This is a genomic window from Streptomyces zaehneri, assembly GCF_032248645.1.
In the GTDB taxonomy this organism is placed as follows: Bacteria; Actinomycetota; Actinomycetes; order Streptomycetales; family Streptomycetaceae; genus Streptomyces; species Streptomyces coriariae.
In genome coordinates, this window is record NZ_JASTTJ010000013.1 from 56487 (window position 1) to 114157 (window position 57671).

A 57671-nucleotide genomic window follows, 5' to 3' on the forward strand; every position below is an offset into this window, starting at 1 on the left:
CGCCTGGCGGACGGAGTCGAGGGCGCCCGCCTTCCGGGCCGCCCAGGACGTCGAGCGCGACCGTGTCTACTTCGGCCCGGCGGTCCACCGGGGCCGGGTCGACGGCCTGGGCGCGCTGGGCCAGTTCATCTACTACGACGCCCTGGTCTTCCACGGCCCCGGCGCGGGCCCTACCAGCTTCGACGGCATCCGAACGAGCGCGATGCGGCAGGCCCGCACCCCGGCGCAGGGCGGCACGGAGACCGACTACCTCGACGCCTTCCTGGACGCCCGCCGCCGGGCCATGCTGACCCGGCACCCCGGCATCGACACCTCGCGCGTCGACACCGCCCAGCGCCGCTTCCTGAGCGAGGGCAACCTCGGCCTGCGCCCGCCGCTGCGCTGGCAGGTGTACGGGGAGACGTACCAGGTGCCGTAGCGCGATCCGTACGCCGACAGACGGGCGGACGGGCAGACGGGCAGACGGGCGGGCATGCTGGCTGGCTGGCAGGCTGGCTGGCAGGCTGGCTGGCAGGCAGGAGACGAAGGCGGACATGCGGCGGCGCCTGCCCGGTCGTCCGGTCGGGGACTGTGGGGCAGGCGCCGTCTGTGTTCCGTACGCCTTTGTACGGGACGTATGAGTGGCCCTGGGGGCCGGGCCGTCAGACCAGCAGCGAGCGGTCCGTCGGGCGGATCGGGGCCGGCAGCTCGCTCGCGCCGGTCAGGAACCGGTCGACGCCGCGGGCGGCCGAGCGGCCCTCCGCGATCGCCCACACGATGAGCGACTGGCCGCGGCCGGCGTCGCCGGCGACGTACACGCCCGGGACGTTGGTCCCGAAGTCGGCGTCGCGGGCGATGTTGCCGCGCTCGTCGAGCTCCAGACCGAACTGCTCCACCACGCCGTTCTCACGGTCGGTGCCGGTGAAGCCCATGGCGAGGGTGACCAGCTGGGCGGGGATCTTGCGCTCCGTGCCCGGCTTCGGGGTCAGCCTGCCGTCGATGAACTCGACCTCGCTGAGGTGCAGCCACTGGACGTTGCCGTCCTCGTCGCCCTCGAAGTGGGTGGTGGAGACGGAGTAGACCCGCTCACCGCCCTCCTCGTGCGCGCTCGTGACCTTGTACAGCATCGGGAAGGTCGGCCACGGCTGGGAGACCGCGTCCCGCTCCTCGCCCGGCCGGGGCATGATCTCCAGCTGGGTGACCGAGGCCGCGCCCTGGCGGTGGGCGGTGCCCACGCAGTCGGCGCCGGTGTCGCCACCGCCGATGACCACGACGTGCTTGCCCTCGGCCGAGATCGGGGGCGCCACGAAGTCGCCCTCCTGGACCTTGTTGGCCAGCGGCAGGTACTCCATCGCCTGGTAGACGCCCTTGAGCTCACGGCCGGGGACCGGAAGGTCACGGGCGGTCGTGGCGCCGGCGGCGATGACGATGGCGTCGTAGCGCTTCTTCAGGTCGGTCGCCTTGAGGTCGCGGCCGATCTCGATCCCGGTACGGAAGCGGGTGCCCTCCGCGCGCATCTGCTCGATACGGCGGTTGATGTGCCGCTTCTCCATCTTGAACTCGGGGATGCCGTACCGCAGGAGGCCTCCGATGCGGTCCGCGCGCTCGTAGACGGCGACGGTGTGGCCGGCCCGGGTGAGCTGCTGGGCGGCGGCCAGGCCCGCCGGGCCCGAGCCGATGACCGCGACGGTCTTGCCGGACAGGCGCTCGGGCGCCTGCGGGGCGACGTCACCGGTCTCCCACGCCTTGTCGATGATCGAGACCTCGACGTTCTTGATGGTGACGGCCGGTTGGTTGATGCCCAGCACACACGCCGACTCGCACGGAGCGGGGCACAGGCGGCCCGTGAACTCCGGGAAGTTGTTCGTGGCGTGCAGCCGCTCGGAGGCCGCCGTCCAGTCCTCGCGGTAGGCGAAGTCGTTCCACTCGGGGATCAGGTTCCCCAGCGGACAGCCGTTGTGGCAGAACGGGATGCCGCAGTCCATGCACCGGCCGGCCTGCTTGCCGATGATCGGCAGCAGCGAACCGGGGACGTAGACCTCGTTCCAGTCCTTCAGACGCACGTCGACGGGACGGGACTTGGCGACCTCACGGCCGTGGTTCAGGAAGCCCTTCGGGTCAGCCATTGGTCGCCGCCTCCATCATCTTCTCGGTGATCTCGGACTCGGAGAGTCCCGCCTGCTCGGCGGCGTCCTTGGCGGCGAGCACTGCCTTGTACGTGCTGGGGATGATCTTGCTGAAGCGCTCCGCGGCGGCGTCCCAGTCGACGAGCAGCTTGGCCGCGACCGTCGAACCGGTCTCCTCGGCGTGACGGCGCACGACGTCGTGCAGCCACTGCTTGTCGGTCTCGTCCAGTGCCTCGACGGCGCCGAGGTTGCCGGCGTTGACGTTGTCGCGGTTCAGGTCGATCACGTAGGCGATGCCGCCCGACATACCGGCCGCGAAGTTGCGGCCCGTCTCGCCGAGGACCACCGCGTGACCGCCGGTCATGTACTCGCAGCCGTGGTCGCCCACGCCCTCGGAGACGACCGTCGCGCCGGAGTTGCGGACACAGAACCGCTCACCGGTCCGGCCGCGCAGGAACAGCTCGCCGCCGGTCGCGCCGTAGGCGATGGTGTTGCCCGCGATCGTCGAGTACTCGGCGAGGTGGTCGGCGCCCCGGTCCGGGCGGACGACGACGCGGCCGCCGGAGAGACCCTTGCCGACGTAGTCGTTGGCGTCGCCCTCCAGGCGCAGCGTGACACCGCGCGGGAGGAAGGCGCCGAAGGACTGGCCGGCGGAGCCGGTGAAGGTGATGTCGATGGTGTCCTCGGGCAGGCCCGCGCCACCGAACTTCTTCGTCACCTCGTGGCCGAGCATGGTGCCGACCGTGCGGTTGATGTTGCGGATGGAGACCTGGGCGCGCACCGGCTGGGCGTCGGTCGCGGAGTCCGCGGCCAGGGCGTCGGCGGCGAGCTTGATCAGCTCGTTGTCGAGCGCCTTCTCCAGGCCGTGGTCCTGCGTGATGACCTGGTGCAGCGCCGCGCCCTCGGGCAGGGCGGGCACGTGGAACAGCGGGGCCAGGTTCAGGCCCTGTGCCTTCCAGTGGTCGACGGCGCGCTCGACGTCGAGGACCTCGGCGTGGCCGACGGCCTCCTCGATGGTGCGGAAGCCCAGCTCGGCGAGGATCTCGCGGACCTCCTCGGCGATGAACTTGAAGAAGTTCACCACGTACTCCGCCTTGCCGGCGAAGCGGTCGCGGAGCACCGGGTTCTGGGTGGCGATGCCGACCGGGCAGGTGTCCAGGTGGCAGACGCGCATCATGACGCAGCCGGAGACGACGAGCGGCGCGGTCGCGAAACCGAACTCCTCGGCGCCGAGCAGCGCGGCGATGATGACGTCGCGGCCGGTCTTCAGCTGGCCGTCGGTCTGCACGACGATCCGGTCGCGCAGGCCGTTGAGCAGCAGCGTCTGCTGGGTCTCGGCGAGGCCGAGCTCCCAGGGGCCGCCCGCGTGCTTGAGCGAGGTGAGCGGCGAGGCGCCGGTGCCGCCGTCGTGGCCGGAGATGAGCACGACGTCCGCGTGCGCCTTGGACACACCGGCCGCGACCGTGCCGACGCCGACCTCGGAGACCAGCTTCACGTGAATCCGCGCCTGCGGGTTCGCGTTCTTCAGGTCGTGGATCAGCTGGGCCAGGTCCTCGATCGAGTAGATGTCGTGGTGCGGCGGCGGGGAGATCAGACCGACACCGGGGGTGCTGTGCCGGGTCTTGGCGACCCACGGGTAGACCTTGTGGCCGGGCAGCTGGCCGCCCTCGCCGGGCTTGGCGCCCTGGGCCATCTTGATCTGGATGTCGTCGGCGTTGACCAGGTACTCGGAGGTGACGCCGAAGCGGCCGGAGGCGACCTGCTTGATCGCCGAGCGGCGCGCCGGGTCGTACAGCCGGTCCGCGTCCTCGCCGCCCTCACCGGTGTTGGACTTGCCGCCCAGCTGGTTCATGGCGATGGCGAGGGTTTCGTGCGCCTCCTTGGAGATGGAGCCGTACGACATGGCGCCGGTGGAGAAGCGCTTGACGATCTCGTCGACCGACTCGACCTCGTCGATGGAGATCGGCTGACGGCCGTCGGCACCGGTCTTGAAGCCGAAGAGGCCGCGCAGCGTCATGAGGCGCTCGGACTGCTCGTTCACGCGGTCCGTGTACTTCTTGAAGATGTCGTAGCGGGCCGTGCGCGTCGAGTGCTGGAGGCGGAAGACCGTCTCCGGGTCGAACAGGTGCGGCTCGCCCTCGCGGCGCCACTGGTACTCGCCGCCTATCTCCAGCGCGCGGTGGGCCGGCGCGATGCCGCTGGCCGGGTACGCCTTGGCGTGGCGGGCGGCGACCTCCTTGGCGATGACGTCGATGCCGACGCCGCCGATCTTGGTGGCGGTGCCGCTGAAGTACTTGGTGACGAAGGCGTCGTCGAGACCGACGGCCTCGAAGACCTGGGCGCCGCGGTAGGAGGCGACGGTCGAGATGCCCATCTTGGACATGACCTTCAGGACGCCCTTGCCCAGCGCGTAGATCAGGTTGCGGATCGCCTGCTCGGGCTCCATGCCGTTCAGGAAGGTGCCCGCGCGCAGCAGGTCCTCGACGGACTCCATCGCCAGGTACGGGTTGACGGCGGCGGCGCCGAAGCCGATCAGCAGCGCGACGTGGTGGACCTCGCGGACGTCACCGGCCTCGACCAGCAGGCCCACCTCGGTGCGCTGCTTGGTGCGGATGAGGTGGTGGTGGACGGCCGCGGTGAGCAGCAGCGACGGGATCGGGGCGTGCTCGGCGTCCGAGTGGCGGTCCGACAGGACGATGAGACGGGCGCCGTTGTCGATGGCCGCGTCGGCCTCGGCGCAGATCTCCTCGATGCGGGCGGCCAGCGCGTCACCGCCGCCGTGCACCCGGTACAGACCGGAGAGCGTCGCGGCCTTGAAGCCGGGCATGTCGCCGTCGGCGTTGATGTGGATGAGCTTGGCCAGCTCGTCGTTGTCGATGACCGGGAACGGCAGGGTGACCGTCCGGCACGACGCGGCGCTCGGCTCGAGCAGGTTGCCCTGCGGGCCGAGGGAGGAGCGCAGCGAGGTCACGAGCTCTTCGCGGATCGCGTCCAGCGGCGGGTTGGTGACCTGCGCGAACAGCTGGGTGAAGTAGTCGAAGAGCAGCCGCGGGCGCGCGGAGAGCGCGGCGATCGGCGAGTCGGTGCCCATGGAACCGAGCGGTTCGCCGGCGGTCTTGGCCATCGGCGCGAGGATGACGCGCAGCTCTTCCTCGGTGTAGCCGAAGGTCTGCTGGCGGCGGGTGACCGAGGCGTGGGTGTGCACGATGTGCTCGCGCTCGGGCAGGTCGACCAGCTCGATCTCGCCTGCCTCCAGCCACTCGGCGTAGGGCTTCTCGGCGGCGAGCTGGGCCTTGATCTCGTCGTCCTCGATGATGCGGTGCTCGGCGGTGTCGACGAGGAACATCCGGCCGGGCTGGAGGCGGCCCTTGCGGACGACCTTGGCGGGGTCGATGTCGAGGACGCCGACCTCGGAGCCGAGGACGACGAGGCCGTCGTCGGTGACCCAGTAGCGGCCGGGACGCAGACCGTTGCGGTCGAGCACGGCGCCGACCTGGGTGCCGTCGGTGAAGGTGACACAGGCCGGGCCGTCCCAGGGCTCCATCATCGTGGAGTGGAACTCGTAGAAGGCGCGCCGGGCGGGGTCCATGGAGTCGTGGTTCTCCCACGCCTCCGGGATCATCATCAGCACGGAGTGCGGCAGCGAGCGGCCACCGAGGTGGAGCAGCTCGAGCACCTCGTCGAAGGACGCCGAGTCGGAGGCGTCCGGCGTACACACCGGGAAGATCCGCTCGATGGACTTGCCGTCGGAGCCGAACAGGTCCGAGACCAGCTGCGACTCGCGGGCGGTCATCCAGTTGCGGTTGCCCTTGACGGTGTTGATCTCACCGTTGTGCGCGACGAAGCGGTACGGGTGCGCGAGGGGCCACGACGGGAAGGTGTTCGTCGAGAAGCGCGAGTGGACGAGCGAGACGGCCGAGGCGAAGCGGCGGTCGGACAGGTCCGGGAAGAAGGGCTCGAGCTGGCCGGTGGTCAGCATGCCCTTGTAGACGATGGTCCGCGCGGACAGCGACGGGAAGTAGACGCCCGCCTCGCGTTCGGCGCGCTTGCGCAGCACGAACGCCTTGCGGTCGAGGTCGACGCCCGTGCTCGCGTGGTCCGTGACGAAGATCTGGCGGAAGGCCGGCATCGTCGAGCGGGCGGTGGCGCCGAGCAGCCCGGGGGCGACCGGGACCTCGCGCCAGCCGAGGACGGTGAGGTCCTCGTCGGCGGCGATCGTCTCGATCTGTGAGACGACCTCGTCGATGCCGTCCTCGGGGAGGAAGGCGATGCCGACGGCGTAGCCGCCGGCCTCGGGGAGCTCAAGTCCGGCCACCTCGCGGAAGAAGGCGTCCGGGACCTGGGTCAGGATGCCCGCGCCGTCGCCGGAGTCCGGCTCGGAGCCGGTGGCGCCGCGGTGTTCGAGGTTGCGCAGAACGGTGAGCGCCTGCTCGACCAGCGTGTGGCTCGCCTCGCCGGTGAGGTTGGCCACGAAGCCGACGCCACAGGCGTCGTGCTCGTTGCGGGGGTCGTACATACCCTGCGCAGCAGGGCGAGCATCCATGAAGGACCAGTTCTGGCCATTCCCGGAATGCTGGGACGGCTGGCGCGGCGTACGCATCGGCTCTCCCGTCGTCGTCTCAAGTGGCATATCTGCTGGCGAAGGGACGACGTTGGCCCTCTGCGGAACGCAAAATTTCGTGCAGGTTACATGATGGAGCGGTTCTCGGGAACCGGATACTCCGTTCCAGCATGCGGACGCCACGGTGTCACGACAGGGGTGTTGCGCACGTGGCTGGAAGTATGTGGGGACCGAACGGGACGAGATCGATCAGATCGGTGTCCGCCGGTCCGGCAGGCGAGGAGAGCGGCGTCGTTCGCCTCGCGAGTACGCCGAAGGCGTCATTGCCCACAGCGCTTACGGCTCATGCCCGCTGGTTAAGTACTCGAAACCAGTCAGTAACGGCTACTTATGCGGCCCAACGCATAAGTAGCATCCGCACTATCCTACGGCCGTTCCGAACCAGCTGCCCAGGGCGTACGTCACACCGGCCGCCGCACCACCGAGGGCGAGCTGCCGCAGTCCGCTGTACCACCAGGTACGCGCGGTCACCCGGGCCACCACGGCCCCGCAGCCGAACAGCCCGAACAGCGCGAGCAGCACGGCCGGCCAGAGCGAAGCGGCGCCCAGGAGATAAGGGAGTACGGGCAGCAGCGCGCCCAGCGCGAACGCGCCGAAGCTCGACACCGCGGCGATCAGCGGCGAGGGCAGATCGGAGGGGTCGATGCCCAGCTCCTCGCGGGCGTGGATCTCCAGGGCCTGCTCGGGATCGCGCGACAGCTGCCGGGCGACCTGCCGGGCCAGCTCGGGCTCGACACCGCGGGCCTCGTACAGCGCGGCGAGTTCGGCCTCCTCGTCCTGGGGGTGCTTCGTCAGCTCCCGTCGCTCGACCTCGAGTTCGGCCTCGACGAGCTCGCGCTGCGAGGCGACGGAGGTGTACTCGCCGGCGGCCATGGAGAAGGCGCCCGCGGCGAGCCCGGCGAGTCCGGTGATGACGATGGTCTGGTGGCCCACCGAACCGCCGGCGACACCGGTCATCAGGGCGAGGTTGGAGACCAGGCCGTCCATCGCGCCGAAGACGGCGGGGCGCAGCCAGCCACCGTTGACATCCCGGTGGGTGTGGTTGTCGCGGTGCGCCTCGTGCAGTGCAGCTTCGGTTTCGATGATGGCCACGAGATCCCCCAGGGTGTTCGGAGCGCCTCAGGCAAGCTGAGGCAAAGCTAAGTCTGGACTGATTCCACTCTTCGACAACGCTAAAGATAGGCCGGGAGATTCCCGCCCGCCAGGAAGGAAAGGCTGGGCTAACCTGCGGTTTTACCCTCGAATGCTCATCCGATCGGCAACCCGCACAGATGTCGACCGGGTGACATGAGGGCCTCCGAGGCTGAGGTCAACCGCCGACGGTGGGACACATCCGCAAAAGGGCTCCGCGCCCCGTGCGGAACCCCTGAGGAGAGGTCGCGTATGGCATCGACCGCCTGCATCCCCTCGGTCCCGGCGCCGGGGGACGCCGCCGGCCTGCGCGAGCGGGCCCGCGGCGCGCTGCTCGGCCTGGCCGTGGGAGACGCGCTGGGAGCCCCCGCGGAGAACATGAAGCCCTCCGAGATCCGCGCCCGCTGGGGCCGTATCACGGGATACGTCACCGACCGGCCGGCCGGCACCGACGACACCGAGTACGCGATCTTCTCGGGCCTGCTGCTGGCCCGCCACGGCTCCGCGCTCACCCCCGCCCACGTCGAGGCGGCCTGGCACCAGTGGATCGCCGACCTCGACGAGGGCCCCTTCCGCGGCGCCGGCTTCAGCGAACGCGGCACCCTGGAGAACCTCCGCCGAGGCCTGGCGGCGCCGATCTCGGCGCAGCACCGGCACGCCTGGAGCGACGGCCTGGCGATGCGCGCCGCCCCCTTCGGCGTCTTCGCCGCGGGCCGTCCGGCGGAAGCGGCCCGCCTGGTCGCGATCGACGGCGCCGTGAGCCACGACGGCGAGGGCATCTACGGCGGCCAGGCGGTCGCGGCGGGAGTGGCCGCGGCGATGGCGGGAGCACCGGCGATCTCGGTGGTCGCCTCCGCCCTCGCCGTGGTCCCCGAGGACTCCTGGACGGCGCGTTCGCTGCGCCGGGCAGTGGCGGTGGCCCACCGGGGCGAGCGGGCGGTCCGCTCCGCCGTCGTCATCGGCGGCTACCCCTGGACCGACCTCGCCCCCGAGGCCGTCGCCCTCGCCTTCGGCGCCTACGCGGCCGCCGACGGCGACTTCCGCGAAGCCGTCCTGACGGCGGTGAACATGGGCCGCGACGCGGACACGACGGCCGCGGTGGCGGGCGCCCTGGCCGGTGCGACGCAGGGCGTGTCGGCGATCCCGGCGGAGTGGGCGGCGGCGATCGGCCCGGCACGGGGCAGCTGCCTGCCGTCCATGGCGGGCCACCACGTGCTGGACGTGGCCGAGTTGCTCGTGCCGGGCGAGGGCGGGAAGTGGGGCGAGGGGATGGTCATGGACGACCTCGTGCCCAATCTGACGGGCCTCGCCCGGATTCCCCTGCCGGACCCGACCGCCTTCACCCTGACGACGAACGACACCGCGGAGGTACGGCTGTGAGGCCACCGGGCCCCTGGCAGGAGGACACGTCCACGGGAACTCCACCCCCGGACCCCACCGATCCCACCGAACCCACCGAGCCGGTGCCGTCGACGGTGTCGGCAACGACGACGACAGCGGCGCCGACAGCGACACCGGCCACCGCGACACGGACGCAGACACAGACACAGACACAGAAAGCGATCCCGACCCCAACGGATACAGCTACGGCTACGCCTACGGCTACGGCTACGGCTACGGCTACGGCTACGGCTACGGCGGGAGCGAACGGACCGGCGGTCGCCGACGGCGAGAGCGCCCCGCAGAGATCACCAGCGCCCGACAGCGGAAGCCGCACTGGTGGTGCGGGTGGGAACAACCGGGCCGAAGGCGCAGCCCAGGCATCCCGCAACGCCGAGCGCCCGCAGGGAACCCGCATCGAAGGCCTCCTCCTCGGCCTCGCCGCGGGCGACGCCGCCGGCTGGCCCGCCGCCCGCCACCGAGCCGCCCGAATGCCGGAGTGGACCCGCCGCCTCACCCGCGAACTCGACACCTTCGCCGAACACAACGCGACGACCACCCTCCCCGTCCCCATCGCCCTCAACCAGCCCCCCGAACCGCTGCGCCTCGGCCCTTCCGACGACGCCGAGTGGGCGGCCTTCGCGGCCGAGGCGGTCCTGCGGGCCGGCGACGACGCCGCCCTCGGCGACCTCAGCCGGGAACGCCGGACACGCGCCGCCATCGACCTCACCTGGAACGCCGTCGCCTGCGAGGTCGCGGCGGCCGCCGACCGCGCTCCCGAGATCGAGTCCGCCGTCCTCCCGCTGCGCGCCCGGATCTCCGTCCGCGCAGGCCTCGGCAACCTCGCCGCAGGACTGCGGCCGCCCGCCACCGGCCACGACAACCCCCACTACTTCGACGACGCGGCCTGCGTACGCGCCTGCGTCCTGGCCGTGGCCCACCCCGGCGACCCCCGACTCGCCGCCGAACTCGCCGAGTTCGACGCCCGCTACACGCAGGACGGCGACGGCGTGCACGGCGCACGCGCGATGGCGGCGGCCCTGGCGCTGGCCCTCGTCGGCGCGGACCCCGACGCCTGCGTGGCGGCGGCGCTCGCCGAACTCCCCGAGCACACCGAGATCGGCCGCAACGCCCGGCACGCCCTCGAACTGGCCCGCGGCGCCGACAGCGCCTTCGCGCTCGTCCCCCTCCTGGAGCACCAGATCGTCGACCACGTCTACAGCTACGGCATCGCGGCGGCGGAGACGGTCCCGGTGGCCCTGGCCCTGGTGACGGCGTCCGGCGGACGTATCGGCGAAGCGGTACCGGCGGCGGCCTGTCTCTCCCGGGTCGCGGACTCGGCCCCGGCCCTGGCGGGCGCGCTGACCGGCGCGTTGGGCGGCGGCGCCGCGATCCCCGCCTCCTGGCGGGACAGCTGCCGCGTCCTGTCCGGCTGCGTCCTGCCCCGGCTCACCGGCACCGACCTGGTGGAACTCGCCGAACTCCTGGAAGCCACACAACCGGCCCCTCCAGGAGGATGATTCGGGGCATGACGCCCAAAGCACAAGAAAGCAACGGCGGAACCCTGGAAGACCGCATCACCGGAGCCCTCGTCGGCGCGGCCGTCGGTGACGCGCTCGGCGGCCCCGTCGAGGGCTACTCCCCCGAGCAGATCCTCCAGCGCCACGGCAGCCGGGTCCACGGCGTCGTCGGCCCCTGGAACGGCGACGACTGGCGCACCGCCCGCCCGATCGCCCCGTACCACAAGGGCGACGGCCACGTCACCGACGACACCTTGATGACCCACGCGCTGATCAGGGTCTACGCCACGGTCCGCGATCACCTGGACGCCTACGCGATCGCCGACCACCTGGTCCCGGACCTGCTGACGACACCCCGCTGGATCCCGGAGCTGGAGGCGGAGGCACTCCCCCTCCAGCGGATCTTCCTGGCGGAGAAATGGCTGGTGGCAAGGCTGCACTACGGTCATGTGGACCCCCGCGAGGCAGGCGTCGGCAACATCGTCAACTGTGGCGCGGCGATGTACATGGCGCCGGTGGGCCTGGTCAACGCGGCCAACCCGGCGGGTGCGTACGCCGAGGCGCTGGACATCGCCGGCGCCCACCAGTCGTCGTACGGCCGCGAGGCGGCGGGAGTCTTCGCGGCCGCGGTGGCGGCCGCGTGCACGCCGGGCGCGACGGCGGACTCCGTCGTCGCGGCCTGTCTGACCCTGGCGCGGGACGGGACCCGCACGGCGATCGAGAAGGTCTGCGAAGCGGCGGCCCGGCACACCGACTTCGAGTCGGCGCTGGTGCCGCTCCGGGAGGCGGTGGCGCCGTACGACACCGTCGGCCCCGACTACCGCCGGCCCTCCCTGGCCGCCCGCCGCCCTTCCCGCCTGCACGCGATCGAGGAACTCCCCGTCGCCCTGGGCATGTTGCTGGTGGCCGACGGCGACTACCGGCAGGCGGTCCTCGGCGCGGTCAACTACGGCCGCGACTGCGATTCGATCGCGACGATGGCGGGAGCGGTGGCCGGCGCCCTCGGCTCGCCGGTTCCCGACGCGTGGTCGAAGCAGGTCGGCGAGGCCAGCCGCCTCGACCTCTGGCAGCCCGCGGCGACACTCACCGAGGTCACCCGGGAGATCTTCGACCGCGACGTCCACCACCGCCGCACCCACGAGCGGGCGTTCTTCGCGATGGGAGGTCCGCGATGCTCCGCCTGACCTGGGTCCAGCCCGAGGACCTCCTCGGCCACGAACTGCGCCAGGCGGTCCAGGACGGCCGGGAACCGTGGGCGATCGCCGCACGCTGGAAAGCGGCCGGCGGCTGCGAGGCCCCCGCCCGCGCCGGTGCGTCCCCGCAACGCGCCTCGCGCTATCTGCGCCTCCTCGCGGACGACCTCCTGGACGAACTGGCCGACCTGCCCAGCAGGTCGGCGGAGCACGAGCCGACCGGACTGGAGAAGATCAGGGCCCTGTGCCCGCAGTGGCCGAGCCGTCCGGCCGGCACGCACGCGCCGGCCCCCGCCCCGGCCGCCCTGGAAGCGGCCTGGCTGGGCCGGGCCGTCGGCTGCCTGCTGGGCAAACCGGTGGAGAAGCTCCCCCTGGACGCCGTCCGCGGGCTCGCCCGGGCCACCGGCAACTGGCCCCTCGCCGGCTACTTCACCGCCCGCGGAATCCCCGAGCCGCTCCTCGAGGCGCACCCCTGGAACCGCCGCTCGGCGACCACCTCCCTCGCCGAGAACATCGACGGCATGCCCGAGGACGACGACCTCAACTACCCGCTCCTCAACCTCCTCCTGCTCCAACGCCACGGCAGGGACTTCACCACCGCGGACGTGGCCCGGCTCTGGCTGGACGAACTCCCCGCGGGCCGCACCTTCACCGCCGAGCGTCTCGCCCTGCGCAACCTCCTCTGCGGCATCGAGCCCCCGCTCACCGCCCGCCACCGCAACCCCTTCCGCGAGTGGATCGGCGCCCTCATCCGCGCCGACGTCCACGGCTGGACCAACCCCGGGGACCCGGCCGCGGCGGCCGAGCAGGCCCACCGCGACGCCACCCTCACGCACACCGCCAACGGCGTCTACGCGGCGATGTTCACGGCGGCCGTCATCGCCGCCGCCACGACCGGCGCGCATGACGTCCACGCCTGTCTGCGCACCGGCCTGAGCGTCGTCCCGCCCCGCTCCCGGCTCGCGCGGGCGGTCACCCACGCCGTCCGGCTCGCCGGGGAACACCCCGACTTCGACACCGTCGTGGACGAACTCCACGCCGCACACCAGGGGCACCACTGGGTCCACGCCATCCCCAACACCGCCCTGATCGCCGCCGCCCTCACCCACGCGGACGGCGACTTCACCGGCTCCATCGGCCGTGCCGTGTCCGGCGCCCTGGACACCGACTCGGTGGGCGCGACGGCCGGCGGGATCGCCGCCCTGCTCACCGGCGACCCGGCCGCCCTGCCCGACCACTGGACGGCCCCCCTCAAGAACCGCCTGGCCACCTCCGTCGCCGGCCTCGACGGTGTCGGCTTCGACACCCTGGCCCACCTCACCTGGTCCCTCATCCCCCGGGAGGCTTCCCAGCCATGACCGACATCGTCGTGCTCGGCAGCACGAACATGGACCTCGTCGCCTACGTCGAGAAGCCCCCGCAACGCGGGGAGACCGTGACGGGACGGGAGTTCCGTACGATCCCCGGCGGCAAGGGCGCCAACCAGGCGGTCGCCGCCGCCCACGCGGGGGGCACCGTCTCGATGATCGGCGCCGTCGGCAACGACGCCTTCGGCACCCGGCTGCGCTCCACCCTGGAGCACTCCGGCGTGAACACCGACCACCTGCGCACCGTCGAGAGCCCCTCCGGCACCGCGCACATCGTCGTGGACGACGAGGGCGGCAACGCGATCGTGGTCGTCCCCGGCGCGAACGGCACCGTCGACCACCTCGTCCCCGGCGACGAGGTCCTCATCTCCTCCGCGGACGTGCTCCTGCTCCAGCTCGAGGTTCCCCTGGCCGCGGTCGTCGCGAGCGCCCGCGCGGCCCGCGCCCACGGTGTCCGGACGATCCTCACCCCGGCCCCCGCCCAGCCGCTCCCGCCCGAACTCCTCGCGGCCACAGACCTGTTGGTCCCCAACGAGCACGAGGCGGCCACACTCACCGGCCGCACCGACCCGCGCGAGGCGGCCACCGCCCTGCTGGACAGCGTGCCGGAGGTGGTCATCACGCTCGGCTCGTCAGGCAGCCTGTACGCCACCCGGGGAGCGCAGCCGCTGACCGTGCCCGCCCCGCGCGTCACCGCCGTCGACTCGACCGGCGCGGGCGACACCTTCGTCGGCGCCCTCGCGGTCGCGCTCGGCGAGGGGCGGCCCGTACGGGAGGCGCTGGCCTGGGCGTCCGCGGCGGCGGCCCTGTCGGTCCAACGACCGGGCGCCTCCGCCTCGATGCCCTACCGCTCCGAGATCGAGACGCAGTACGCGTCATGACCGAGAAGACCGCGGAGAAGGCCACCGAAACGGCCGCCGAGAAGACCACTCCCCTGCACGGTGTCCGCGTCCTGGACCTGGCCACCCTCTTCGCCGGCCCCCTCGCCGCCACCATGCTCGGCGACTTCGGCGCGGAGGTCGTCAAGGTCGAGCACCCCACCCAGCCGGACCCCTCCCGAGGCCACGGCCCGTCCAAGGACGGCGTGGGCCTCTGGTGGAAGATCCTCGGCCGCAACAAGCGCGCCATCACCCTCAACCTCTCCAGGCCCGGCGGCCGCGCCACGCTGCTGCGCCTCGCCGCCACCGCCGACGTGATCATCGAGAACTTCCGTCCCGGCACCCTGGAGAAGTGGGACCTCGGCTGGGACGCGCTGTCGGCGGCCAACCCCCGCCTGGTCCTCGCCCGGGTCACCGCCTTCGGCCAGTTCGGCCCCTACGCCCACCGCCCCGGCTTCGGCACCCTCGCCGAGGCGATGAGCGGATTCGCGGCGATCACCGGAGAACCGGACGCGTCCCCGACCCTCCCGCCCTTCGGCCTGGCCGACTCGATCGCCGGTCTGGCCACCGCCTACGCCGTCATGACGGCCCTCGCCGCCCGCGACCGCACCGGCGAGGGACAGGTCGTCGACATGGCGATCATCGAGCCCATCCTCACCGTCCTCGGCCCCCAGCCGCTCTGGTACGACCAGCTGGGATACGTCCAGGCCCGCACCGGCAACCGCTCCGCCAACAACGCCCCGCGCAACACCTACCGCACGGCCGACGGGAACTGGGTCGCCGTCTCCACGTCGGCCCAGTCGATCGCGGAACGCGTGATGCGCCTGGTCGGCCGCCCCGAGCTGATCGACGAGCCCTGGTTCGCGACCGGCGCCGACCGGGCCGCCCACGCCGACCTGCTCGACGAGGCGGTCGGCAGCTGGATCGCCGCCCGCAGCCGCACCGACGTCCTCGCCGCCTTCGAGAAGGCGGAGGCCGCGATCGCCCCGATCCAGGACGTACGCGACGTGATGGCGGACCCCCAGTACCAGGCCCTCGGCACCATCACCGCGGTCGAGGACCCGGAGCTGGGCCGGATCCGCATGCAGAACGTCCTCTTCCGGCTCTCCTCGACCCCCGGCGCGATCCGCTGGACCGGCCGCCCGCACGGCGCCGACACGGAGGAGGTCCTGACCGAACTGGGCCTGTCCGAAGCCGAGCTGACCTCCCTCCGCAAGGCGGGCGCCGTATGACGAAGACCCCTCTGACCTGGCTCTATGTCCCCGGTGACCGCCCGCAGACCGTCACCAAGGCCCTCGCCTGCGGCGCCGACGTCGTCATCGTCGACCTGGAGGACGCGGTCGCCCCGGACCGCAAGGAGTACGCCCGCACGGCCACCGCCGAACGCCTTCGCGAGCCCCAGCCGGTCCCGGTCCACGTCCGGGTGAACGCCCTGGACAGCCCCTTCGCCGCGGCGGACCTCCGCACGATGGCCGCCCTCCCCGGGGTCTCCGCGCTGCGCCTGCCGAAAGTGACGTCCCCGCACCAGATCACCCGCGTCGCCGAGACCGTGCCGCCCGCGGACCGTGGAGCCACCCCCCTCCACGCCCTCCTGGAAACAGCCCTGGGCATCGAACACGCCTTCGCCATCGCCTGCGCCCACCCCTCGCTGCGCGGCATCGCCCTCGGCGAGGCGGACCTACGAGCAGACCTGGGCGTCCGCGACGACGCGGGCCTCGACTGGTCCCGCGCCCGGGTCGTGGTCGCCGCCCGGGCCGCGGGTCTGGCGCCCCCGCCCCAGTCGGTGCACCCCGACATCCGTGACCTGGAGGGCCTGGCCACCAGCTGCGCCCACGGCCGCACCCTCGGTTTCCTGGGCCGCGCCGCCATCCACCCCCGCCAGCTCCCGATCATCGAACGGGCCTACCTGCCCACCCAGCACGAGCTGGAGGAAGCCGAGACGATCGTGAAAGCGGCGGCCACCGAGCAGGGCGCCCAGGCGCTCCCGGACGGCCGGTTCGTCGACGCGGCCGTGGTGGCCATGGCGCAGCGCACTCTGTCCCTGGCAGCCCGCGGGGACTGAACCCTCCCCGTCGCGCACGGACGACGAGGGCGCCCGGCAGACCCCGGGCGCCCTCGTCGTCGTACGAACAACCAGCCGTCAGCTCTTCTTGCCGGCCGACTCGGCTCCGTCCTTGACCTCGTCCTTCGAACCGGCCACGTCCTCGGCCTTCACCGCGGCGGCCTTCCCGGCCTCACCCTTCGCACCGGCGTCGGCCTTGACGTCGGCAGGTGCCTTGGCATCGACGGAGGCCTTGGTGACGGCGGAGACCTTGGCATCGGCGGAGGCCTTGGTGTCCGCCTCGCCCTTCGCGTCGGCGCCGGCGTCGCTCTCGGCCTTCACTTCGCCGGCACGCTTCGCACCGGCCTTCGCGTCGGCGCCGAACCCAGCCTTGTCCTTGCCCTCGGCCTTGTCCTCGGCCTTGGCCTCACTCTTGCCCTCGGCCTCGTCCTCGGCCGCGTCCTCCGACGTGCCCTCGCCGTCGGCTTCCGTCCCACCGCCGGAGGCGCCCGCACCCGGCTCGACCACCGCTTCGCGCCCCGGCCGCTTCTTCGCCGAGATCACGATGTAGATCACCGCGAGCAGGAACACGACCATCGCGGTCCAGTCGTTCAGCCGCAGGCCCAGGATGTGGTGGGCGTCGTCGACCCGCATGTACTCGATCCACGCGCGGCCCACGCAGTACGCGGCGACGTACAGCGCGAAGGCCCGCCCGTGCCCGAGCTTGAAGCGGCGGTCGGCCCAGATGACGAGGAGCGCTACGCCGACGCACCACAGCGACTCGTACAGGAACGTCGGGTGGTAGTAGCCGGGCACCCGGCCGTCCGCCGAGGACGTGATGTGCAGCGCCCAGGGAAGGTCGGTCTGCTTGCCGTACAGCTCCTGGTTGAACCAGTTGCCCCAGCGGCCGATCGCCTGGGCGAGGGCGATGCCCGGCGCGATGGCGTCGGCGTACGCGGGCAGCGCGATACCCCGGCGGCGGCAGCCGATCCACGCGCCCACCGCGCCGAGCGCGATCGCGCCCCAGATACCGAGGCCGCCCTCCCAGACCTTGAAGGCGTCCACCCAGTCGCGGCCCTCGCTGAAGTACAGCTCGTAGTCCGTGATCACGTGGTAGAGCCGGCCGCCGACCAGGCCGAAGGGCACCGCCCAGACGGAGATGTCGGCCACCGTGCCGGTCTGCCCGCCGCGGGCGACCCAGCGCTTGTTGCCGAGCCAGACCGCGACGAAGACGCCGATGATGATGCAGAACGCGTAGCCGCGCAGCGGAACGGGGCCGAGATACAGCACCCCGTGCGACGGGCTGGGAATGTAGGCAAGTTCCATGGCAGGGTCGACGCTACCGTGCCGGACCGGGCCGACGACGGGCAGCCCGGCTACGGCTCCATAACGGGCGGGTGTGCAGGGCCTCACCCCTGGTCACCCTTTGTCGGCTTCCTCCACCATCTGCTTCAGCTTGGCCGGCGTCATCGACTGGTCGGCGTAGATGTTCTTGCCGTTGAACAGCACGGTCGGAGTGCCGCCGAAGTGGCCGTTCTGGAAGGCCTGGTTGGACTTCTCGACCCAGCTGTTGTGCGTGCCGCCCTCGACGCAGGTACGGAACGCGGGCGTGTCGAGGCCGTCGACCTTGGCCGCGAGCCCGATGAGCTTGCTGTTCTCGGCGAAGGCGTCGTCGGTTTCCTCCGGCTGGTTCTCGTACAGCACGTCGTGGTACGCGGGGAACTTCCCGACGTCCTGCGCGCACGCCGCCGCGTTGGCCGCGTTACGGGAGCCGCTGCCGCCCATGTTGCCGTCGATGAGCGTGGCCAGGTGGTACTCGACCCTGAGCTTCCCGGCGTCCGTCAGCTCGTGGATCGTGGGACGGTACGCCGCCTCGAAGGCCTTGCAGGCCGGGCAGCGGAAGTCCTCCCACACGGTGAGCGTGGACTTGGCACCGTCCTTGCCGACGGGGATCGCGAGCGCGTCCTCGCCCTGCGCCCCCGAGGGGGCCACGACCGGCCCCGCCTTGTCGCTGCTGTCGTCCTTGCCGGAGTTGGCCGCGACGACCCCGATCACCGCCGCCAGACCCAGGACGCAGACGACGCTCGACGCGACGATCAGCGTCCGCCGTCGCCGCTCCGCTGCCTTCTGTTTCTCTCGCTCGTCCGCCAGCCGCTCCCTGGCAGTGCGCTTTCCCGCACGATTCTTCTCGCTCACACCCCCAGAACGAACCGGGGAGGCGCATTGCGCCTCCCCGACCCCAGGTCCACCCGTTCGAGTGACCCGGAGACATGTCCCGCTCTGTTGCGTCCGTCCCCGCCTACACCTGTCGGCGCACGCCCTTCGCCAGCTCGCCCGCGAGTTCGCGGACCGCCTCGATTCCGGCCGCGTCGTCCGGCGCGTCCAGCATCCGCTTGACGAAGGCCGAGCCGACGATCACACCGTCGGCGAAGCCGGCCACCTCGGCGGCCTGCCTCGCGTCGGAGACGCCGAGGCCGACGCAGACGGGCAGGCCGGTGCCGGTGGCCCTGGTCCGCTCGACCAGGTCCTGGGCCTGCGCGCCCACCGACTCACGGGTGCCGGTGACCCCCATCAGCGAGGCGGCGTAGACGAAGCCGCTGCCCGCCTCGGTGATCTGCGCGAGCCGCGCGGCCTTGCTGCTCGGCGCCACGACGAAGACCGTCGCGAGGCCGTGCTTGCGGGCGTGCTCCCTCCACAGCGCCGACTCCTGGACCGGCAGGTCGGGCAGGATGCAGCCCGCGCCGCCCGCCTCGGCCAGCTCGGCGGTGAAGCGCTCGACGCCGTAGCGGTCGATCGGGTTCCAGTAGGTCATGACGAGGATCGGCTTCCCGGTGGCCTCGAAGGCCTCCCGGACCGTCCGCATCACGTCCGCGATCCGCACCCCGCCGCGCAGGGCGATGTCGTCGGCGGTCTGGATGACCGGTCCGTCGAGGACCGGGTCGCTGTGCGGCAGACCGACCTCGACGATGTCCGCGCCACCGTCGATGACGGCCTTGATCGCCTCGATGCCGCCGTCCACGGTCGGGAACCCGGCCGGGAGGTAGGCGATGAGCGCGGCGCGGCCCTCCGCCCCGGCGTCGGCGAGGGTGTCCGACAGCAGCCCGCTGTTCCCACCGGTGAATTCGGCCCCGCTCACTTGGCGTCCCCCTCGATCTCGGCGGTGTCGGCCGCGTTGGCGGCGACCTCGGCGTCGGTGTCGTACAGGCCGAAGTAACGGGCGGCCGTGTCCATGTCCTTGTCGCCGCGGCCGGACAGGTTGACGACGATCAGCCCGTCCTTGCCGAGCTCCTTGCCGACCTCCAGGGCCCCGGCCAGCGCGTGCGCGCTCTCGATGGCCGGGATGATGCCCTCGGTGCGTGACAGCAGGCGCAGCGCCTGCATGGCCGCGTCGTCGGTGACCGCGCGGTACTCGCCGCGGCCGCTGTCCTTGAGGTAGGAGTGCTCGGGGCCGATGCCCGGGTAGTCCAGGCCCGCCGAGATGGAGTACGGCTCGGTGATCTGGCCCTCGTCGTCCTGGAGGACGTAGGAGCGCGAGCCGTGCAGGATGCCGGGCTCGCCCGCGGTCAGGGTCGCCGCGTGCTCGCCGGTGTCGATGCCGTGACCGGCCGGCTCACAGCCGATCAGCCGGACGTCGGCGTCCGGGATGAAGGCGTGGAAGAGACCGATGGCGTTGGAGCCGCCGCCGACGCAGGCGACCGCCGCGTCGGGGAGGCGTCCGGCGCGCTCCAGGATCTGGCGGCGGGCCTCGACGCCGATGACGCGGTGGAAGTCGCGCACCATCGCCGGGAAGGGGTGCGGTCCGGCGACCGTGCCGAACAGGTAGTGGGTGCGGTCGACGTTGGCGACCCAGTCGCGGAAGGCCTCGTTGATGGCGTCCTTCAGCGTGCGGCTGCCGGACTTCACGGCCACGACCTCGGCGCCCAGCATGCGCATGCGCGCCACGTTGAGGGCCTGGCGCCGGGTGTCGATCTCGCCCATGTAGATGGTGCACTCGAGGCCGAAGAGGGCGCAGGCGGTGGCCGTCGCCACGCCGTGCTGGCCGGCGCCGGTCTCGGCGATCACGCGCGTCTTGCCCATGCGCCGGGTGAGCAGGGCCTGCCCGAGCACGTTGTTGATCTTGTGGGAGCCGGTGTGGTTGAGGTCCTCGCGCTTGAGGAAGACCCGGGCGCCGCCGGCGTGTTCGGCGAACCTCGGCACCTCCGTGAGGGAGCTGGGCCGGCCGGTGTAGTGCATGAGCAGGTCGTCGAGCTCGCGGGCGAACTCGGGGTCGTGCTTGGCCTTGTCGTACTCGACGGCGACCTCGTCCACGGCGGCGACGAGGGCCTCCGGGATGAACTTGCCGCCGAACGCGCCGAAGTAGCCCTCGGCGCTGGGGATCTGACCCTCGGGGTCGGGAATGAAGAACTCGCTGGGCATGCGGAAACCTCACGGTGAGTGTGTGTCGGACACTGTCGCCGTGGGGGCAGGGACGGTCAGTCGGCTGCGGGACCGTTGTGGCCGGTCGCGCCCGCGCGGCGGTGGCCGCACATCCGAAAGAGCCCCGCGCCCCTGACGGGGCGCTGCCATCGCATGCCGTTCACCTGGCCGGGCTCGTCCCCGATGACGTACCGCACGCGCCGGCCGTGCACCCGGCGTGCGGGCGCACGGCAGCCACGGGGGCGGCAGCCGCGCGCGAGGCGGGCGTACCTGTCCATGGCCGTCGTCGTGGGTGTCATCGGGGCCGATCCTACCGGGGGATCAGCCGCGGCCGTGCCGGAGTGCGGGGTGCTCGCCCGCCGCCACCAGGTCGGCAACCGCCGTCTTCGGGTCGCGGCCCGTCACCAGGGACTCGCCGACCAGGACCGCGTCGGCGCCGGCGTTGGCGTACGCGATGAGGTCGTGCGGGCCCCGGACGCCGGACTCGGCGACGCTGACGACGTGGGCCGGGATCTCGGGGGCGACGCGCTCGAAGGTGCCCCGGTCGACCTCGAGGGTCTTCAGGTTGCGCGCGTTGACACCGATCACCTTGGCGCCCGCGTCGACCGCGCGCTCCACCTCGTCCTCGTCGTGGACCTCTACGAGCGGGGTGAGGCCGATGGAGACGGCGCGCTCGATCAGCGACTCGAGGGCCGGCTGCTCGAGGGCGGCCACGATCAGCAGTGCGAGGTCGGCGCCGTACGCGCGGGCCTCCCACAGCTGGTACGAGGTGACGATGAAGTCCTTGCGCAGCACGGGGATGTCGACCCGCGCGCGTACCGCCTCGAGGTCGGCGAGAGAGCCGCCGAAACGGCGCTGTTCGGTGAGGACGGAGATGACGGCCGCGCCGCCCGCCTCGTAGTCCGCGGCCAGTCCGGCCGGATCGGCGATCGCGGCCAGCGCGCCCTTGGACGGGCTGGAGCGCTTGACCTCGCAGATCACCTTGACGCCGTCGCCCCGGAGCGCGGCCACCCCGTCCTTGGCGGCGGGGGCCTTCGCCGCGCGCTCCTTGAGCTCGTCGAGGCTGACGCGCGCCTGCCGCTCCGCGAGGTCGGCACGGACTCCGTCGATGATCTCGTCGAGCACACTCACGCGAGCGGCCCCCTTCCAGCGGTGGAGAGACGGTTGACAGTTCCAGCGACCAGTAGAGAAGAGGTGGTCACTGCGATGGTATCCGGAGGAAGGCGAAGGCCTCACATCCGGTTGACGCCGGTCCCACTACCTGGACATTCGCCAATTGATCAAGGATGCAGCCAGCCACCGAACGGCAGGTTCCGGACAACCGTGAAGACCAGCACGAACGCGCCCAGCGTCCACAGCAGCGCCGGGGCCGGTTCCACGCGCGCGGGGCGTCCGCGCACCGCACGTACCACCCAGACGGTCCACAGGACCGCGAAGCCCAGATAGCCGGCGACGGCCAGTGCGTTGTCGTGCAGGGCGGCGGCGAGGTCCCCGTGCACGAAGGCGTGCGCGCTGCGCAGTCCGCCGCAGCCCGGGCAGTACAGGCCCGTGAGGCGCAGGAGGGGGCAGACCGGGTAGTGGCCGGGCTCGTTGGGGTCGACGGTCCCGACGTAGGCGAAGGCCCCGACGACGGCCGCGAGGGTCCCGGCGGGCACCGCGAGTCGTCCGAGCACGGTTGTCGGGGGTGTCGGGGGCGGCCGGGGTGTCACCCGCCGGCTAGGGGCGTTCACGCCTCGTATTGTGCCCCGCAGGGGCGCCACGCGCGCGTGAGGGGCGGCCGGTGTGCACCGGCCGCCCCTCACGAGGTCCTGCGGAAGTCCTGCCGAAGGCTTCGGGGCTCAGGCCTCGGCGGCCGCCGGCTCCCGGGTGGCCGTGACCTGGTGCACCGGGTGGGCGTCCTTCGGCATGCCGAGGCCCATCGAGCGCATGATGCCGCCGACGACACCGCCGAGGGCCACGATCGCCATGCCGGCCCAGAAGCCGAGCGGCTCGGCCATCACCATGAACGCGCCCGCGACGGTGAACCCGATGAAGACGATGGTGACACCGGTCCAGGCGGCCGGGGTGTGTCCGTGGCTGCTGCCCGCCATGACTTGCTCCTCATTGCTGTCTCTGTGTCCGTCCGAGCCGGACGCTCGTCGTCCATTGTCCCGTACCGGCGCGCGTCGCGGACGCGGGGGTGGCCTCCGGTCCGCGTCTGATTCACCACATCGACGAGCGCGCGACCGGACGTCGGCCGGGCTCCGCGCACCGCCGGTTCAGGCGGGATCCGCGCCCGTCGGGTCCTCGCCCCGGTCCAGCGCCTTCCAGATGTCCTCGGGCCGGTCGGGGTCGACGGGCTTGGCCGCGCGCCGGGGACGCGGGGTGCCGTCGCGTTCGTAGCGGCCTGACATCGCGGGCCACAGGCGGCCGTAGCGCAGGGCGAGCAGGCCGGCCAGCAGGATCAGGGCGCCGCCCGCGGCCGCCGCGTAGGGCCACGCGGTGTGGCTGAAGGAGGCGACGGTCGCCGAGGTGTCACCGGAGGCCCGGGCGGCCTGCTCGTCGAGCGAGGAGCCGTCGGAGGCGCCGAGCAGGGCGGCGGCCATGATTCCGGCGCCGGAGAGCGCGAGCAGCGCGGAGACCGCGAAGCGGCCGGTCCTGCGCACGGCGAAGACGGCGACGAGCGCGGCGAGGGCCGCTATGGCGAGCGCCGCGGGCACGCCCGTCACGTCGCTGCCCCTGGCGGTCAGCGGGAAGGCGCCGCCGGCCACCGTGGCCGTGCCCTCCGACCAGCGCTGCCGGGTGGAGAGCAGGGTCACGGCCGAGCCCAGCGCGCCGAACAGCAGGGCGAGCGCGAGGCTTCGGCGGCCGGACCCGGCGGGGGCGGCGGCTTCGGATCGGGGGTGCGGAACAGCAGTCACGTACTCCACTATCGCCTGAACCCCGGGCGAACCGTCACCCGGGGTTCACGTGAGACGCGTCCTATCTTCGAAGGGCGCCCCGGCCGTCTGTCCGGAAAGCGCCCTATTTCGCCAGTCGGTTGGCGGTGTGGACGGCGCGCAGGACCGCCGCCGCCTTGTTGCGGCACTCCTGGTCCTCGGCGACGGGGTCGGAGTCGGCGACGATGCCCGCGCCGGCCTGGACGTAGGCGGTGCCGTCGCGCAGGAGGGCCGTACGGATGGCGATGGCGGTGTCGGAGTCGCCGGCGAAGTCCAGGTAGCCCACGCAGCCGCCGTACAGGCCGCGCCGGGACGGCTCCAGTTCGTCGATGATCTGCATGGCGCGCGGCTTGGGGGCACCGGAGAGGGTGCCGGCGGGGAAGCAGGCGGTGAGGACGTCGAAGGCGGTACGGCCCGCCGCGACCTTCCCGGTGACGGTCGAGACGATGTGCATCACGTGCGAGTACCGCTCGACGGACATGAAGTCGACGACCTCGACCGAGCCCGGTTCGCAGACCCGGCCCAGGTCGTTGCGGCCGAGGTCGACGAGCATGAGGTGCTCGGCGCGCTCCTTGGGGTCGGCGAGCAGTTCGTCGGCGAGGGCCTGGTCCTCCTGCGGGGTGGCCCCGCGGTGCCGGGTTCCGGCGATGGGATGGACCAGGGCGTGCCCGTCCTCGACCTTGACGAGGGCTTCCGGGGAGGAGCCCACGACGTCGAATCCGTCGAAGCGGAACAGGTACATGTACGGGGACGGGTTCGTCGCCCGCAGCACCCGGTAGACGTCGAGCGCGCTCGCCGTGCACGGCGTCTCGAAGCGCTGGGAGGGGACGACCTGGAAGGCCTCGCCCGCGCGGATGCGCTCCTTGATGTCCTCGACGGCCCGCTGGAAGTCGAGGCCGCCCCACAGGGCGCTGTACTCGGGGAGTTCGGAGGGCGGCAGGACGGCCGGGGGCTGGACGACCGGGCGGGAGAGGTCGGCCTCCATGGCGTCCAGCCGGGCCACCGCGTCCGTGTAGGCCTCGTCGACGCCCGTGTCGAGGTCGTTGTGGTTGATCGCGTTGGCGATCAGCAGGACCGAGCCCTCCCAGTGGTCCATGACGGCGAGGTCGCTGGTCAGGAGCATGGTCAGCTCGGGCAGCCGCAGGTCGTCGCGGTCGCCGGGGCCGATCTTCTCCAGGCGGCGCACGATGTCGTAGCCGAGGTAGCCGACCATGCCGCCGGTGAAGGGCGGCAGGCCCTCCTCGTGGGGGGTGTGGAGGGTCTCGATGGTGGCGCGCAGGGCGGCGAGCGGGTCGCCGTCCACCGGGACGCCGACGGGCGGGGTGCCGAGCCACTGGGCCTGGCCGTCGCGCGCGGTGAGGGTCGCCGCGCTGCGGACGCCGATGAAGGAGTACCGAGACCACTGAAACGCCGTGCGGCCGTTCTCCGCGGACTCCAGGAGGAAGGTTCCGGTGCGCTCGGCGGCGAGCTTGCGGTAGAGCGCGACCGGGGTGTCGCCGTCGGCGAGGAGCTTGCGGGTGACCGGAATGACGCGGCGGTCGGTGGCCAGCTTGCGGAACGTCTCGAGGTCCATGGCGGCTGACCTTACTGATCCGTGGCGGGTACGCCGGAATCGGCGTTCTCGGCGGGCACGTCGCCGGAATCGGCGTTCTCGACCAGCACGTCGGCGTCGAAGCAGGTGCGCGCCCCGGTGTGGCAGGCGGCGCCGACCTGGTCGACCTTGACGAGCACCGTGTCGGCGTCGCAGTCGAGCGCCACGGACCTGACCCACTGGAAGTGTCCCGAGGTGTCGCCCTTGACCCAGTACTCCCGGCGGCTGCGCGACCAGTAGGTGCAGCGGCCGGTGGTGAGCGTGCGGTGCAGCGCCTCGTCGTCCATCCAGCCGAGCATGAGCACCTCACCGGTGTCGTACTGCTGGGCGATGGCGGGGACGAGCCCGTCGGCGCTGCGCTTGAGGCGCGCGGCGATACGGGGGTCGAGGTCGCTGGGCTGGGGCGTGCTGGTCATGTCCGCCATTGTGCCGCGCGCCACTGACGGTGACGGCCCGTGTCCACTGAATGGGAAGGAGCGGCGCGCGGCGACTCGGTGAGGGATGGTGGGCGGGCGACGGGTGGGCGGACCCCACGCGCGGTCGTAAGCTGACGGCATGTCGACTTTCGCCAAGCGTGAACGACTTCTTCTCGCCGACCTCCTGGAAACGGCGGGCCCCGAGGCCCCGACCCTCTGCGAGGGCTGGCAGACCCGGGACCTGGCGGCGCACGTGGTGGTGCGCGAGCGCCGCCCGGACGCCGCCGGGGGCATTCTGATCAAGCAGCTCGCGTCCCGCCTGGACAAGGTGATGGAGGAGTTCGCCGCCAGGCCCTACGAGGAGCTGATCCAGCTGATCCGCACGGGTCCGCCGCGCTTCTCGCCCTTCCAGCTCAAGCAGCTCGACGAGGCGTCCAACACGATCGAGTTCTACGTCCACACCGAGGACGTCCGCCGCGCCCGGCCGGACTGGACGCCGCGGGCGCTCGACCCGGTCTTCCAGGACGCCCTGTGGACCCGCCTGGAGCGCACCGCCCGCCTGATGGGCCGCGGCACCCCGACCGGCCTGGTGCTGCGGCGCCCGGACGGCCGCACCGCGGTCGCCAACCGGGGCACGCCGGTCGTGACGGCCACCGGGGAGCCGTCGGAGCTGCTGCTGTTCCTGTACGGCCGGCAGAGCGCCGCGGAGGTGGAACTGGACGGCGAGAAGGAAGCGATCACCAGGCTGCACGGCGGCAAGCAGCTCGGAATCTGAGAGGCATGAGAGGCCGCACATGATCAAGGTCGCCATGACGAGCGTGTACGTCGACGACGTCACGAAGGCCCACGCGTTCTACACCGGGGTCCTGGGGTTCGAGACGCGTCTGCACATGGACCTGGGCGAAGGCACGCTGTTCGTCACCGTGGGCGCGGCGCAAGGGGCCCAGCCGGATCTCCAGCTGTTGCTGGAGCCCGGCCACGGCCCCATCGCGGAGCCGTACCGGGCGGCCCTGCGGGAGGCGGGGCTGCCGTGCATCGTCTTCTCGGTCGACGACCTCGATGCGGAGTACGAGCGGCTGCGGGGGCTGGGTGTGCGTTTCACCCATCCCCCGCAGGACCAGGGCCCGGTCGTCGCGGCCGTCCTGGACGACACGGTCGGCAACTTCGTGCAGCTGACCCAGCCGAAGGGCTGAGTTCAGCGCACGGGGTGTCCGGTCTCCCGCAGCGCGTCCTTGACCTGGCCGATCCGCAGGTCGCCGAAGTGGAACACCGACGCGGCGAGCACCGCGTCCGCGCCCGCCTCGACGGCCGGCGGGAAGTCGGCGAGCTTGCCGGCGCCGCCGGAGGCGATCACCGGGACCGTCACGTGCTTGCGCACCGCGGCGATCATCTCCAGGTCGTATCCGTCCTTCGTGCCGTCCGCGTCCATCGAGTTGAGCAGGATCTCGCCGGCGCCCAGCTCGGCCGCGCGGTGCGCCCACTCGACGGCGTCGATGCCGGTGCCCCGGCGGCCGCCGTGCGTCGTCACCTCGAAGGTCCCCGCGGGGGTCCGCCGGGCGTCCACCGAGAGCACCAGCACCTGGCTGCCGAACCGCTCGGCGATCTCCTTGATCAGCTCCGGGCGGGCGATGGCGGCCGTGTTGACGCCCACCTTGTCCGCGCCGGCCCGCAGCAGCTTGTCGACGTCCTCGGGGGTGCGCACCCCGCCGCCCACCGTCAGCGGGATGAACACCTGCTCGGCGGTGCGGCGCACCACGTCGTAGGTCGTCTCGCGGTTGCCCGAGGAGGCGGTGATGTCCAGGAACGTCAGCTCATCGGCGCCCTCGGCGTCGTACACCTTGGCCATCTCGACGGGGTCGCCCGCGTCGCGCAGGTTCTGGAAGTTGACGCCCTTGACGACCCGGCCGTCGTCCACGTCCAGGCAGGGGATGACTCGTACGGCAAGGGTCATGCCGAGGACCCTCCTCGATAGGCCTCGACCTCGACCTCGACGACCAGGCTGGGGTCCACGAGGCCGGAGACGATGAGCATGGACGCGGCGGGCCGGACGGTCTCGAACAGCTCCTTGTGGGCGCGTCCGACGTCGTCCACGTCCCGCGCGTGGGTGAGGTACATGCGCGTGCGCACGACGTCGTCGCGCCCGAGTCCGAGCTGCTCCAGCGCCGCGAACGCGACGCCGAAGGCGTTGACCGTCTGCTCGTAGGGGCCGCCGCCGGCGATCTCGCCGTCCACGATCGATGTGCACCCGGAGACCAGCACCAGGCCGTTCGGCAGCTCCACCGCGCGGGAGTACCCGAAGGTCTCCTCCCAGGGCGCGCCGGTCGTGATGCGTCGTACCTCGCTCACCGGGCGACCGCCTCCAGCGCCTCTTCCAGGGTGAACGCCTCGGCGTACAGGGCCTTGCCGACGATGGAGCCCTCGACGCCGAGGGGCACCAGTTCGGCGATGGCCCGCAGGTCGTCGAGGGAGGACACGCCGCCCGAGGCCACGACCGGGCGGTCCGTCACGGCGCACACGTTCTTCAGGAGCTCCAGGTTCGGGCCCTGGAGCGTGCCGTCCTTGGCGATGTCGGTGACGACGTAGCGCGCGCAGCCCTCCTTGTCGAGACGGGCCAGCGTCTCGTAGAGGTCGCCGCCGTCGCGGGTCCAGCCGCGGCCGCGCAGGGTCGTGCCCCGTACGTCCAGGCCGACCGCGATCTTGTCGCCGTGCTCGGCGATGACCTCGGCGACCCACTCGGGGGTCTCCAGGGCGGCCGTGCCCAGGTTGACCCGGGTGCAGCCGGTGGCCAGGGCGGCGGCGAGGGTGTCGTCGTCGCGGATGCCGCCGGACAGCTCCACCTTGATGTCCATCGCGCCCGCCACCTCGGCGATCAGCGCGCGGTTGTCGCCGGTGCCGAACGCGGCGTCCAGGTCGACCAGGTGCAGCCACTCGGCGCCCGAGCGCTGCCAGGCGAGGGCGGCCTCGAGCGGGGAGCCGTAGGAGGTCTCGGTGCCCGACTCGCCGTGCACGAGGCGGACGGCCTGGCCGTCGCGGACGTCGACGGCGGGGAGGAGTTCGAGCTTGCTCACAGTGTTCCGATCCAGTTGGTGAGGAGCTGGGCTCCGGCGTCGCCGGACTTCTCGGGGTGGAACTGCGTGGCCCACAGGGCGCCGTTCTCCACGGCGGCCACGAACGGCTTGCCGTGCGTCGACCAGGTCACCTTCGGCGCCCGCAGCAGCGGGTTGTGCACGTCGAGGGACCAGTCCTGCACGGCGTAGGAGTGCACGAAGTAGAAGCGCGCGTCCGCGTCCAGTCCGGCGAACAGCTCGGAGTCGGCCGGGGCGTCGACGGTGTTCCAGCCCATGTGGGGCACGATCTCGGCCTGGAGCGGCTCGACCGCGCCGGGCCACTCGTCGAGGCCCTCGGTCTCCACGCCGTGCTCGATGCCCCGGGCGAAGAGGATCTGCATGCCGACGCAGATGCCCATCACGGGGCGCCCGCCGGACAGCCTGCGGCCGATGATCCAGTCGCCGCGGGCCTCCTTCAGGCCGCGCATGCAGGCGGCGAAGGCGCCGACGCCCGGCACCAGCAGCCCGTCGGCGTTCATGGCCGTGTCGAAGTCACGCGTGATCTCGACGTCGGCCCCGGTGCGCGCGAGGGCCCGCTCGGCGGAGCGGACGTTGCCGAAGCCGTAGTCGAAGACGACGACCTTCTTCGGGCTCTTCGCGTTCTTGGCTGCGGTGCTCAATTCCACACCTCCAGCCGCACGACGCCGGCGACGAGGCACATCGCGGCGCCGATCGAGAGCAGCACGATCAGGCTCTTCGGCATCTGTTGCTTGACGAAGGAGTAGATGCCGCCGACCAGGAAGAGGCCGACGACGATCAGGATGGTCGACAGTCCGCTCATGGTTCTACAGGGCGCCCTTCGTGGAGGGGAGGATGCCGGCCGCGCGCGGGTCGCGCTCGCAGGCGTAGCGCAGGGCCCGGGCCAGCGCCTTGAACTGGCACTCCACGATGTGGTGCGCGTTGCGCCCGTAGGGCACGTGCACGTGCAGCGCGATCTGCGCCTGGGCGACGAAGGACTCCAGGATGTGCCGGGTCATCGTGGTGTCGTACTCGCCGATCATCGGCGCCATCTTCTCGGGCTCGGTGTGCACGAGGTAGGGCCGGCCGGAGAGGTCGACGGTGACCTGGGCGAGGGACTCGTCCAGCGGGACCGTGCAGTTGCCGAACCGGTAGATGCCCACCTTGTCGCCGAGGGCCTGCCGGAAGGCGGCGCCGAGCGCGAGGGCGGTGTCCTCGATGGTGTGGTGGGAGTCGATGTGCAGGTCGCCGTCGGTCTTCACGGTCAGGTCGAACAGACCGTGCCGGCCGAGCTGGTCCAGCATGTGGTCGTAGAAGCCGACGCCGGTCGACACGTCGACCTTGCCGGTGCCGTCGAGGTTGATCTCGACGAGGACCGACGTCTCCTTCGTGGTGCGCTCTGTACGTCCTACGCGGTTCATGGCCTCTGCTCCTTCTTCACTTCACGGACCGCGTCGAGGAACGCGTCATTCTCTTCGGGGGTTCCGGCGGTGACCCGCAGCCAGCCGGGCACGCCGTTGTCCCGGACCAGGACGCCCCGGTCGAGGATCTGCCGCCAGACCGTGTGGGCGTCTTCGAACCGCCCGAACTGAACGAAGTTGGCGTCGGACGCCGTCACCTCGTAGCCGATCGCGAGCAGTTCGCGCACCAGCCGGTCGCGCTCCGACTTGAGCTGCTCGACGTACTTCAGCAGCGTGTCGGTGTGCTCCAGGGCGGCCAGCGCGGTCGCCTGGGTGACGGCCGACAGGTGGTACGGCAGCCGGACGAGCTGGACGGCGTCCACGACCGCCGGGTGCGCGGCGAGGTAGCCGAGGCGCAGGCCGGCCGCCCCGAAGGCCTTCGACATGGTGCGCGAGACGACGAGATTCGGCCGACCTTCGATCAGCGGCAGCAGGGAGTCGCCGTGGCTGAACTCGATGTACGCCTCGTCCACGACCACGATCGACGGCTTGGCCCGCTGCGCGGCCTCGTAGAGCGCGAGGACCGTCTCGGCCGGGACCGCGGTGCCGGTGGGGTTGTTGGGGGTGGTGATGAAGACGACGTCGGGCCGGCGCTCGGCGACGGCCTGCTCGGCGGCCGCCAGGTCGATGGTGAAGTCCTCGTTGCGAGGACCCGAGATCCAGCCGGTTCCCGTGCCGCGCGCGATGAGCCCGTGCATCGAGTACGACGGCTCGAAGCCGATCGCGGTGCGGCCCGGTCCGCCGAAGGTCTGGAGCAGCTGCTGGATGACCTCGTTGGAGCCGTTGGCGGCCCAGACGTTCGCCGGGCCGACCTCGTGCCCGGAGGTGTCCGTCAGGTACTGCGCGAGCCGCGTGCGCAGCTCCACGGCGTCCCGGTCCGGGTAGCGGTTGAGGTTGCGGGCCGCCTCGCGCACCCGCTCCGCGATCCGCTCGACGAGCGCCTCGGGCAGCGGGTAGGGGTTCTCGTTGGTGTTCAGCCGTACGGGGACGTCCAACTGGGGCGCGCCGTAAGGGGACTTGCCGCGCAGCTCGTCCCGTACGGGGAGATCGTCGATTCCGAAGTTCACTTGCTCGCCGGTACCTTCCACCCGAACCTCGCCTTGATCGCCGCGCCGTGCGCGGGCAGGTCCTCCGCCTCCGCCAGCGTCACCACGTGCTGCGCGACGTCGGCCAGCGCGTCCCGCGTGTAGTCGACGATGTGGATGCCCCGCAGGAAGGACTGCACGGACAGCCCGGAGGAGTGGCAGGCGCAGCCGCCCGTCGGCAGCACGTGGTTGGACCCGGCCGCGTAGTCGCCCAGGGACACCGGCGCCCAGGGGCCGACGAAGATCGCGCCCGCGTTCTTCACCCGGTCGGCCACGGCGGCCGCGTCGGCGGTCTGGATCTCCAGGTGCTCGGCGCCGTACGCGTCGACCACCCGCAGGCCCTCGTCGACGCCGTCGACCAGCACGATCGCGGACTGCCGGCCGGCGAGCGCCGGGACGATCCGGTCCTCGACGTGCTTGGTGGCCGCGACCTGCGGCTCCAGTTCCTTGGCGACCGCGTCCGCCAGCTCGACGGAGTCGGTGACCAGGACGGCGGCGGCGAGCGGATCGTGCTCGGCCTGGCTGATGAGGTCGGCGGCGACGTGCACCGGGTCGGCGCTGTCGTCGGCGAGGACCGCGATCTCGGTCGGGCCGGCCTCCGCGTCGATGCCGATCTTGCCGGCGAAGTAGCGCTTGGCGGCGGCGACCCAGATGTTGCCGGGGCCGGTGACCATGTTGGCGGGCGGGCAGGACTCGGTGCCGTACGCGAACATCGCGACGGCCGTGGCGCCGCCGGCCGCGTACACCTCGTCGACGCCGAGGAGGGCGCAGGCCGCGAGGATCGTGGGGTGCGGCAGGCCGCCGAACTCGGACTGGGCCGGGGAGGCGAGCGCGATGGACCCGACGCCGGCTTCCTGCGCCGGCACGACGTTCATGACCACGGAGGAGGGGTAGACCGACCGGCCGCCGGGCGCGTACAGCCCGACCCGCTCGACCGGCACCCACTTCTCGGTCACCGACCCACCGGGCACGACCTGGGTCGTGTGCGTCGTACGGCGCTGCTCCCGGTGGACGAGACGGGCGCGGCGGATGGACTCCTCCAGGGCCGCGCGGACGGCCGGGTCGAGCCGCTCGAGCGCGTCGGCGATCGCCGCCGCCGGCACGCGTACGGATTCGAGCCGCACCCCGTCGAACTTCTCGGCGAAGTCGATCAGCGCCGCGTCGCCCCGATGATGCACGGCCTCGCAGATCGGACGCACCTTCTCGAGGGCGGCCGAGACGTCGAAGTCGGCTCGGGGCAGCAGGTCGCGCAGGGCGGGTCCCTCGGGGAGGGCGTCGCCGCGCAGATCGATTCGGGAGATCACGCCGTCAATTCTCTCAGACCGGGATCGGGCGTCGTCCGCGCGTATCAATGGCTGATACAGAACGTGGCCGGAATCCGGAAGATCGGCTTCGGGTCTGGCGTTCGGGAGTCGCCCACCGGGCATGAACAGCCGTGCGAAATCTGTGCGTGACGAAGGGGGTGACGAGCGTGACCGAGGGGGCGGGCATTCGCGCGGGAGACCGTCCGGGCGATCTGCCGGACGACCTGACCGCCGCCGAGGCCGGCATGTGGCAGGCCTTCCGCAACGGCAGCGTGTACGACCTGAGCAGCGGGGACACGGTCGTCGACGACCCGCACGGCGGGCATCCGTGGGGCGCGTCGCGGACCGTGCGGGCGCGGATCGTCGCCTGGCTGCTGCTGGACGGACCACCCGCGCTGGCCGGCCGGGTCGCCTCGCTGAAGCTGGTGGGCGTGCAGGTCAGCGGCACCCTGGACCTCGCGGGCGGCACGGTGGTGCCGTACCTGGAGATGAAGCGCTGCCGGTTCGAGCGGGAGGTGCTGCTGCCCGAGGCGCGGTTCACCACCGTGCGGATGGTGGACTGCTCGGTGCCGCGTCTCGAGGCCGCCCGGGTGCACACCGAGGGCGATCTGCACCTCCCCCGCTGCCGCTTCCACAACGGCGTCCGGCTCACCGACGCGCACATCGGCACGGACCTGCTGCTCAACCAGGCGATCGTCTACCGCGACCGCAGCGGCCGCTCGATCGCCGCCGACGGCCTGACGGTCGGCCAGGACCTCCAGGCCGAGCTGCTCGAATCGCACGGCGAGCTGAGCCTGCGCAGCGCCAAGATCGGCGTGTCGCTGAGCCTGCGCGGCGCGCGGCTGGCCAATCCGTACACCCGGCTCGCGCTGAACGCGCCCCAGCTGACGGTGGAGCGCTCGCTCTACCTGACCCCGGCCGGTGTCGGCGGCCAGGCGCTGAGCGGCACGACACCCGCGCGCGGGACCCGCATCCAGCGCTTCGAGTGCCGGGGCGGGGTCCGGCTGGACGACGGGCGGTTCGGGGACGCCGTCGACCTGGAGCGGGCCCGGTTCGTGTTCACGGAGGACCAGGAGCTGTCGCTGCGCCGGGTGCAGACGCCCGAACTGCGCTTCCTCGGGGAGCGGCCGCCGCGCGGCAAGGTGGTGCTGTCGGGCGCCCGGGTGATCAACCTGGTGGACCGGGCGAGCGCGTGGCCGGGCCCCGGCAGTGTGCACATGGGCGGCTTCGCGTACGAGAACCTGGTGCCCCAGGGCCCGTTCCCGCTGGCCGAGCGGCTGCGCTGGGTGGCCGCGGCGACCGCCGAGTACGCCCCGGAGCCGTACGAACGGCTGGCCACCGTGCTGCGGGCCGGCGGGGAGGACGAGGACGCCCGCGAGGTACTGCTGGCCAAGCAGCGGCGGCGCCGTGAGACCCTGCCGCCGGCCGCGAAGCTCTGGGGCTACGTCCAGGACTGGACGGTCGCCTACGGGTACCGGCCGGGCCGCGCGGCGGTGTGGATGGCGGTGCTGTGGGCGGCGAGCTCGCTGGCCTTCGCGCACGCCGCGCATCCGCCCGTCGACCGCGACGGACACCCGCCCTGGAATCCCGCCCTCTTCGCCCTCGACCTGCTGCTGCCGGTCATCGACCTCGGACAGGTCGGCGAGTGGCAGCTGCGCGGCGGCTGGCAGTGGCTGTCGTCGGCGCTGATCCTGCTGGGCTGGATCCTGGCGACGACGGTCGCGGCGGGGGCCACGCGGCTGCTGCGCCGGGGATGACCGGTGGACAGCGGGCTCAGACACCGTGACCCACAGTCACCTTTTACCGCTCCTTGACCGTACGGTGTACAACTTTCGTGAAGGTGCCGGAACCCTCTGGCGCAATCTGAACCTGCGGCTTTTCAATGGGCCACACCATGGCTCTGCTGCCCCCGTTCATCCGCGCCTCCCGGACATCCCGGACGGCACGGAACGCCGCCGCCCCCCACAGCGCCGCCGGGCTCCCCGCCGACGACGAGGTGCTCCTCGACGTGCCCGACGACCGGCTCGGTCCCGCCCTGGTCGCCGCCGGACTGGGCGCCTACGCGCCCGCCGCGCAGCTCATGGCCCAGACCCGGGAACGGGCCGAGTGGGAGTACCGGGACCGGTACGCCACCCGGCTGGCGTCCTTCGCGCACTCCCGGCCGGAGTGGTTCGAGGAGTGGCGCGCCGCCGCCCCGCGCGACCCGGACGTGCTGCTCGTCGCCGCCCAGCTCGCGGTGCACCGGGCCTGGCGCTCACCGGCCAGGGCCGAGCTGCTGCGCGAGGTGAGCCCGCTGATCACGGCCGCCGCGCAGAGCGACGTCCGCGACCCGGTGCCGTGGCGGATCGCCCTTGACCACGCACGCGGCACCCGCGCCGGACACAAGTACTTCGGCGAACTGTGGACGGCCGCGGTCCGCCGCGCCCCGCACCACTACGGCTGCCATGTCGCCGCCAAGCGCTACCTCGCCGAGTCGTGGCACGGCTCCCACCGGGAGTGCTTCGACTTCGCCGACCGTGCCGCGCAGGACGCGCCGGCCGGCTCCCTCGTCCAGGCGCTGCCGACGCGGGCCGCTTTCGCGTACCTGACCGACGGCTGCGGGCCCGAGGTACCGCGCGAGCGGCTGGACGCGGCGGCCGACCGCGCCATCGCGCTCTCCGCCCGTTTCCCGTCCGTCGACCCGTGGCCGGCCGAGATCCGCAATGTGCTGACGTACGTCCTGGTCCGCCTGGACCGCCACGACGACGCCCTCGCGCAACTGCGCCTGATCGGCCCCTACGCCACGTCCTTCCCCTGGGGCCGGCTGTCGGACGACCCGCTCGGCCACTTCCTGGCGGTACGCGAGGAAGTGCGCTCGGGGCCGTCCGAGCGGCCCCCCTGGCGTCCAGGGATCGGGCACGGCGAACGAGCCCGCTCCACGGACCACTAGGCTTCAGCGTCGTGACCACCGTCCGTCTGCCGCTCTTCCCCCTGAACTCGGCGTTGTTCCCGGGGCTCGTGCTCCCGCTCAACGTCTTCGAGGAGCGCTATCGCGCCATGATGCGCGACCTGTTGAAGACCCCCGAGGACGAATCACGCCGGTTCGCCGTCGTGGCGATCCGCGACGGCCATGAGATGGCGCCCAGCTCCCACGGCCTGCCCGACCGGACCGCGCTGCCCGAGCGCGGCCCCGCGGCCGGCTTCGGCGACGCCCCGCTCAAGGCGTTCCACGACGTCGGCTGTGTGGCCGACGCGGCGACGATCCGCGAGCGCGCCGACGGCACCTTCGAGGTGCTGGCGACGGGCACGACCCGCGTGAAGCTGCTGTCGGTGGACGCGTCGGGCCCGTTCCTGACCGCCGAGCTCCAGGAACTCCCCGAGAACCCGGGCGACGAGGCGGGCGCCCTCGCGGAAGGCGTGCTGCGCGCCTTCCGCCAGTACCAGAAGCGCCTGGCGGGCGCCCGCGAGCGCTCACTGACCACCGGCGCGGATCTCCCGGACGACCCGTCGGTGGTGTCGTACCTGGTGGCGGCCGCGATGATGCTGGACACCCCCACCAAGCAGCGCCTGCTCCAGGCCCCCGACACGGCCTCCCGCCTGCGGGACGAGCTGACGCTGCTGCGCGCGGAGACGGCGATCATCCGCAGCCTGCCCTCGCTGCCCGCGTCGGACCTGACGCGCGGCCCGACGAGTCTCAACTGAAGGCCCGCATGGCGAAGAAGCCGAAGAAGCAACAGTCCGCGGGCACGCCCGCGACGGTGGCCCTGACGGCGGCGGGCGTGGACTTCACGGTCCACGCCTACGACCACGACCCGAGCCACCCGTCCTACGGCGAGGAGGCGGCCGAGGCGATGGGCGTCTCCCCCGACCGGGTCTTCAAGACCCTGGTCGCGGACGTGGACGGCGCCCTGACGGTGGCCGTGGTCCCGGTGGCCGGCTCCCTGGACCTGAAGGCCCTGGCGTCGGCGGCGGGCGGAAAACGGGCGGCGATGGCCGACCCGACCCTCGCGGAACGCACCACGGGCTACGTCCGGGGCGGCATCTCCCCCCTGGGCCAGCGCAAGAAGCTCCCCACCGTCCTGGACGCCTCGGCCTCGGCCCACCCCACGATCTGCGTCTCGGCGGGCCGCAGGGGCCTGGAGGTGGAGCTCTCCCCGGCGGACCTGGCCAGGCTCACCGAAGCGGTACAGGCCCCGATCGCCCGCCCCTGACAGCCCGTCCGGCGTTCGAGGAGAGGCCGTCCAGGCCGAAGGGGTCTGGGGGCGCAGCCCCCGGGAACGGGACGGGAAGGGGCGGCGGGGGCCAGAAGAGCCCCGCTAGCCCATCGGCGCCCCGTACCCGTCCTTGGGCACGCCCATATGCGCCTGATACGGATCGGGATCCCGAGGCCCGAACAGCGCCGTGAGCCCCAGATGCACCAGCGCCGCGGCGAACGACCACGCCAGCAACGCCCCCTTCGCGCCGAGCTTCAGCGGAGCCGAGAACGTGACCCCCTTGCCCGCGGACCGCGCATGCGCGATCACATCGGAGTCGGGCCCCAGCCACACCCCCAGCCGCCACGCCAGCAACGATCCGAGGAACCCCCCGACGGCGAGGGCGATCACCAGCGGGACTCCGCCGCGCCGCCGCCACAGGAACACGGCCGCGGCGCTCACGGCCCCGCACGCCAGGGCCAGCAGCGTGAACGTTCCGTCCACGCCGATCGCCTGCTCCCCCTCGGTGTCCTTGAAGTAGACGACCCAACTGTCGTCCACCAGCTCACCGACGAGCGGCACCTTGGGCGCCAGCCACACCCACAGCAGCCCGAGCAGCGCTCCGGCGACCGCGACCGCCACCGTGATGACGGCGGCTTCGCGCAGTTCGGTCTTCATGCCGGGCCCGTCCTGTCCGTACGCGACGTCATGGGGCGCGGTGGCCACCCCCGCGTACCCGCCGGGCGGCGGAGGCCAGGCCGTGTGCGAGGAGGGTTCGTGCGGCGGCGGAGGCGGAGTCAGCGGTGCGGTCACTCTGACATCGTGCCAGGCGCGTCTGTGCCGCGCGTCACCGGACGGCGGCCCGGCGGTACGCCCAGGTGGCGACGGCCAGCGAAACGACGCCGACCCCGGCGCACACGGCGAGGTCGGCGAGGACGAACGCCCAGTCGGGACTCGCCCCGAAGGTCCGGGCGAACGCCTCCACCCCGTACGTCGACGGCAGCAGATCGCGGGCGAAGCGCACCGCCTCCGGCATCCGGTCCGGCGGCAGCACGCCCAGCAGCAGCGCCGCCGACATGCCGAGCTGCCCCAGCACGGTGGCCAGCTCCGGCCGCGGCGCGAGCAGCCCGAAGGCCGCGCCGAGTCCGGACAGGGCGGCGCCGGCCAGCGGGATCACGGCCGCGAGGATCCACAGATGGGTGAGCGGCAGCCCGAACAGCACGCATCCGAAGACCGCGGTCACCAGGGTCCCCGGCACGGTGAAGGACGCGTACGCGCCCGCCGCCCCGAGCACCACGGCCGCGGGCGGCACCGGAAGGGTCGCGTAGTGGTCCAGCCCGCCGCTCGCCCGCAGCTGTCCGAAGTACTGCGCGAGCAGGTTCAGCGCGACGAACGCGACGACGAGGACAGCGGAGCCCGCCACCACGGCCTCCGCCTCGCGGCCCCCGTCCACCACCCCCCGCATCATGATCAGGATGCCGACCGACTGGAAGGTCGCCACGAACAGCAGCGGGATGCGGGCCACCCGGGCCCGGGACAGCTGGGCCCGGTACACGGCCGCCAGCGACGGCCACAACCGCGCGCGGGGGGCCAGCTCGGCGGCGGCGCGGGGCGCCGTCTGCGTGGCGGCCCGGGTGCTTCCCGGCAGAACCTCGGCGGGTACGACACTCACGTGACGTTGCTCCTCTTCCCTACGGTTCCCCTACCGTCCCATACGGGGCTGGAGGCTCGCTCGCTCACCTCGGCGCCCCGCGCTCGCGCCGCCCTCAAGCCCGCACCAGCCCCTGCCGTGCCGCCCCGCCCAGCGCCAGATAGACGTCCTCCAGGCTCGGTGTGGCCAGCGTGAAGTCGTCCAGGGCGGCGAAGGCGGCTCCGCCGGTGACGGTGGCGACGACCGCGCGGGCCTCGTCGGGCGCCAGCCGCAGGGTCCAGCGGCGGCCCGACTCCACGGCCCGCTCGCGCAGCGCGGCGACCTCGGGCACGTCCAGCGGCGCCCGCTCGCGCCACACCAGTTCGACCCGCACCTCGTCGGCGACCTGCTCCTTGAGCCCTGTGGGGGTGTCACAGGCGATGACCCGGCCCTGGTCGATGACGGCGACCCGGTCGAGGACGGTCTCCGCCTCGATGACGTTGTGGGTGACGAGCAGCACGGTCGTCCCGCGCTCGGCCCGCCGCCGGTCCACGGAGGCCCACACGGCCCGCCGTGCCACCGGATCCATCCCGGTGGTCGGTTCGTCCAGCACGAGCAGGGGGCGCTCCCCCACCAGCACGGCGGCGAAGCAGGCCAGCCGGCGCTGTCCGCCGGACAGCTTGCGCAGCGGCCGTCCGGCGATCGGCGTGAGACCCAGCTCGTCGAGGACGGCGTCCCGCTCCCGGCGCGCCGCGCGCACGTCGAGGCCGCGCAGCCGGCCGGTGGTCTCGGCGGCCAGCGAGACGGTGAGGTCGTCGAGGGCGGAGGACTCCTGCCCGAGGTAGGCGAGGATCCGCGCGGCCCGCTCGGGGTGGCGCACGATGTCGTGCCCGAGGATCTCCACGCTGCCCGAGTCGGGCCGCATGAGCCCGGTCATCTGCCGTACCAGGGTGGTCTTCCCGGCGCCGTTCGGCCCGAGCAGCCCGAAGATCTCACCGCGCCGGATGTCCAGCCGTACGTCGTCGGTCGCCCGGACCTCGGGGGTCGCGGGAGTGCCGCGCCGGCCACGGACCGCCGGATAGGTCTTGGTCAGCCCGCGCACGGCACACACGACCTCGTCCCTGTGCCGAATGGGCGGTGCCGCGCGCGTACTCACAAGGGACGAGACTACGGGGTCACGGACCCTGGCTCGCCGTCGGGGCGTGCCGGGCGGCCGGTTCAGTCCCCGGCCGGAGCGTGCTCGGCGGCCGTCCGTACGTCGATCTCGCGCCAGAATCCCGCCCGGATGGCGTACCGGTCGTGTTCGTCGATCTGGTCGTCCTTGTGGGCCAGCAGTCCGAAGCGGGCCGCGTACCTCAGCAGCTCGCCGTCGATGCGGTGCGGGATCCGCGGGTACATGCCCGACAGCTTCTGGAGCTGCCCCTGCTCGCCGAGGCGCGCCATCCACCGGCGGGCGAAGACCTGCCCCACCTCGTACGGGTCGCCGCCGACGGTGGTGATGTCCTCCTCGCGGTCGGCCCACCGCTGCTCCGCGGTGGTGAGCTGCGCGAGCGTCGGCATCGCGGCGACCTCGGCGGGCTCGGCGGGGTTCCCGGGACGGTCGACCCAGCCCTTGTCGGAGGACCAGCGCAGGGTCGCCGTGGTGGGGTGCTGGACCGCCTGGGCGCCCGGTGTGCGCAGGGCGGCCAGGTCCTTGGGGGTCGGCACGCCTCCCTTGGGCGCGGGGACGCGCTCCTCGGCGCCGTTCTCGGAGGCGCCGGCCGCGGAGGCGTGCTCGGTCTCCTCGGCGCTCCGCTCGGAGGGGCGGGCGAGGCCGGAGTCGGGCAGCGGCGCGGAGAGGATCGCGGCGATCTCGGGCCGGGGCGCGGGCGGCGACGCGCAGGTGCCGCCGACCTCCTTCGCGCGTACGGCCTTGGTGATCCAGACGCGGTCCAGGACGCGCCGTTCGTCGGCCTCGGCGACCAGGTCCTCGGACTGGTTGTAGTCGCCGTCGGCGGCCTGGACGGCCCACAGGTGGACGGCGACGCCGTGCTCCTTGGCGGCCATCATGCCGGGCAGCAGATCGCCGTCGCCGGTGACGAGGACCACGTCGGAGCAGGCGCGGTTGCGGGCCAGCTCGGTCAGCTCGGCGTGCATGGCGGCGTCGACGCCCTTCTGGGCCCAGCGGCCGTCGCTGCGGGTGAGCGCGCCGAGCCGGACGGTGACCCGGGGCATCACGCGCAGTCTGCGGTGTTCGGGCTGGGGGACGCGGTCGGGGGCGCCGTCGAACCAGTAGATGCGCAGCAGCGGCCGCTCGGTCTCGGACTCGGCCTGTTCGCGCAGGCCCTGGACGAGGGCGGAGTGGTCGACGGTGATCTTCGATCGCGAGGGCTCTCCGGCGAGGAGGCTGGCGGCGGCCCCCAGCAGATACCCGGCGTCCACCAGGACGATGCAACGGTCCACACGACTCACCCTCTTTCCGGGAGGTTTGCATCGGGCTTTCTTCGAGTCTGCCCGACCACGCGGAGGTTAACGGCCGGAACTCGATCTTCGGCGTGGCGTTTCGAGGGCTTGCGCTCCGACAAACCCTGTTACAGAAGGTAATTATCCGAAATGCGTTGTAAGTCAGCCTATGTGAGTCTGGTCCCGTCGATGGCCCCCAGCTCCCCCCAGGAGGCAGATCACCATGGCCAAGAACAAGAAACAGGAACGTAAACAGCCGCAGTCCGAGCGTGGTCAGCAGGCGGCGCAGCAGTCGTCGATGGAGTCGCAGGCCGAGCAGCGCATCGCACAGGTGACGCCGGCCGACGTCGCCCGCAAGGGCCGGCAGAAGCGCTTCGGCCACAACTGACACCCGGGCGACGGGCCGTTGCGGCTCGCACGCACCGAGGGGCGCATCCGTCACCGGATGCGCCCCTCGTGGTTTTCTTCCCTCGTCGTCTCCCCGGTGTCCCGGGTCGGCCTCCCGTGATCTCCCGCGGTGTCCCGCTCTTCTGCCGCGCTCAGCCGGCCAGGCAGGCCGGGCCGAGCAGCACCTTCAGATCACCGAACAGCGCGGGGTCGGGCTTGACCCGGTGCCGGTCCAGCCGCAGGACGGTCGTCTTGGTCGGGCCCTGGAGCCTGATCCGGACCTCGCTGTCACCCCGGTGGTGAGTGAGGATCTCCCCCAGGCGGTTGATCATCGGCGGGGTGACCCGGGTGGCCGGGATGGTGAGGATCACGGGGGCGTTGGTGCCCGCGTTCGACAGGTCGGGGACCTGGAGCTCCATGGCGACGAGCCGCGGCACGTCCTCCCGCTTGTCGAGGCGGCCCTTGACGAAGACGACGGCGTCCTCGACGAGTTGGGTCGACACGAGCTGGTAGGTCGCCGGGAAGAACATGCACTCGATGGAGCCCGCGAGGTCCTCGACGGTGGCGATCGCCCAGGCGTTGCCCTGCTTGGTCATCTTCCGCTGGAGACCGGAGATGATGCCGCCGATGGTGACGACCGCGCCGTCCGCGTGCTCACCGCCGGTGAGCTGGGCGATGCCCGCGTCGGCCTTGTCGGACAGCACGTGCTCCAGGCCGAAGAGCGGGTGGTCGGAGACGTACAGACCGAGCATCTCCCGCTCCTGGGCGAGCAGATACGTCTTCTCCCACTCGTCGGTGGTGAACTCGACGTCGAGTCCGAAGCCGGGCTCGCTCGTCTCCTCCTCGCCCATGCCGCCGAAGAGGTCGAACTGGCCCTCGGCCTCCTTGCGCTTGACCGCGACCACGTTGTCGATCATCGGCTCGAAGTGCGCGGTGAGGCCCTTGCGGGTGTGCCCCAGGGTGTCGAACGCGCCCGCCTTGATCAGTGACTCCGTGGTGCGCTTGTTGCACGCGACCGCCTCGACCTTGTCGAGGTAGTCGGGGAAGGAGCCGTACTTGCCCTTGGCCTTGCGGCTCCTGATGATCGACTCGACCACGTTGGTGCCGACGTTGCGCACGGCTTCGAGGCCGAAGAGGATCACGTCGTCGCCCTGCGCGGCGAAGTTGTGCACCGACTCGTTGACGTTCGGCGGGAGCACCTTGATGCCCATGCGCCGGCACTCGTTGAGGTAGACGGCCGACTTGTCCTTGTCGTCCTTGACCGAGGTGAGCAGTCCGGCCATGTACTCGGCGGGGTGGTTCGCCTTCAGATAGGCGGTCCAGTACGAGACCAGGCCGTACGCGGCGGAGTGCGCCTTGTTGAAGGCGTAGCCGGCGAAGGGGACCAGCACGTCCCACAGGGCCTTGATCGCCTCGTCGCTGTAGCCCTTCTTCTTGGCGCCCTCCTGGAAGAGGACGAAGTTCTTCGCCAGCTCGTCGGGCTTCTTCTTGCCCATCACGCGGCGCAGGATGTCGGCCTCGCCGAGCGAGTACCCGGCGATGATCTGGGCGGCCTTCTGCACCTGCTCCTGGTAGACGATCAGGCCGTAGGTGACCGCCAGGACCTCTTCGAGCGGCTCCTCGAGCTCCTTGTGGATCGGGGTGATCTCCTGGAGCTTGTTCTTGCGGAGCGCGTAGTTGGTGTGCGAGTCCATGCCCATCGGGCCGGGACGGTAGAGCGCCGAGACGGCGGAGATGTCTTCGAAGTTGTCGGGCTTCATCAGGCGCAGCAGCGAGCGCATGGGGCCGCCGTCGAACTGGAAGACGCCGAGGGTCTCACCGCGCTGGAGGAGTTCGAAGGTCTTCGGATCGTCGAGCGGCAGGGCCAGCAGGTCGAGGTCGATGCCCTTGTTGGACTTCACCATCTTGACGGCGTCGTCCATGATCGTCAGGTTGCGCAGGCCGAGGAAGTCCATCTTCAGCAGGCCGAGCGACTCGCACTGCGGGTAGTCCCACTGGGTGATGGTCACGCCGTCCGTGTGCCGCACCCAGATCGGTGCGTGGTCGACGATGGGTTCGCTGGACATGATCACGCCGGCCGCGTGCACACCCATCTGCCGGACCAGGCCCTCGACGCCCTTGGCGGTGTCGATGACCTTCTTGACGTCCGGCTCGTTCTCGTACATCGCGCGGATCTCGCCCGCCTCGCTGTAACGCGGGTGCGAGGGGTCGGTGATGCCGTTGAGGTCGATGCCCTTGCCCAGGACGTCGGCGGGCATGGCCTTGGTGAGGCGGTCGCCCATCGCGTACGGGTAGCCCAGCACGCGCGCGGAGTCCTTGATGGCGTTCTTCGCCTTGATCTTGCCGTAGGTGCCGATCATGGCGACCTTGTCGGCGCCGTACTTCTCGGTCACGTACCGGATCACCTCGACGCGCCTGCGCTCGTCGAAGTCGATGTCGACATCGGGCATGGAGACGCGCTCGGGGTTGAGGAACCGCTCGAAGATCAGGCCGTGCGGGATCGGGTCGAGGTCGGTGATGCCCATCGCGTAGGCGACGATCGAGCCGGCCGCGGAGCCACGCCCCGGGCCGACCGCGATGCCCTGGTTCTTCGCCCACATGATGAAGTCGGCGACGACGAGGAAGTAGCCCGGGAACCCCATCTGGATGATGACGTCCATCTCGTACTCGACCTGCTTCTGCCGGTCGTCGGGGACGCCGCCCGGGAAGCGGCGGTCCATGCCCCGGCGGACCTCCTCCTTGAACCAGCTGACCTCGGTGAAGCCGTCGGGGATGTCGAACTTCGGCATGAGGTTCTTCGCCTCGAACATGCCGGTGGTGTCGATCTGCTCGGCCACCAGGAGCGTGTTGGCGCAGCCCTCCTGCCAGGCGTCCGAGGAGTCGATGGCGTACATCTCGTCCGTGGACTTCAGGTAGTAGCCGGTGCCGTCGAAGCGGAAGCGGTCCGGGTCCGAGAGGTTCTTGCCGGTCTGGATGCACAGCAGCGCGTCGTGCGCGGTCGCCTCGTGCGCGTACGTGTAGTGCGAGTCGTTGGTGACCAGCGGGGGGATGCCGAGCTTCTTGCCGATCTCCAGGAGGCCGTCGCGGACCCGGCTCTCGATCTCGATGCCGTGGTCCATCAGCTCCAGGAAGTACCGGTCCTTGCCGAAGATGTCCTGGTAGTCGGCGGCCGCCTTCAGCGCCTCCTCCTTCTGGCCGAGGCGCAACCGGGTCTGGAGCTCGCCGGAGGGACAGCCGGTGGAGGCGATGAGGCCCTCGGACCACTGGGAGATCGTCTCCTTGTCCATCCGGGGCCACTTCTGGAGCCAGCCCTCGGCGTACGCGTCCGAGGAGAGCCGGAAGAGGTTGTGCAGGCCCGTCGCGTTGGCCGCCCAGATCGTCTTGTGGGTGTAGCCGCCGGAACCGGAGACGTCGTCGCGCTTCTGGTGCGGCTGGCCCCACTGGATCTTGCGCTTGTTGCGCCTCGACTCGGGGGCGACATACGCCTCGATCCCGATGATCGGGGTGACTCCGGCCTTCTTCGCGGTGTGGAAGAAGTCGTACGCCCCGTGCAGGTTGCCGTGGTCGGACATGGCGATGTGGGTCATGCCCATCTCGTTGCACGCGTCGAACATGTCCTTCAGCCGCGCGGCACCGTCCAGCAGCGAGTACTGGGTGTGGACGTGCAGGTGCGTGAACGGCGGCTTTGACACGGCTGCGGCCTCCAAGGGAAACAAACGGCAACGGGTGTCCCACCGGTTACGGACGGATCGGGGGACAGCGTCGAAGTCTATGCCTCGCGACTGACACCCGGGCTCGTTCCCCACGTACCTTCACGGGTGAGGCCGCGGGCACTTTCGCCCGGCCCCGCCCGTTGGATGCGACAGAAACGCTGTCGTACATGTCATGCACCAGGAGGCACCCAGCGATGTCGGTTCCGCAGCTCAACGACGAGCACCGCGGCGAGGAGATCCTCGCCGTCTTCGACACCGCGTTCGGCGAGCTCCTGGCCGCCGACCCGGCCGCGTTCCGGGTGAAGTTCCGGAAGATGGCGGCCTCGGCGTTCGCGTTCTACCGCGGCACCGCGGGCCTCTTCTACCACGACCTCGACGCCGAGAAGCGGGGCGGCCCGTTCCTCGACGAGCGCACCTCGCGCGTGTGGATCCACGGCGACCTGCACGCGGAGAACTTCGGCACGTACATGGACGCGACCGGCCGGCTGATCTTCAACGTCAACGACTTCGACGAGGCGTACGTCGGCCCCTTCACCTGGGACCTGAAGCGCCTCTCCGCCTCCATCGCCCTCATCGGGTACGCGAAGGCGCTCAGCGACGAGCAGATCAGCGAGCTGGTGGAGGTGTACGCGGGCGCGTACCGGGAGCGGATCCACGCGCTGGCCACCGGCGCCAAGAGCGACGAGGTGCCGCCCTTCACCCTGGACACCGCGCAGGGCCCGCTGCTCGACGCGCTGCGCGACGCCCGCTCGCTGACCCGCTTCGGGCTGCTGGACTCGATGACGGAGATCCGTGACTTCGAGCGCCGCTTCGCGCCGGGCGGCGGCTCCATCGAGCTGGACGCGGCCACCCGCTACAAGGTGCTCGCGGCCTTCGACGGCTACCTGGAGACCCTTCCGGAGACCTCCCTGGCCCGCCCGGACTCCTACCGCGTGAAGGACGTCGTCGGCCGCCGGGGCATCGGCATCGGCTCGGCCGGTCTGCCGTCGTACAACATCCTCCTCGAGGGCCACAGCGACGCCCTGGAGAACGACGTCGTGATCTACATCAAGCAGGCCCAGACGCCGGCCGTCTCCCGGCACATCACGGACCCGGCGATCCGCGACTACTTCCAGCACGAGGGCCACCGCACGGTGATCTCCCAGCGCGCCCTCCAGCAGCACGCCGACCCGTGGCTGGGCTGGACCGAGCTGGGCGGCGCGGGACAGCTGGTCGCCGAGGTCTCGCCGTACGCGGTCGACCTGGACTGGGGCGACATCGACGACCCGGAGGAGATCGCGGGCGTCGTCGCCGACCTGGGCCGGGCCACGGCCACGATGCACGCGGCGGCGGACGACACCTCCGGCGAGTCCCTGGTGCCCTTCTCCACCGAGCGGGCCATCGACGCGGCGATCGCGGCCGACGAGGACGGCTTCGCGCCGCTGCTGGTCGACTTCGCGCACACGTACGGCGCACGCGCGCGTACCGACCACCAGATCTTCGTCGACCTGTTCCGCAACGGCCGGATCCCAGGTCTCTGACGGTCCGCCTTCTCACAGGGACCCTTTAGGGGTCTCCTACAGGAGCACGTGACACACTCTCCTCCGCTATGGACATATCCGGGACCCGCCTCAGAGCCGTACGCGCGGCGCTGTTCACGGCATGCGTCGTGACGCTCAGCACCGCGTCGCACGTGCTGCTGTCCCGGGCCCCGCTGCCGCTCAACACGGTGGCCGCCGTCGCGGCCGCCGTGTTCGCCCTCGCGTACGTCCTCGCCGGCCGCGAGTGCGGCTTCGGGCGGATCGCCGCCCTGCTGATCCCGCTGGAGCTGGCGGCCGACACCGTCTTCACCACCGGCCAGCACGTCTGCTACGGCCGGGCCGGCGGCCCGGTCGCCGGCCCGCTGGCCTCGGTCGGCTGGGACGTGCTGTGCGGCGACGGCACACCCGTCGGCACCCCGCTGGCCCAGGTCACCGGCACCGACACCGACCAGCTGGGCGGGCTCCTCGCCCACCCCGACCCCGCCGCCGCGTGGCTGCTGCTCGGCGCGCACGTCTGCGTCGGCCTGATCGCGGCCGCCTGGCTGCGCCGGGGCGAGCGGGCGCTGGCCCAGCTGCTGCGGGCCGCGACCGCGACGACCTTCCGGCCGCTGCTGCTGGCCGTCGCCGCCGTGACCGTGCGACGCGCCCCGGCGGCCCGCCGCCTGCCCCGGCCCGTCCGCCGCTCGACCACCGTCCGCGAGCGGATCCTCGTGCACTCCCTGGGACGGCGTGGACCGCCGTGCTCGCCCGCCGCGGCCTGAACAGACCCTCAACGTCTGCGCAGGCCCAGGCACCCCGGGCACCACTTCAGTCCCTCAGTCCCCACACGAACTTCCGCGTACGCCGTGTGCGTGCGCGTCCCCTTTGGAGAACACCATGAGCAAGCGGAACAGCGCGGCGGCGAAGACGGCGGCCCGGGAGCGGCTGCGCATCGAGCGCGAGCGCGAGGCCAAGCGGGCCAAGGTCAAGCGGCAGATCATCGTCGCCTGCTCGGTCGTCGGCGTGCTCGCGACAGCCGGCGGCATAGGTTACGCGGTCGTCCAGGCCAACAAGCCCGGCTACTGGGAGGACGCGGCCAAGGCCAAGCTGGTCGCGCCGGCCAACACGAGCGGCAAGAACGGCACGACGGTCGTCATGGGCAAGGCGAGCGCCAAGAAGACGCTCGTGATGTACGAGGACCCGCGCTGCCCGATCTGCGCCTCGTTCGAGCAGACCGTCGGCGCCACGGTGAAGAGCGACTACGACGCCGGCAAGTTCAAGCTCCAGTACGTGGGCGCGACCTTCCTCGACGACAGCCTGACCGGCGAGGGCTCCAAGAACGCGCTCAGCGCCCTGGGCGCCGCGCTCAACGTCAGCCCCGAGGCGTTCCTCGAGTACAAGACCGCGCTGTACTCGGCGAAGTACCACCCCGAGGAGACCGAGGACAAGTTCAAGGACGACTCCTACCTGATCAAGGTGGCGGACACGGTCTCGGCGCTGAAGGGCAACGCCAAGTTCCAGAGCGCCGTGAAGAACGGCACCTACGACCGGTGGGCGCTGGAGATGTCCAAGACGTTCGACAAGAGCGGTGTCTCGGGCACCCCGACGCTGAAGATGGACGGCAAGACGCTGACCGGCTCCGACGGTAAGAACGCCCCGATGACGGTCGCCGACTTCACCACGGCGGTCGACGCGGCTCTCAAGGGCTGACCGGCTTCTGATCCGACACTCCGAGGAAGAGCGGGCGAACTTTTGGGAGTTCGCCCGCTCTTCTGTCGTACTGGCCAGTAATCTGATCGCCCGTGACCAGTCGATACAGATCCTCCGAGAGCGCCGACGCCCCGTCAGAGCGCCCCAACTCGCTGTCGCCGCGCCGCCGTACGGCGCTCAAGGCCGTGGCCGCCACCGCCGTGCTGGCCGGCCCGCTCGCCGCCGCGCTGCCGGCCCGTGCCGCCGAGGCCCCCGTCTTCCTGCACGGCCTGGCCTCCGGCGACCCGCTGCCCGACGGTGTCCTGCTGTGGACCCGGGTGACACCCACCGCCGAGGCGATACCCGGCTCCGGGCTCGGTCCGGACACCGAGGTGAGCTGGGTCGTCGCCACGGACAGGGCACTGACGAACGTGGTCGCCAAGGGCTCCACCACCGCCTCCGCCGCGACCGACCACACCGTCAAGGCCGACATCCGCGGTCTCGCGCCCGCCACCGACTACTGGTTCCGCTTCTCGGCCGGCGGCACCGACTCCCCGGTGGCGCGCACCCGCACCGCGCCGGCGGCGGACGCCGCCGTGCCCGGCCTGCGCTTCGGTGTGGTCTCCTGCGCCAACTGGGAGGCCGGCTACTTCTCCTCTTACCGTCACCTCGCGGCCCGTGGCGACCTGGACGCCTGGCTGCATCTCGGGGACTACATCTACGAGTACGGCACCGGCGAGTACGGCACGCGCGGGACCGTCGTACGGCAGACGGCGCCCACCCACGAGATCCTCACCCTCGCCGACTACCGCACCCGGCACGGCAAGTACAAGACCGACCCGGACCTCCAGGCCCTGCACGCGAAGGCGCCGGTCGTCGCGATCTGGGACGACCACGAGTTCGCCAACGACACCTGGTCGGGTGGCGCCGAGAACCACACCGAGGGCACGGAGGGCGCCTGGCCAGCTCGTCAGGCGGCCGCCAAGCAGGCCTACTTCGAGTGGATGCCGGTCCGGCCGGCCATCGCCGGCACCACCTACCGCCGGCTGCGCTTCGGCAAGCTCGCCGATCTGTCCCTGCTGGACCTGCGGTCCTTCCGCTCGCAGCAGGCCGCCGTGGGCAACGGCACCGTCGACGACCCGGACCGCACGCTCACCGGCCGCGCCCAGCTCGACTGGCTGAAGGCCGGGCTGAAGTCCTCCGACACCACCTGGCGGCTGGTCGGCAACTCGGTGATGATCTCGCCGTTCGCGATCGGCTCGCTCTCCGCGGACCTGTTCAAACCGCTCGCCAAGCTGCTCGGCCTGCCCCAGGAGGGCATCGCCCTCAACACCGACCAGTGGGACGGCTACACCGACGACCGCCGTGAGCTCCTGGCCCACCTGCGCTCCAACGCCATCCGCAACACCGTCTTCCTGACCGGTGACATCCACATGGCGTGGGCCAACGACGTGCCGGTGGACGCCGGGACCTACCCGCTGTCGGCCTCGGCCGCCACGGAGTTCGTGGTCACCTCGGTGACCTCCGACAACCTCGACGACATCGTGAAGGTCCCGGAGGGCACACTCACCGCCATCGCCTCCCCGGTCATCCGGGCCGCCAACCGGCACGTCCACTTCGTGGACACCGACCGGCACGGCTACGGCGTCCTGGACATCACGGCCGAGCGCGCGCAGATGGACTACTACGTCCTGTCCGACCGCACCACCACCACGGCGACCTCCGCCTGGTCCCGCTCGTACCGCACGCGCACCGGCACCCAGAAGGTGGAGCGCACCTACGACCCGGTCTAGTCCCCTCCGGAGCCCCGGAAGCTTCTAGAGCGATTCGAGGAAGCCGAGCGCCACCCGCCAGGTGGCCTCGGCCGCCTCCTCGTCGTAGTCGGGCAGCTCGGGGTCGGTGTACAGGTGCCCGGCTCCCGCGTACCGGTAGACCTCCACGTCGGCACCCGCTCTGCCCATCTGGAGATACCAGGCGCTCAGCCAGTCGTCGGTCTCGAACTGGTCCGGCTCCGCGACATGCAGCTGCACCGGGAGGCCGTCCACCGAGACGTTCGGCGCGAGGTCCGAGGTGCCGTGCAGGAGGAGCAGGCCACGCGCCCGCGCGTCACCGAGGGCGAGGGTCTGGGCGATCGACGCGCCGAGCGAGAACCCGGCGTACACCAGCCCGCGCTCCGAGTAGGGCGCCGCCGCCAGGACGGCTCTCTTCAGCAGCTCGTCCTTGCCGATCTCCTCGTTGTACGCCATGCCCTCCTCGACCGTGTCGAACGTGCGCCCCTCGAAGAGGTCCGGCGTCCACACCTCGTGCCCGGCGGCGCGCAGCCGGTCCGCCGCGGCGCGCACCGCGGGCCGCGGACCGTAGGTCGAATGAAAGAGCATGATGTTCATGTGCCCATGGTGCCAGCCTGCACCGACAACGCCGTGCGTGCGCCTCCTCACAGAAACCGCATGTTCAAGGCCCCTCCGACCCGGTTACGTTCGAAGGCATGGAGAACCTGCTCCGCCCCGTGATCGTGGTCGGCGGCTCGGTCGTGCTGACAGTCCTCATCGGCTGGGCCACCGACCGCCTGCTGTCCAAGGCCGACCTGCGGCACCCCGAGACCCCGCTGTGGGGTCTGCTGCGCCGTGGCCGCATCCCTTATCAGCTCGTGCTGTGCGCGGCGCTGCTGAGAGGGTCGTACGACGCCGCGCAGTTGCTGGAGGACCATCGGACCGGTATCGGCCAGTTCCTCACCCTGGTGCTGATCGGCTCGGCGGCCTGGCTGGTGATCAGGATCGCGGCGGCGATCGTCGAGACGTCGTACTCGCGCTACGCGCGCGTGCACCGCGATCCGGCCCGGGTCCGGCGGGTGCGGACCCAGGTGTCGCTGATCATGCGGGTGGTGGCGGCCGTCGTCGGGGTGGTCGCGGCGGCCTCGATGCTGCTGACGTTCCCCGCCATGCGCGCGGCGGGCGCCTCCCTGCTGGCTTCCGCCGGGATCCTCGGCATCGTGGCCGGTGTGGCCGCCCAGTCGACGCTGAGCAACATGTTCGCCGGCTTCCAGATCGCCTTCGGCGACATGGTGCGCATCGGCGACACGGTCGTCGTGGACGGCGAGTGGGGCACGGTCGAGGAGATCACCCTGACCTTCCTGACCGTGCGGACCTGGGACGAGCGCCGGATCACGATGCCCGTGTCGTACTTCACCTCGAAGCCCTTCGAGAACTGGTCGCGCGGCACCCCGCAGATGACCGGCATCGTCTACTTCCACGTCGACCACGCGGCGCCGGTGGAGGCGATGCGCGAGAAGCTGCGCGACATCCTGCGCGAGTGCCCGGCCTGGGACGGCCGTGCCTGCGGGCTCGACGTCACCGACACCACGCCCAACACCATGCAGGTGCGGGCCCTGGTCACGGCGAAGGACGCCGACGACATCTGGACGGTACGGGTCCGGGTCCGCGAGGAGATGATCCGCTGGCTGTCCAAGGAGCACCCGTACGCGCTCCCGAGGGTCAACACGGCGGACGCCGCGCTGCCCCCGGGCCGCCTGCCCGGCCAGTCCACCTCGCCCGACGGCGCGGCCCGTCGCGTCCACGAGCCGCCGCGGGCGGGCCGCTGACCGTCAGTTCCCGCGCTCCGCACCCCCGTGTGAGCGCCCCGGCCACCCCGGCCTTCTCCACAGCACTTCCGCCCGCCGCCCGAGCAGCAGCACCCGGTCCCCGTCCGCGGCGAAGACCTGCGCCGCGGCGAGCCCGATTCCTGTGCCGCCTGTACTGATCACCACGTTGCGTGCCATGGTCCGAGCGTAACGAGCAGTACCGACAGGGGTCGTGGCGGTTTGCGCGACCGCCATGAACCGGGCCGTCGCGAAAGGAGGGCCGGCCGGCCCGGTCGCCTCACTTGAGGCTGCGCACGTCCAGATGCCGCAGCACCCGGTCCACGATCTCCGGATCGGCGCCCGGCTCGCTGCGCGCCGCGACCACCTCGTGCCGGGCCGCGCTGAGCATCTCCCCCTGGATCCGCCGCACCCGCTTCAGCCTTCGCACCCGCTGGTCGTGGCCCTCCCGCCGTTCGTCCTCCCCGACGTCGGGGCTGATCCGCAACCCGATGTCGAAGGCCCGCCGCAGCATCTGCTCGGACAGTTCCTCCGGCAGCTCCTCCTCGGCCTCGATCTCCCGCAGCCGCCGCTTCGCCGCCTTCGCGGCCCGCACCGCGAGCTCCTTCTCGAACTCCTTCTCGCGGTCGGTGTCCGACCGCACGTCGAGGCGCTTCACCAGCCACGGCAGGGTCAGTCCCTGAAGGACCAGCGTCGCCATGATCACGCCGAACGCGATGAAGATGATCTCGTCCCGGTCGGGGAAGGGCCCGCCGTCGTCGGTCGTCAGCGGCACGGCCAGCGCCAGCGCCACCGAGGCCACCCCGCGCATCCCGGCCCACCACATGACGAGGGTCTCCCGCCAGTTCGTCGGAATGTCCTCGAGGTGGTCCTGCCTTGCGTGCAGCCGTTGCGTCAGCCAGGTCGCCGGCAGCAGCCACAGCAGCCGTACGACGACCACGACGACCACGATCACCCCGGCCCAGCCCAGCATCTCCCCCCAGCGTCCGGACGCCGTCCGGATCGCGTTGTGCAGTTCCAGGCCGATCAGCCCGAACGCGACGCCCGTGACGAGGGTGTCGATGATGTCCCAGAAGGTGTGGCCGGCCAGCCGGGTCAGCACGTCGTCGGGGTCGGTGGCGTACTCGGCGAGGAACATGGCCGTGGTCAGGACGGCCAGCACCCCGGACCCGTGGAACTCCTCCGCCAGCACGTACGAGGCGTACGGCACCAGGAGCGTCAGCCCGATCTGCAACGTCGTGTCCCCGAGGACGTCCAGCAGTCTGTTCGCACCCCAGCCGAGCGCGACACCGACCGCCACCGCCACCACCGCGGACAGCACCAGGTCGAGCCCGGCCCGCCACGGCGAGAACGACCCGCTCACGGCCGCGGCGATCGCGACGTGGTAGAGCACGATGGCCGTCACGTCGTTGAACAGCCCCTCGCCCTCCAGGATGGACACCAGCCGGCGGGGCAGCCCGAGCTGTCCGGCCACCGCGGTGGCGGCCACCGGGTCGGGCGGCGCGACCAGGGCGCCCAGCGCCACGGCCGCGGCGATCGGCAGCCCCGGCACGATCGTGTGGGCCACGGCCGCCACGCACACCGTCGTGACGAACACCAGCGCCACGGCCAGCAGGAAGATGGGCCGCACGTTCGCCGCGAACTGCCGCCACGAGGTGCGCCGCACCGCCGCGTACAGGAGGGGAGGCAGCAGGAGGGGCAGGATCAGGTCCGGCGGGATGTCCACGTTGGGCACGAAGTCGAGCACCGCGAGGACGATCCCGAGCAGGGTCATGAGCACCGGCGCCGGCAACCCGAACCGGTCCCCGACCGGGACGCTCACCACGGCCCCGAGCAACAGGACGAACAACAGGGCCAGCTGGTCCACGGTCAGCGCTCCGGGTCTAGACGATCAAGAACATCCAGACCTCCAGCGTCGCACGAGCACCGTCCGCTACAGAGGACGCCGCATGGACCGGTGCGGAATCCCCGCCTCCATGTCCTGCGGCCCGTAGGCCGCGTACCCCAGCCGCTCGTAGAACCCCAGCGCCTGGGTCTGTGCGTGCAGGTCCACGGCCGCGAGCCCCCGCGCGCGTGCCGCATCCTCGATGGCCCGCACCAGCGCCGCCCCGACGCCCAGACCGCGCGCCTCCCGGGTCACGGCGAGCCGCCCCAGCGAGCCCACCGACAGGTCGCCGCCGGTCCGGTCGGCGACCGCCTCGCCGTACAGCAGCCGCCCGGTGCCGAGCGGCAGCCCGTCCTCCCTGACCGCCAGCACATGCACGGCGCCGGGGTCGTGCGCGTCGTACTCCAGGTCCTCGGGCACACCCTGCTCGCCGACGAAGACCTCCTTGCGCACCGCGAAGCACGCCTCCCGGTCGGCTGGGTCCTCGGCGACCCGCACCGTGTACCCGTGCGGGCCGCTCATCCGTAGGTCTCCTCGCGGACCTGCTCCAGGGCCTTGGCCAGGTCCTCGGGATAGTCGCTGGCGAACTCCGCCCACTGCCCGTCCCCGGGGTGCTCGAAGCCCAGCCGCACCGCGTGCAGCCACTGCCGGGTCAGGCCCAGCCGCTTGGACAGCGTGGGGTCGGCGCCGTACGTCAGGTCGCCGACGCAGGGGTGGCGGTGGGCGGCCATGTGGACGCGGATCTGGTGCGTACGGCCCGTCTCCAGCTTCACGTCCAGCAGGGAGGCCGCGCGGAAGGCCTCGATCAGGTCGTAGTGCGTGACGGACGGCTTGCCCTCGGCCGTGACCGCCCACTTGTAGTCGTGGTGCGGGTGCCGGCCGATGGGCGCGTCGATGGTGCCGCTGGTCGGGTCGGGGTGGCCCTGGACGAGCGTGTGGTAGCGCTTGTCGACCGTGCGCTCCTTGAACTGGCGCTTCAGCGACGTGTACGCGCGCTCCGACTTGGCGACCACCATCAGCCCCGAGGTGCCGACGTCGAGGCGGTGCACGATGCCCTGGCGCTCGGCGGCACCGGAGGTGGAGATGCGGTACCCGGCAGCGGCGAGCCCGCCGATGACGGTCGTCCCGCTCCAGCCGGGCGACGGGTGCGCGGCCACGCCGACCGGCTTGACGATCACGACCACGTCGTCGTCGTCGTGCACGATCTCCATGCCCTCGACCGGCTCGGCGACGATCTGCACCGGCGCCGGAGCCTGCGGCATCTCGACCTCCAGCCAGGCCCCGCCGATCACCCGCTCGGATTTGCCGACCACCGAGCCGTCGACCGTGACCTTCCCCGCCGCAGCCAGCTCGGCGGCCTTCGTACGGGAGAAGCCGAACATGCGGGAGATGGCGGCGTCTACGCGCTCGCCCTCCAGGCCGTCCGGCACGGGCAGGGTACGGGTCTCGGGAATCGTGCTCACCCGTCGAGTATGCCGGACGGCTCCGGTACCGCCGTACGGCCCTGTGGACAACCGCCGGGCGGTCAGTCCTTGTGGACGGTCCCGTCCGGGTCCAGGCCCTTGAAGGACAGCAGCACGATCAGGATGCCGCCGCAGACGATCGCCGAGTCCGCGAGGTTGAAGACCGCGAAGTGCTTCGGGGCGATGAAGTCCACGACCGCGCCCTCGAAGACGCCCGGCGCACGGAAGATCCGGTCGGTGAGGTTGCCCAGCGCGCCGCCCAGCAGCAGCCCCAGGGCGATCGCCCAGGGCAGGCTGTAGAGCTTGCGGGCGAGCCGGGCGATCACCACGATCACGGCCGTCGCGATCACCGTGAAGATGATGGTGAAGGCCTCCCCGAAGCCGAAGGCCGCGCCCGCGTTGCGGATGGCCTCGAACTTCAGCCAGTCCCCGATGATCTCGATCGGCGCGTGGTGCTCCAGCTTGGCGACCACGAGCATCTTGCTCACCAGGTCGATCACGTACGCGACCGAGGCGACGGTGAAGAGCACGGCGATCCGGCGCTTGCCCCTGGGCCGCGCCTCGGTGCTCTCCTGCCCGTCCGGGCCGGACGACTGCTCCGGCTCGGATCCCGCCTCTGGGATGTCCGGCGTACCGATGACGCGCTCCGCCTCTGCCACGTGAGTCCCTCAACCTAGGTACCTGACTGAGGACGAGGGTACGGCACACCCCCCGACCGCCAGGTGATCAGTACCGACGCTCCTGCTTCTGCTTGCACTCGACGCACAGTGTGGCCCTCGGGAAGGCCTGCATCCGGGCCTTGCCGATGGCCTGGCCGCAGTTCTCGCACAGGCCGTACGTGCCGGCGTCCAGCCGTTCCAGGGCGTGCTCGGTCTGGACCAGCATCTCGCGCGCGTTGGCGGCCAGCGCCAGTTCGTGTTCCCGCGTGATGTTCTTCGTCCCGGTGTCCGCCTGGTCGTCGCCCGCGCCGTCCCCCGAGTCCCGCATCAGCCCCGTCAGGGCCGCCTCGGACGCGGCGAGCTCCGCCCGTAGCCGCCCCTGCTCGGACTGGAGCTCCGCACGGGCCTCCTCGACCTCCTGCGGCGTCCACGGCTCCTCGCCGGGGCGCACCGCGAGCTCGCCGGGCTCCACCGCCGCTAGGCGCGCCTTGGGAACAGCGGTCTTCGCCGCCGTGGCCGTACCCGGAGTCTTCTTCGCAACCACAGTCGTGGCTCCCGTCTGCTCCGCGGCCGAGGCCGCGCCCACCTTCTTGGCCGTGCTCTTCCTGCCCGCACTCGTCCCGGTCACGCCTTCGGCGCCGGCGATCTTCTCGACCGCCGCCTTCTCGGCGGTGACCTTCTTGGTGGCCGCCTTCTGGGCAGCCGACTTCTTCGCGGTCGCCGTCTGCGCCGCGGCCGCCTTCTTGGCCGCGGTCTTCCTGGCAACCGTCTTCTTGGCGGTCGGCTTCCTGGTGGCTGCCTTCGTGGCGACCACCGCCTGCGTGGCCGCCTTCTTCACCGCTCTCTTCGCGGCGCTCTTCTTCGCGGCGGGCGCCTTCCCGGCATGTCCGCCCCTCTCGACCGGCTCCGCCGCCTCGGCCGCCGCCGCTCGCTCCTCCTCAGGTCTTGGGGCCACTGCCTTCTTGGCAGCCGCCTTCCTCGCCGCGGCCTTCTTCGGCGCTCCGGCGGTCGCGGACCGCACCGTCTTCACGGCCCTGGAGTCCTTGGCCGCACCGCCGGAGGCACCGGAGGCACTCGTGGAGCTGCCGGACGCCGACTGCTGTACGGCGGTCTTCTTCGCCACCATGGCCGCGGCCCCTTCACATATTGTGATCTTGCACGCGAATCGTGCTGGGACGATAAATCGACTCGAAGCCCGCGGCAACGGGGCGCACCGCTCGATTCGCCCGCCTCGCGGCAAGCCTGCATCCGTTGTGCCCAGCTCCCCGCCCGGTAATCCGCCGAGCCGGGCATCCCGGAATCCGAACGCACGGACCATTACAGACAGCCACCATTCGGGTCATTCCGCACCCGGTCGTCGGCCGGGTCCCGCGCCCCCGAAAACCCGTCGGCCGCTGTTGTCGGGGAGCCGTACACTGGGCGGAGCGAAAAGTGTGGATGGGGACGAGTAGCGGCGTACGCAGCCCAGAGCGACCCGGGGACGGTGGAAGCCCGGGGGCGAGCGCGACGCGAAGATCACCCCGGAGCCGCCGGAAGAAAGCCGCAGCCGTCAGGCGAGGGCCAGTAGAACCGGCATCGCGACCCCAATGAGGGGGCTCACCGGCGCGCAGAGCGCACCGGAGGGCCAAGGAGGGTGGTACCGCGGGAGCGCGCCGCACACGGCGCAGACAGACAAGTCGGCTCTCGTCCCTCCGACGGAAGGCAGTATGTCCGCCGGAGGAAGCTCGTTGAATACGCAGCCGCAGTACCGCCAAGTGCCCGCCCAGGTCGACCTGCCCGCCCTCGAGCACGCGGTGCTCGAGTTCTGGCGCGAGCAGAAGATCTTCGCCAAGAGCCTGGAGCAGTCCGAGGGCCGCCCCGAGTGGGTGTTCTACGAGGGCCCGCCCACCGCCAACGGAATGCCGGGCGCCCACCACATCGAGGCGCGCGTCTTCAAGGACGTCTTCCCCCGCTTCCGCACCATGCGCGGCTACCACGTGGCCCGCAAGGCCGGCTGGGACTGTCACGGCCTCCCGGTGGAGCTGGCGGTCGAGAAGGAGCTGGGCT

53 protein-coding genes and 2 pseudogenes (2 of these 55 cut by a window edge) are annotated in these 57671 nt (G+C 71.8%); 21 read left to right on the forward strand and 34 right to left on the reverse strand.

All coding sequences use genetic code 11. The features are described 5' to 3' along the window. Nucleotides 1-418 carry the 3' portion of a chitosanase gene (locus QQM72_RS21990; RefSeq protein WP_314222576.1) on the forward strand. Its footprint begins 395 nt before the window's first position, so only the last 418 of its 813 coding nucleotides appear in the window; its start codon lies beyond the left edge, outside the window; its stop codon occupies nt 416-418. A 223-nt stretch (nt 419-641) separates the two neighbouring features. Here the strand turns inward: QQM72_RS21990 and QQM72_RS21995 are convergent, their stop codons facing one another. From QQM72_RS21995 to QQM72_RS22005, 3 genes are all read right to left on the reverse strand, one after another. Beyond that, nucleotides 642-2105: a glutamate synthase subunit beta gene (locus tag QQM72_RS21995; protein WP_314222577.1), complete on the reverse strand. Its 1464-nt coding sequence runs from the start codon at nt 2103-2105 to the stop codon at nt 642-644. Further along, nucleotides 2098-6705, reverse strand: a complete 4608-nt coding sequence (gene gltB, locus QQM72_RS22000; RefSeq protein ID WP_314222578.1) for a glutamate synthase large subunit — start codon at nt 6703-6705, stop codon at nt 2098-2100. The genes QQM72_RS21995 and gltB overlap by 8 nt, the downstream gene beginning before the upstream one ends. Before the next feature lie 381 nt (nt 6706-7086). Continuing rightward, entirely contained in the window at nt 7087-7818 is a 732-nt protein-coding gene (locus tag QQM72_RS22005; RefSeq protein ID WP_314222579.1) for a VIT1/CCC1 transporter family protein, read from the reverse strand. A gap of 291 nt (nt 7819-8109) precedes the next feature. Here QQM72_RS22005 and QQM72_RS22010 point away from each other — a divergent pair, with 291 nt between their 5' ends. Genes QQM72_RS22010 through QQM72_RS22040 form a run of 7 tightly spaced genes read left to right on the forward strand, consistent with a single transcriptional unit; the run spans nt 8110 to nt 16257 of the window. Then, the gene (locus tag QQM72_RS22010; RefSeq protein ID WP_314222580.1) at nt 8110-9237 is read left to right on the forward strand and encodes an ADP-ribosylglycohydrolase family protein; all 1128 of its coding nucleotides are present in this window, start codon (nt 8110-8112) and stop codon (nt 9235-9237) included. Continuing rightward, a complete protein-coding gene (locus QQM72_RS22015) occupies nt 9234-10757 on the forward strand; it encodes an ADP-ribosylglycohydrolase family protein (RefSeq protein ID WP_399078148.1) in 1524 nt (507 codons plus the stop codon). The genes QQM72_RS22010 and QQM72_RS22015 overlap by 4 nt, the downstream gene beginning before the upstream one ends. An 8-nt stretch (nt 10758-10765) precedes the next feature. Next, entirely contained in the window at nt 10766-11941 is a 1176-nt protein-coding gene (locus QQM72_RS22020) for an ADP-ribosylglycohydrolase family protein (RefSeq protein WP_314222581.1), read from the forward strand. Beyond that, nucleotides 11929-13308 carry an ADP-ribosylglycohydrolase family protein gene (locus tag QQM72_RS22025; RefSeq protein WP_314222582.1) on the forward strand — a complete coding sequence of 460 codons (1380 nt, stop codon included), beginning with the start codon at nt 11929-11931 and terminating at the stop codon, nt 13306-13308. The genes QQM72_RS22020 and QQM72_RS22025 overlap by 13 nt, the downstream gene beginning before the upstream one ends. Beyond that, entirely contained in the window at nt 13305-14198 is an 894-nt protein-coding gene (gene rbsK / locus QQM72_RS22030) for a ribokinase (protein ID WP_314222583.1), read from the forward strand. Before QQM72_RS22025 ends, rbsK begins: the two co-directional genes overlap by 4 nt. After that, nucleotides 14195-15427, forward strand: coding sequence for a CaiB/BaiF CoA transferase family protein (locus tag QQM72_RS22035; protein WP_314222584.1), 1233 nt, complete (start codon nt 14195-14197; stop codon nt 15425-15427). Before rbsK ends, QQM72_RS22035 begins: the two co-directional genes overlap by 4 nt. After that, a complete protein-coding gene (locus QQM72_RS22040; protein ID WP_314222585.1) occupies nt 15424-16257 on the forward strand; it encodes an HpcH/HpaI aldolase/citrate lyase family protein in 834 nt (277 codons plus the stop codon). The genes QQM72_RS22035 and QQM72_RS22040 overlap by 4 nt, the downstream gene beginning before the upstream one ends. Before the next feature lie 371 nt (nt 16258-16628). Here QQM72_RS22040 and lgt read toward each other — a convergent pair. The 11 genes and pseudogenes from lgt to hisI form a co-directional block, all read right to left on the reverse strand. Beyond that, nucleotides 16629-17562 (reverse strand): annotated as a pseudogene (gene lgt / locus QQM72_RS22045) (prolipoprotein diacylglyceryl transferase); the annotation flags it as partial. 93 nt (nt 17563-17655) lie between these two features. Continuing rightward, nucleotides 17656-18432 (reverse strand): thioredoxin domain-containing protein, encoded by a 777-nt coding sequence (locus QQM72_RS22050; RefSeq protein WP_314222586.1) that lies wholly within the window; start codon nt 18430-18432, stop codon nt 17656-17658. A gap of 103 nt (nt 18433-18535) precedes the next feature. After that, a complete protein-coding gene (gene trpA / locus QQM72_RS22055; protein ID WP_314222587.1) occupies nt 18536-19372 on the reverse strand; it encodes a tryptophan synthase subunit alpha in 837 nt (278 codons plus the stop codon). After that, entirely contained in the window at nt 19369-20652 is a 1284-nt protein-coding gene (gene trpB, locus QQM72_RS22060; protein WP_267020427.1) for a tryptophan synthase subunit beta, read from the reverse strand. The genes trpA and trpB overlap by 4 nt, the downstream gene beginning before the upstream one ends. A 56-nt stretch (nt 20653-20708) precedes the next feature. Then, nucleotides 20709-20951 (reverse strand): tryptophan biosynthesis modulator TrpM, encoded by a 243-nt coding sequence (gene trpM / locus QQM72_RS22065; protein ID WP_020129883.1) that lies wholly within the window; start codon nt 20949-20951, stop codon nt 20709-20711. 22 nt (nt 20952-20973) lie between these two features. After that, nucleotides 20974-21783: an indole-3-glycerol phosphate synthase TrpC gene (gene trpC / locus QQM72_RS22070; RefSeq protein WP_028806852.1), complete on the reverse strand. Its 810-nt coding sequence runs from the start codon at nt 21781-21783 to the stop codon at nt 20974-20976. Between the two features lie 149 nt (nt 21784-21932). Next, nucleotides 21933-22391, reverse strand: a complete 459-nt coding sequence (locus tag QQM72_RS22075) for a DUF2752 domain-containing protein (RefSeq protein WP_399078240.1) — start codon at nt 22389-22391, stop codon at nt 21933-21935. Nucleotides 22392-22490: 99 nt separating this feature from the next. After that, nucleotides 22491-22742, reverse strand: coding sequence for an HGxxPAAW family protein (locus QQM72_RS22080; RefSeq protein ID WP_314222588.1), 252 nt, complete (start codon nt 22740-22742; stop codon nt 22491-22493). Between the two features lie 168 nt (nt 22743-22910). Further along, on the reverse strand, nt 22911-23561 hold the full coding sequence (locus QQM72_RS22085) for a TIGR02234 family membrane protein (RefSeq protein WP_314222589.1): 651 nt from the start codon (nt 23559-23561) through the stop codon (nt 22911-22913). A gap of 94 nt (nt 23562-23655) precedes the next feature. Continuing rightward, nucleotides 23656-25143 (reverse strand): anthranilate synthase component I, encoded by a 1488-nt coding sequence (locus tag QQM72_RS22090; protein ID WP_314222590.1) that lies wholly within the window; start codon nt 25141-25143, stop codon nt 23656-23658. Nucleotides 25144-25154: 11 nt separating this feature from the next. Then, nucleotides 25155-25577, reverse strand: coding sequence for a phosphoribosyl-AMP cyclohydrolase (gene hisI / locus QQM72_RS22095; protein WP_314222591.1), 423 nt, complete (start codon nt 25575-25577; stop codon nt 25155-25157). A 139-nt stretch (nt 25578-25716) separates the two neighbouring features. On the opposite strand from hisI, the gene QQM72_RS22100 reads away from it, so the two are divergent. Both QQM72_RS22100 and QQM72_RS22105 read left to right on the forward strand, forming a co-directional pair. Next, nucleotides 25717-26352 (forward strand): TIGR03085 family metal-binding protein, encoded by a 636-nt coding sequence (locus QQM72_RS22100; protein ID WP_314222592.1) that lies wholly within the window; start codon nt 25717-25719, stop codon nt 26350-26352. A gap of 19 nt (nt 26353-26371) precedes the next feature. Further along, the gene (locus QQM72_RS22105; RefSeq protein WP_314222593.1) at nt 26372-26770 is read left to right on the forward strand and encodes a VOC family protein; all 399 of its coding nucleotides are present in this window, start codon (nt 26372-26374) and stop codon (nt 26768-26770) included. A gap of 2 nt (nt 26771-26772) precedes the next feature. Here QQM72_RS22105 and hisF read toward each other — a convergent pair whose 3' ends face one another. From hisF to hisD, 8 genes are read right to left on the reverse strand one after another with little or no spacing between them, the layout of a single operon-like run. Then, nucleotides 26773-27528 carry an imidazole glycerol phosphate synthase subunit HisF gene (hisF, locus tag QQM72_RS22110; protein ID WP_314222594.1) on the reverse strand — a complete coding sequence of 252 codons (756 nt, stop codon included), beginning with the start codon at nt 27526-27528 and terminating at the stop codon, nt 26773-26775. Further along, entirely contained in the window at nt 27525-27923 is a 399-nt protein-coding gene (locus QQM72_RS22115; protein WP_314222595.1) for a RidA family protein, read from the reverse strand. The genes hisF and QQM72_RS22115 overlap by 4 nt, the downstream gene beginning before the upstream one ends. Then, complete coding sequence (gene priA / locus QQM72_RS22120) at nt 27920-28645, reverse strand: bifunctional 1-(5-phosphoribosyl)-5-((5-phosphoribosylamino)methylideneamino)imidazole-4-carboxamide isomerase/phosphoribosylanthranilate isomerase PriA (RefSeq protein ID WP_314222596.1); 726 nt, start codon at nt 28643-28645, stop codon at nt 27920-27922. The genes QQM72_RS22115 and priA overlap by 4 nt, the downstream gene beginning before the upstream one ends. Next, nucleotides 28642-29310 (reverse strand): imidazole glycerol phosphate synthase subunit HisH, encoded by a 669-nt coding sequence (hisH, locus tag QQM72_RS22125; RefSeq protein ID WP_314222597.1) that lies wholly within the window; start codon nt 29308-29310, stop codon nt 28642-28644. Before hisH ends, priA begins: the two co-directional genes overlap by 4 nt. Then, nucleotides 29301-29465, reverse strand: coding sequence for a hypothetical protein (locus QQM72_RS22130; protein WP_020129896.1), 165 nt, complete (start codon nt 29463-29465; stop codon nt 29301-29303). The genes hisH and QQM72_RS22130 overlap by 10 nt, the downstream gene beginning before the upstream one ends. A 4-nt stretch (nt 29466-29469) precedes the next feature. Beyond that, a complete protein-coding gene (hisB, locus tag QQM72_RS22135; RefSeq protein WP_314222598.1) occupies nt 29470-30063 on the reverse strand; it encodes an imidazoleglycerol-phosphate dehydratase HisB in 594 nt (197 codons plus the stop codon). Further along, entirely contained in the window at nt 30060-31169 is a 1110-nt protein-coding gene (locus QQM72_RS22140; protein ID WP_314222599.1) for a histidinol-phosphate transaminase, read from the reverse strand. The genes hisB and QQM72_RS22140 overlap by 4 nt, the downstream gene beginning before the upstream one ends. Beyond that, entirely contained in the window at nt 31166-32491 is a 1326-nt protein-coding gene (gene hisD / locus QQM72_RS22145) for a histidinol dehydrogenase (RefSeq protein WP_314222600.1), read from the reverse strand. The genes QQM72_RS22140 and hisD overlap by 4 nt, the downstream gene beginning before the upstream one ends. 167 nt (nt 32492-32658) lie before the next feature. Between hisD and QQM72_RS22150 the strand changes: the two genes are divergently transcribed. The 4 genes from QQM72_RS22150 to ybaK all read left to right on the forward strand — a co-directional run bounded on the left by QQM72_RS22150 (nt 32659) and on the right by ybaK (nt 36681). Further along, a complete protein-coding gene (locus QQM72_RS22150; protein WP_314222601.1) occupies nt 32659-34248 on the forward strand; it encodes an oxidoreductase in 1590 nt (529 codons plus the stop codon). A gap of 125 nt (nt 34249-34373) precedes the next feature. Further along, nucleotides 34374-35420, forward strand: coding sequence for a hypothetical protein (locus QQM72_RS22155; RefSeq protein WP_314222602.1), 1047 nt, complete (start codon nt 34374-34376; stop codon nt 35418-35420). Between the two features lie 11 nt (nt 35421-35431). Further along, entirely contained in the window at nt 35432-36172 is a 741-nt protein-coding gene (locus QQM72_RS22160; RefSeq protein ID WP_314222603.1) for an LON peptidase substrate-binding domain-containing protein, read from the forward strand. Between the two features lie 8 nt (nt 36173-36180). Then, on the forward strand, nt 36181-36681 hold the full coding sequence (ybaK, locus tag QQM72_RS22165) for a Cys-tRNA(Pro) deacylase (protein WP_314222604.1): 501 nt from the start codon (nt 36181-36183) through the stop codon (nt 36679-36681). Between the two features lie 105 nt (nt 36682-36786). Here ybaK and QQM72_RS22170 read toward each other — a convergent pair whose 3' ends face one another. The 4 genes from QQM72_RS22170 to QQM72_RS22185 all read right to left on the reverse strand — a co-directional run bounded on the left by QQM72_RS22170 (nt 36787) and on the right by QQM72_RS22185 (nt 40735). Continuing rightward, nucleotides 36787-37476, reverse strand: a complete 690-nt coding sequence (locus tag QQM72_RS22170; protein ID WP_314222605.1) for a DUF2567 domain-containing protein — start codon at nt 37474-37476, stop codon at nt 36787-36789. Between the two features lie 34 nt (nt 37477-37510). Further along, nucleotides 37511-38335, reverse strand: a complete 825-nt coding sequence (locus QQM72_RS22175) for an ABC transporter permease (protein ID WP_314222606.1) — start codon at nt 38333-38335, stop codon at nt 37511-37513. 94 nt (nt 38336-38429) lie between these two features. Next, a complete protein-coding gene (locus tag QQM72_RS22180) occupies nt 38430-39404 on the reverse strand; it encodes an ABC transporter ATP-binding protein (RefSeq protein ID WP_314222607.1) in 975 nt (324 codons plus the stop codon). A gap of 107 nt (nt 39405-39511) precedes the next feature. Continuing rightward, the gene (locus QQM72_RS22185; RefSeq protein ID WP_314222608.1) at nt 39512-40735 is read right to left on the reverse strand and encodes an NYN domain-containing protein; all 1224 of its coding nucleotides are present in this window, start codon (nt 40733-40735) and stop codon (nt 39512-39514) included. 223 nt (nt 40736-40958) lie between these two features. Between QQM72_RS22185 and QQM72_RS22190 the strand changes: the two genes are divergently transcribed. Then, entirely contained in the window at nt 40959-41123 is a 165-nt protein-coding gene (locus QQM72_RS22190) for a hypothetical protein (RefSeq protein WP_020129908.1), read from the forward strand. A gap of 151 nt (nt 41124-41274) precedes the next feature. On the opposite strand, the gene dnaE is transcribed toward QQM72_RS22190, so the two are convergent. Continuing rightward, entirely contained in the window at nt 41275-44814 is a 3540-nt protein-coding gene (gene dnaE / locus QQM72_RS22195; protein ID WP_314222609.1) for a DNA polymerase III subunit alpha, read from the reverse strand. Between the two features lie 215 nt (nt 44815-45029). Between dnaE and QQM72_RS22200 the strand changes: the two genes are divergently transcribed. From QQM72_RS22200 to QQM72_RS22215, 4 genes are all read left to right on the forward strand, one after another. Beyond that, the gene (locus tag QQM72_RS22200; protein WP_314222610.1) at nt 45030-46355 is read left to right on the forward strand and encodes a DUF2252 domain-containing protein; all 1326 of its coding nucleotides are present in this window, start codon (nt 45030-45032) and stop codon (nt 46353-46355) included. A 68-nt stretch (nt 46356-46423) separates the two neighbouring features. Continuing rightward, complete coding sequence (locus QQM72_RS22205; protein ID WP_314222611.1) at nt 46424-47116, forward strand: hypothetical protein; 693 nt, start codon at nt 46424-46426, stop codon at nt 47114-47116. Nucleotides 47117-47231: 115 nt separating this feature from the next. Continuing rightward, a complete protein-coding gene (locus QQM72_RS22210) occupies nt 47232-48044 on the forward strand; it encodes a DsbA family protein (RefSeq protein WP_314222612.1) in 813 nt (270 codons plus the stop codon). Between the two features lie 92 nt (nt 48045-48136). Further along, nucleotides 48137-49816, forward strand: coding sequence for an alkaline phosphatase D family protein (locus QQM72_RS22215; RefSeq protein WP_314222613.1), 1680 nt, complete (start codon nt 48137-48139; stop codon nt 49814-49816). A 24-nt stretch (nt 49817-49840) separates the two neighbouring features. Here QQM72_RS22215 and QQM72_RS22220 read toward each other — a convergent pair whose 3' ends face one another. Continuing rightward, nucleotides 49841-50410 carry a dienelactone hydrolase family protein gene (locus QQM72_RS22220; RefSeq protein ID WP_307162811.1) on the reverse strand — a complete coding sequence of 190 codons (570 nt, stop codon included), beginning with the start codon at nt 50408-50410 and terminating at the stop codon, nt 49841-49843. A 98-nt stretch (nt 50411-50508) separates the two neighbouring features. Here QQM72_RS22220 and QQM72_RS22225 point away from each other — a divergent pair, with 98 nt between their 5' ends. Further along, nucleotides 50509-51621 (forward strand): mechanosensitive ion channel family protein, encoded by a 1113-nt coding sequence (locus QQM72_RS22225; RefSeq protein WP_314222614.1) that lies wholly within the window; start codon nt 50509-50511, stop codon nt 51619-51621. Nucleotides 51622-51649: 28 nt separating this feature from the next. On the opposite strand, the pseudogene QQM72_RS22230 reads toward QQM72_RS22225, so the two are convergent. The 6 genes and pseudogenes from QQM72_RS22230 to QQM72_RS22255 form a co-directional block, all read right to left on the reverse strand. Further along, nucleotides 51650-51798 (reverse strand): annotated as a pseudogene (locus tag QQM72_RS22230) (oxidoreductase); the annotation flags it as partial. A gap of 100 nt (nt 51799-51898) precedes the next feature. Next, nucleotides 51899-53485: a Na+/H+ antiporter gene (locus QQM72_RS22235; RefSeq protein ID WP_314222615.1), complete on the reverse strand. Its 1587-nt coding sequence runs from the start codon at nt 53483-53485 to the stop codon at nt 51899-51901. Between the two features lie 66 nt (nt 53486-53551). After that, nucleotides 53552-54025 (reverse strand): GNAT family N-acetyltransferase, encoded by a 474-nt coding sequence (locus QQM72_RS22240; RefSeq protein ID WP_314222616.1) that lies wholly within the window; start codon nt 54023-54025, stop codon nt 53552-53554. After that, nucleotides 54022-54966, reverse strand: a complete 945-nt coding sequence (locus QQM72_RS22245; protein WP_020129920.1) for an RluA family pseudouridine synthase — start codon at nt 54964-54966, stop codon at nt 54022-54024. Before QQM72_RS22245 ends, QQM72_RS22240 begins: the two co-directional genes overlap by 4 nt. 62 nt (nt 54967-55028) lie before the next feature. Continuing rightward, on the reverse strand, nt 55029-55625 hold the full coding sequence (lspA, locus tag QQM72_RS22250) for a signal peptidase II (RefSeq protein ID WP_314222617.1): 597 nt from the start codon (nt 55623-55625) through the stop codon (nt 55029-55031). A 67-nt stretch (nt 55626-55692) separates the two neighbouring features. Continuing rightward, complete coding sequence (locus QQM72_RS22255; protein ID WP_314222618.1) at nt 55693-56751, reverse strand: TraR/DksA family transcriptional regulator; 1059 nt, start codon at nt 56749-56751, stop codon at nt 55693-55695. Between the two features lie 580 nt (nt 56752-57331). Here QQM72_RS22255 and ileS point away from each other — a divergent pair. Further along, nucleotides 57332-57671, forward strand: the start of a protein-coding gene (gene ileS, locus QQM72_RS22260; protein ID WP_314222619.1) for an isoleucine--tRNA ligase. It continues 2828 nt past the right edge of the window; the window shows 340 of its 3168 coding nt (coding positions 1-340); it begins with the start codon at nt 57332-57334; its stop codon lies beyond the right edge, outside the window.

Bases quoted from the DNA above. Each gene is read 5' to 3' on its own strand.
- QQM72_RS21995 (WP_314222577.1), bottom strand. From the start codon at position 2,105: ATGGCTGACCCGAAGGGCTTCCTGAACCACGGCCGTGAGGTCGCCAAG.
- gltB (WP_314222578.1), bottom strand. From the start codon at position 6,705: ATGCGTACGCCGCGCCAGCCGTCCCAGCATTCCGGGAATGGCCAGAAC.
- QQM72_RS22010 (WP_314222580.1), top strand. From the start codon at position 8,110: ATGGCATCGACCGCCTGCATCCCCTCGGTCCCGGCGCCGGGGGACGCC.
- QQM72_RS22020 (WP_314222581.1), top strand. From the start codon at position 10,766: ATGACGCCCAAAGCACAAGAAAGCAACGGCGGAACCCTGGAAGACCGC.
- QQM72_RS22025 (WP_314222582.1), top strand. From the start codon at position 11,929: ATGCTCCGCCTGACCTGGGTCCAGCCCGAGGACCTCCTCGGCCACGAA.
- rbsK (WP_314222583.1), top strand. From the start codon at position 13,305: ATGACCGACATCGTCGTGCTCGGCAGCACGAACATGGACCTCGTCGCC.
- QQM72_RS22035 (WP_314222584.1), top strand. From the start codon at position 14,195: ATGACCGAGAAGACCGCGGAGAAGGCCACCGAAACGGCCGCCGAGAAG.
- QQM72_RS22040 (WP_314222585.1), top strand. From the start codon at position 15,424: ATGACGAAGACCCCTCTGACCTGGCTCTATGTCCCCGGTGACCGCCCG.
- trpB (WP_267020427.1), bottom strand. From the start codon at position 20,652: ATGCCCAGCGAGTTCTTCATTCCCGACCCCGAGGGTCAGATCCCCAGC.
- trpM (WP_020129883.1), bottom strand. From the start codon at position 20,951: ATGACACCCACGACGACGGCCATGGACAGGTACGCCCGCCTCGCGCGC.
- QQM72_RS22080 (WP_314222588.1), bottom strand. From the start codon at position 22,742: ATGGCGGGCAGCAGCCACGGACACACCCCGGCCGCCTGGACCGGTGTC.
- QQM72_RS22090 (WP_314222590.1), bottom strand. From the start codon at position 25,143: ATGGACCTCGAGACGTTCCGCAAGCTGGCCACCGACCGCCGCGTCATT.
- hisI (WP_314222591.1), bottom strand. From the start codon at position 25,577: ATGACCAGCACGCCCCAGCCCAGCGACCTCGACCCCCGTATCGCCGCG.
- QQM72_RS22100 (WP_314222592.1), top strand. From the start codon at position 25,717: ATGTCGACTTTCGCCAAGCGTGAACGACTTCTTCTCGCCGACCTCCTG.
- QQM72_RS22105 (WP_314222593.1), top strand. From the start codon at position 26,372: ATGATCAAGGTCGCCATGACGAGCGTGTACGTCGACGACGTCACGAAG.
- hisF (WP_314222594.1), bottom strand. From the start codon at position 27,528: ATGACCCTTGCCGTACGAGTCATCCCCTGCCTGGACGTGGACGACGGC.
- QQM72_RS22130 (WP_020129896.1), bottom strand. From the start codon at position 29,465: ATGAGCGGACTGTCGACCATCCTGATCGTCGTCGGCCTCTTCCTGGTC.
- hisB (WP_314222598.1), bottom strand. From the start codon at position 30,063: ATGAACCGCGTAGGACGTACAGAGCGCACCACGAAGGAGACGTCGGTC.
- QQM72_RS22155 (WP_314222602.1), top strand. From the start codon at position 34,374: ATGGGCCACACCATGGCTCTGCTGCCCCCGTTCATCCGCGCCTCCCGG.
- ybaK (WP_314222604.1), top strand. From the start codon at position 36,181: ATGGCGAAGAAGCCGAAGAAGCAACAGTCCGCGGGCACGCCCGCGACG.
- QQM72_RS22190 (WP_020129908.1), top strand. From the start codon at position 40,959: ATGGCCAAGAACAAGAAACAGGAACGTAAACAGCCGCAGTCCGAGCGT.
- QQM72_RS22200 (WP_314222610.1), top strand. From the start codon at position 45,030: ATGTCGGTTCCGCAGCTCAACGACGAGCACCGCGGCGAGGAGATCCTC.
- QQM72_RS22205 (WP_314222611.1), top strand. From the start codon at position 46,424: ATGGACATATCCGGGACCCGCCTCAGAGCCGTACGCGCGGCGCTGTTC.
- QQM72_RS22210 (WP_314222612.1), top strand. From the start codon at position 47,232: ATGAGCAAGCGGAACAGCGCGGCGGCGAAGACGGCGGCCCGGGAGCGG.
- QQM72_RS22220 (WP_307162811.1), bottom strand. From the start codon at position 50,410: ATGAACATCATGCTCTTTCATTCGACCTACGGTCCGCGGCCCGCGGTG.
- QQM72_RS22225 (WP_314222614.1), top strand. From the start codon at position 50,509: ATGGAGAACCTGCTCCGCCCCGTGATCGTGGTCGGCGGCTCGGTCGTG.
- QQM72_RS22240 (WP_314222616.1), bottom strand. From the start codon at position 54,025: ATGAGCGGCCCGCACGGGTACACGGTGCGGGTCGCCGAGGACCCAGCC.
- QQM72_RS22255 (WP_314222618.1), bottom strand. From the start codon at position 56,751: ATGGTGGCGAAGAAGACCGCCGTACAGCAGTCGGCGTCCGGCAGCTCC.